Below are 52892 nucleotides of genomic sequence, written 5' to 3' on the forward strand. Positions count from 1 at the left end.
CATCGCGCAGAATGCCTATGCGGGAATTCCGCTAAAGCGGAATTCGCTGCCCTCGTCGCTTCCTTGCGGGCCGTCCTTTGTTGCGGTAAGTGACTCTAATCCGCTTCGCGGATTGGTAATTCCCCCGCAGGGGGCGGGGGAATTACGAGGGTTTCCGCTATTCGCTAAATTCGAGCTGGACCGAATGTGGCTGGATTTGCGCAGAAATTCCGTAGTCGTAAATTGCGATCCATTCGCCATCCTTTACGCTCGTTCCGGGGCGGGGCCGCATGATCAGGATGTCGCTGCCGTCGTTCGGGATGATGGCGCGGTAGGGGTACCCGCCGACGCCGATGTCCGCTGCCTCGCCGCGGGAGACGATGCCGGCCATTTTCTGCCCGGTGTCCGGGTGGGTCCATGTGACCCATGATCCGGCGGCGTAGGGGGTGGTCGACGGCTTCGGCGGGCTGGGCTTGGTGGGCTTGAGGTCGAGCTTTGCGGAGCGCGGCTTCCACTTCCGGGCGCGTACGGATGTGGGGGAGCAGCCGCGCTCTGTGAGGGCGTCAGCCTCGCTGTCCCGCTCTGTCTCCATGGCGCTGATGACGGCTTTGGTGTGCCGGGTGTCCAGGACGGCGCCGCGTCCTTCGGTGCGGACGGTCACGCTGGGTCGCATGAACATGCGGATCACGGTCTGTCGGGTGTCCACGGGTCTCCTTCGGGTGGTGTCTCGGGTGGGGCGGGGGTGCCACTCCCCCGCCCCTTCAGGGGCTTTCTAGGCGCGGATTACGGGGTGCTCGGCCACGAGTAGGGAGGTCACGTCACCCATGAAGGCGGTGATGAGGTAGGCGCCTTTGTCGTCGGTCCAGAAGTCGCGGGGGTCGGTGACTTCGGTTTCGGGGTACTGGTTCATTACGGCGGCGGCTGCTGCGATTCTGGCGTGGCCGGGTGTTTCGCCTTCCGCTACTACCGCGAAAGCGGAAGTGAATACGGGGGACTCTGTGCACCAGTCGCCGATGTATGTGAATTGCATTGGGTTTCCCTCCCGTTTATGGGGCGCCCCCGGGGCCTGGCCCCGGGGGCGGGGGTGGTCAGTCGGCGTTGGGCCGGGGGAGGGGAAGGTGATGTTGCGGGGGGTGTCCGGCGCGGGGGGCAGGTCGACGGCGGCGAGTTCGGTCAACCGGCCGATGATCGTGTCTACTTGGTCGGCGGTCAGCCCTTGGTGCGGGTGGTCTCCGCCGCCGGTCAGCAGGACCGCGCCGTGGTAGTCGGTCCGGGTCGGCTGGTAGAGGGCGGCGAGGGCGGACGCGAGAGGGTTGCGGGGCTGGCTGGTGCAGCACTTGGACATGCCTGCCCAGAGTGTGAGCCTGTTGGTCAGGGTGACGCCGGGGCGGGTGCATCCGGCGAGTGCCCACAGCTCACGGACCTTGGTGCGGGGGATCGGGATCCACTCGCCTGCCTCGAAGGTGCCGTCGGGATTAACGACGATGGCGAACTCGGTGTTGTCCAGGTCGAACATGGGTGTCTCCTGTGGTTTGTGGTGGTTCGGGTTGTCGGTGGCTGCCACTGCCGACCAACGAGATAACTGTATCGCATCTAGTGCACACGGTGTGGGTGTGACGCGCGCTCTGAGGGGGTGTGTTTTCACCGGCCTGTAGGCCAGTAGGCCAGGGGGTGCCGGGCGGGGTATCGACGCAGGTCACGGGCGTGTTCTGGGGGTGGCCTACTGGCCTACCGCCTTTTCGCGGGTCGCGGTGCGCGGCGTTGCTGGGCGCGGAGCGCCCGGTGTCGCTGGGGCCGCGTAGCGGCCGGGTGTCCCGCCGCAGGCGGTTGCGGGCCGTAGGTCCGCGCGCTGTCGCTGCGGAGCAGCGCGCGTCTCTTCGGTGCCGCCGCGCAGTCGGGCGGCGGTTCGCTGCGCCCGTGCCGTGCGCGCAGCGCGCGGCTGTCCGGGGTGCGCAGCACCCCGTCCTCCCTCCTCGGGGAGCGGCTTGAACCCTGGCCGGTACGGCGGGTGGTGGCCGGTGGCGGCGCGCCCGGCGGTGGCGGCCGCCGCTGCGCCCGGACGGCGCGTGGCGTCTGGACGTGATGGTGCCCCCTGCGGAAAACCACAGGGGGCGGGAGTTTTGGGGTCGCGGCGAAAGTGCCGGCCGCCAGGGACAGGGGCGCCGGTCTGGTCAGAGCTGCGGCACGGCCTGGTCGTCACCGGCCGAGGGCTGGGCGCGGGGCACGAGGGGCCGGAAGTCGGAGCTGCTGTTGAGGCCGTAGTGGAGAACGACCGCGCCGTCCAGCTCGGCGGTGTAGGTGGTTGCGGGGATGCTCAGCGGGGGGACGGTGGGGGTCACGGTTGCGAGCAGGTACGTCAGAGCCTTTACGGCCTGCTCGTTGGTCACGGTCTTGGTGTGCCGGGTGCCGGAGTGTGTGACGTGCACGGTGTAGCCGCTGTCGGTGAGCAGCATTCGGGCGAGTGCCTTGGGGCTGACGGTGTCGGAAGGTTCCGGGCGGGCTGCTGGGCTGCGCCCGGCGAGCAGGCGGGCCTGGCGGATGCCTTCGGCGGTGAGGTGGGGGTGGTCTTCGTGGCGGGGGTTGGTGGCCAGGCCCCGGACCATGAGGGCCACCGCCGTGCCGGTGAGGCCCCGAAGGAGGTGGCGTTCTTCCGGGTCGGCGAGTGCGGCTACGAGCATGGTGATCATCGCGGGGGAAAGGGGGCGCTTGTCCTGCATGGGTGTCTCCTGTGGTTTGTGGTGGTTCGGGTTGTTGGTGGCTGCCACTGCCGACCAACGAGATAACTGTATCGCATCTAGTGCACACGGTGTGGGTGCGACGCGCGCTCTGAGGGGGTGTGTTTTCACCGGCCTGTAGGCCAGTAGGCCAGGGGGTGTCGGGCGGGGTGTCGCCGCAGGTCACGGGCGTGTTTCTGGGCTGGCCTACTGGCCTACAGGGTTTTCGCGGTCCGCGCTGCGGGGCGTTGCACGGGCATGGAAATGCCCCGTACGGCAGGCCGTACGGGGCACAGTGTGCGGGCGGATCAGGGAGTAACCGGCGCGTAGATCACCTCTGCATACGGCAGGTCCTCGATGTCGGTTTCCACGTGGATCACCTGACCCCGGGTGTAGGCGCGGGTGTCGTCGCCGGGGAGGAGCAGGGAGAGGTCCGAGAGCATATGGGCCTGCGTGACGGGGCACCGGACTTCGGGCTTGCCCGCTTGGCGCAGCAGCATCCGGTAGTCGCTGGCGAGGGTCGGGAGGCCGGTCGGGTGGCCGTCGGCGGACAGGCCGATGGCCAGCGATGCAGTGCTTACGGGGAATCCGGCCTGGTACGACATGCCGGGCTCCGCCGGGATCACCTCTCCCGTCATGCAGTCCGTGGTGTAGGCGGTGAAGACCTCTCCCTGGGTGAGCGGGCGGAAGAGCCCGTCATGGAGTACCCATCCTCGTACGGTGGACGGCCCGGTCAGGTGCTCGCTGCGCATGACGAGACCGGCGGTGGCGACGTCGCGCAGTGCGGTCGCGAGCAGGTAGCGCACTGCGGCGATGGCGTTGATGGTGGCGAACTCGGTGGGGGAGACGCTGAATTCGCCCTCGCGGATCTTGGGCGTGCCGTCCGGAGCGGGGACGGAGAGCAACAGGGTGTGCCGCCCGGGGGCGGCGCTCACGGTGATGTCGGTGAGCAGGTGATGAGCCGCCGCGATGGCATCTCCGGTGGGAGAGCGGTGTGCGCTGTTCGAGATGTTCATGGGTGTCTCCTGTGGTTCGTGGTGGTTCGGGTTGTCGGTGGCTGCCACTGCCGACCAACGAGATAACTGTATCGCATCTAGTGCACACGGTGTGGGTGTGACGCGCGCTCTGAGGGGGTGTGTTTTCACCGGCCTGTAGGCCAGTAGGCCAGGGGGTGCCGGGCGGGGTATCGACGCAGGTCACGGGCGTGTTCTGGGGGTGGCCTACTGGCCTACCGCCTTTTCGCGGGTCGCGGTGCGCGGCGTTGCTGGGCGCGGAGCGCCCGGTGTCGCTGGGGCCGCGTAGCGGCCGGGTGTCCCGCCGCAGGCGGTTGCGGGCCGTAGGTCCGCGCGCTGTCGCTGCGGAGCAGCGCGCGTCTCTTCGGTGCCGCCGCGCAGTCGGGCGGCGGTTCGCTGCGCCCGTGCCGTGCGCGCAGCGCGCGGCTGTCCGGGGTGCGCAGCACCCCGTCCTCCCTCCTCGGGGAGCGGCTTGAACCCTGGCCGGTACGGCGGGTGGTGGCCGGTGGCGGCGCGCCCGGCGGTGGCGGCCGCCGCTGCGCCCGGACGGCGCGTGGCGTCTGGACGTGATGGTGCCCCCTGCGGAAAACCACAGGGGGCACCGGGCGGCTTGCCCGTGTCGTTCAGTCCCAGAGTCTGAGTTCCCGGGTGGCCAGGTGCAGATGCCGGGTCTCCGGGGGGTAGCTGGTCGGGGCCTGGAGCCCGAGAGCCCAGACGGTGACCGCGTACTCGTACCCGTGCCGGTGGCGGTGGTAGTCGCCCGCGGCGCCCTTGAGGAAGCGGCGGACGGCGGGACTGTAGGGCTCCTCGTCGTCGCCGGTGTTCTTGAGCCGGGGGTCGGTGAGGAGCCGGGTGAGGGCGTCGTGCCAGCGGGTCAGTTCCTCGGCGCGCTTGCGGAAGGCGCCGGCGGTGTCGTCGGTGTCGGCGAGCAGGGTCTCCAGCTCGAAAGGCGCGGGGACGGGGACCTGGTCGTCGTACTCCTCAATGGCGTCGACCTCGGGGTTCGTGAAGGCTCGTACGTTGTACTGGCACAGGCCCAGGATGTTCTGCAGCGACTTGCGGAAGTAGCGCATCAGAGCCCTCCGAGGCGGTCGGCGATCCAGGCGGGAAGCGGCGCCACCGGCACGTCGCGGACGATGAGGTACGGCAGGCCGCCCACGACGGAGCCGGGTCCGACGAGGTAGCCGCCGCTTCGGCGGCCGGGGCCGCGGACGTCGATCCCGGGCCCGAGCGCCGTACGGCCGCCGGAGATGCTGCCGATGGTGCAGTCCGCCGGCGCCCGGAAGTACAGGTGCCGGCCCCCGGACGGGGTGGCCACGGTGAACGTGGCGGGCACCGCTTCCCCGAGCCGGTCGGCCAGGGCGGCGAGCACGCCGGGGCCGTCGTCGTCGCCGTGCACATCGAGGTCCAGGACGACGACGTGGGAGGCCCGGCAGCCGACGCCGACCCCTCGCCCGGCCAGCAGCTCGGGCAGCCGCTCGGGCAGCAGGGTCGCCTGTCGCTGCCACCCGCGCTCGGGAACCCGGCCGCCGATCGGGAGCGGGAAGACGGCCAGGCCCCGCCCGACGGCTGTCCGCGCGGCGGCGAGGACCTGCGGGCACTCGGCCGACCAGTGCCAGAGCTGCGCCGGGGCGAGGCGGTGTTCGGGGCAGTCGTCGCGCTCGCTGCCGTCGGCCACGGCTCCGCAGCCGACCTTGGGGCAGGTGCAGGCCCGGAAGGCGCTGCCGCCGTGCGGCCTGCCGTGGCGCGCGTAGCCGCTCGCGGCGATGACGGCCTGGACGTCGCGGACGCTCACGCGACCTGGTCCTCGTCGTCCTCGTCCTCGTAGCAGCAGCACTCGCCGTACGGGTCGCCCCCGCCACCGGCCCCGCACTCCGGGCAGGCGTTGGGGTCGTCGTCCTCGTCGTAGTCGCCGGTCGCGGCCCGCATCTCCGCGTGCCTCCAGCCGGGGCACTCGTAATCGCACCCGCAGCCCTTAGCGCACTCCGGGCAGACCATCCCGTTCGTCCAGCCGCACCGGTCGCACATGATCTGGTTGCGCGGGTCGGCCTGCTCCTGGCGGAGGTAGTCGACTGCCTCGCGGTAGGTGTTGATGTCGACGTACTCCGACAGGTACCGCTCCAGGGTCTCCCGCTCGTCGGTGTCGGGGTGGTCCAGGAGCGCGATGGCGCAGGCGTGCTTGATGTCCAGCGCGCTCTTGAGGGAGGCGAGGGCCTTCTTCCTCGCGTGGTTCTTTGGCATCTCCAGCTCTCTTCCGCGGCTCGCGGTGATCCCAGACTCACCGGCCGCCAAGAGCGAGGCCAGCAAGGGTGATGTGATGTGGAGGGTGGCTCGGCGCGGAGCACCTTCGGTGTTGCTCGTCCGGTCTGGGCCAGACGAACCGGGCCGCGAGCCGGGCCCACGGCCGTGAAGGCCGCACACTCACGATAGCGCGGTGTACCCCGGTTTCACGGCAGGCTTCGCGAGAAAGGCCGCGAAGATGTGGCCCCGGGCAGTGCTGGGCGTGGCGTTCACCGGCGGTAGGTGCTCTTGCAGGCGGCCATGACGGAGGCGTCCACGATGCCCTGCGCCATCCGGCAGACGGTGCGCATGTCGTAGTGCGGACGTCGCGGTGCCCGAGGCCGCGGCCGGGGGCGGTTCGTCTGCGGCCGGGCGTGCCGGTGCTTGGCCGCGCGATGGGGCGAAGTTCGGGTTGCCGACGGGCGCCGGCGGGGCGGTGCAGGGCGTACGTACTGGCGCTGGCGGGTGTGCGGCTGGCCGGTGCGCGGTTCGGGGTGCGGCGTCTGGGTGGCTCTGGCGGCCGCCGAGGCCGGGGCGGGGGCGGGCGGGCGGCTGCTGGCCGGTGGGGTGGTGACCAACAGGATGTGCGGCGGGTCGGGGCTGGGCACGGCTGGCGCCGAGGTGCGGGCGGAAGTGGCCGGGGTGTGAGGCTCCGGGGTGCCCTGCGGACTGACGGTCGCACAGCCACCAGTCACCAGGAGCAGGCATAAGGCGGCGACGGCGGCGGATGGCGGACGCATGGGCCCACCGTGCCCTAGAGCGCGCCCAGTTGGCGTGAGCGCTGCGCGGCCTCCACCGGTTCGAGGGACGGCGCGGGGCGCGGGCGACGGCGATTTCGGGCTGGCGGGTCTGCGGTCGCGGCTCGTCGGGCAGGGCCTCGGCCACGGTGACCGGCTCGTCCTGGAGCTGGCCCAGCAGGCGCGGGTCGGGGCAGGCGGCCGGCACCAGGTGCGCGTCGCGCGGGACGTCGCGCTCGAAAGAGGTGTCCTCCCAGATCGAGGCGGCGCGCTCCTCGCGGTCGTGGATGGCGGCCTGCTCGGCTTCCCACTGGGCCCGGTACGGATCGACGGTGCGCTGGGCGTCGGCCAGCAGCTGCTCCGCCTCGGCGCGCGGGATGAGTTCGAGCAGATGCAGGTAGGCGCCGGTGCCACGCAGGGATACCTGGGCGGCGTAGGCGTTGGCCTGGGTCCAGGGCGGGATTTCATCGTAGGTCTCCCACCACATGGGCATCTGCCGCAGGTGGCTGACGACCGTCTCGTAGACGTCGCGGCGGAAGGTGCGGCGGCGGGCGCGGAGGCTGGCCGCGTCCTCGTACTCCAGGGCGTCGGCGGCGTAGGCGGAGGTGCGCAGCCAGCGCCCGGCGCGGCGTACGGCGAGGGTGGTGAGCTGTTCGGCGCGCTCCAGGCAGTGCGTCAGGGCCACGCAGACCCGGGCGACGTCGCGTTCGGGGCCGGAGACGATCAGGCGGCGGGTCTCGTGGCGCAGGGTGGGGCGGCCGTCGCGCATACGGGTTCCCCAGTCGTGGTACAGCTCGCTGGCGGGGCGCTCGACCTGCACGGGGAACAGTCCGGCCAGGTGCTGGGCGGCGGCGCGGCGCTGACTGCCGCGCCGTGCGACGTCGGGGAATGTGATCTCGGTGCGGGAGTGGCCGCGGTCATCGACCAGCAGGCGCCGGACGGTGAGAAGTTCGCGGGTCATGGTGGCTGGCCTTTCAGCAGAAGAACGGACGGGCGGGGCGGGGCGCTCCGGGCCGGAGCGCCCCGCCGTACGGTCAGGCCGGGGTGTCGGCCTGGTTCTTCTGCTGGGTGACCCAGGCCGCGATGGCGGCGGGGCGCTGGGCGACGGGGAGGCAGCCGCGGTGACGGACGCGGTCGCGCCGCATGTGCGAGTAGAAGACGGCCACGGTGGTGCCGCACAGCTCGCAGCGCACGGGCCAGCGGACGTCACTGCCCGGGTAGCCGCCCAGCGGGGTCCAGGCGGTGGCGGCGAGACGGGCGAAGGCCCGCTTCATGCTCTCGGTGTTGCGGGCGTTCGGGCGGGGGGCCAGGTTGTCGGCGAGGTACGGCGTGATGGCCATTGTGAACTCCTGTGGTGTGGTTGGTGTTTCGGGTGTTGGCGGCTGCCACTGCCGACCAACGAGAAAACTGTATAGGGGTCAGGTCACGACCTGCAAGCGACACACCGGCACGGCGCACGCGAAAGGCCGGAGCTTGGTTGTGCCATCTCATGACGTTGTGCCGCGCCATACAGTCATGGGGAAGGTCCCGCAGCCGACTCCAACGGCTGCGGGACCTTCCCCATGACTTCGGGCGGTATGTCAGGTGCGGTATACGGCCGGGCGGACACCGGCGCGCAGCTCTCGGATGATCGAACACGGGCCCTTGGTGGCGCAGTACGCATCGTCGGTGTTGGGCAGGGGGTTGTGCGACAGCCCAAGCTTGTCCTTGGCGACGGCGTTGACTGTGCGCAGCATTGCGGGGTCGGCTGGTCGGCATGACGACTGGCCGTCGCGGTTCACGCCATGCTTCGCGGCACTGACGATGTGCTGCCGCGCCTGCCGGGCTGCCCACCTGCGGTCGTGCGGACCTGTGTTCTCGTGTACGTGGCCGCCGTTGTGGAACGTGTCGAGGTGGCAGGCAGTGCAGTGGTACGTGACCATGTGGATCGGGTCCTGGTCAGGCAGCCACCGGCCCTCGAACTCGTAGACGATCACCTCGGCGCCGGGAGTCACCGGGTGCGCGAAGGCGGTGACGAGTCCGACGCCGTCCTCGATCGCACCCCGCGCCTTCATGTTCCAGAAGATGCGGGGGAGGAAGTCGTCCCAGCCCTTGCCGTGGGGCCACTGTGCGTACATGACGCCCTGCGAGGCATCGAAGGTGGCTGTGCCGTCGACGTTCTCGCGCTTGTACTGCTCGATCTGCTCGATCGACCCGAAGTACGTCGCGCTGAACTCCTCGGACTCCAGGAAGATCAGCCCGTACCCCTCGGGGCGGGTGTCGTGGCCGTTCTCCTTGAGGATTTCGACCATGTCCTCGTAGCCCGGGTTCCCGGGGGCGATGGTGCCGACGAGCGGCAGGCGGTAGCGATCGCAGCTCGTGACATGCGTCGGATTGTTCGGGCTCACGTTGTGCGCGGTGCCGTACGTGTTCTCGATCGTGATGCTCATACTGTCGTCTCCCTGGTCCTTGGTCGGCTTCGGTCTTTCGCGCCTGCTGCCCGTGTCCGTCGTCAGCCGTTCTGCGGACGGCCGATGACGGCCAGCTCCCAGGTTTCGGCGGCCAGTTGCCGGCGGTACTCGTGGCTGGAGTCGAGATCGGCGCGCAGGCGGTCGGCGGTCTGCACCGGCGCCGGGTCCAGCTCGGCCTGCTCCTCCTCCAGGGCGGGGTGGCCGGCCTCCAGAATCTGGCGGTAGGCGGTCTCGTCCCTCGGGGAGGAGGAGAAGAAGGAGCGCTTGAGGGCGCACTCGGCGCGCTCGCGCCACATGTCGATCCCGATGCGGGCCTCATCGACCGCGAGCGTGTAGGCGTGGTGGGCGGCGAGCCAGGACGATGCGGTGCCCAGCGCCTCCCATGCGCGCTCGACCTGGTCCAGCAGGCGGTCGCGCTCGGTGCGGGCGACCTGCTCCTGGGCCAGGCGGTCGCGGACATCGGCGTAGCGGGTGGTGGTGTCCATCAGGGCGACCAGCCGCATCCCCTCCGCGTGGGCTTCCTCGCCGTGCGGGTCGGCCTCGGGGTGGGCGGTCCGCCAGCGCTGGATGGCCTTCTTGCACTCGGCGTCGGCCTGTTCGTATACGCCGGTGAACCCCTCGATGTCGAGCGGGGCAAGGTTGGTGATCACGGTGCTGCCTTTCGGTCGATGCTCTGGCTGGTGGGGCTCGGATCTGGTACCTGCTGGGTCGTCGGAGGGTCAGGCGCGGGTGGGGGCGATGTAGCGGCGGACGGCGACCATCAGGGCCGCGGCGAGGAGGTAGCCGAGGAGGACGCCGGCGACGCGTACGAGCTGGGAGGCCGGGGAGTCCAGGCGCAGGCCCTGGTCGAGGGCGAAGGCGGCGGCGACGCTGCCCGCGAACAGCGCGGCGCAGCCGAGGATCAGGAGCACGATGCGCGCGCCCTCGGGCAGCCAGGTCGGGCCGCGGGAGGGGCCGAGGCGGGTGCTGACGTGGGCGAGGTGGGCGGCCAGCGCCTGCTGGCCGGTGCCGGGCGTGTGGGCGGGCATCCGGCCGCAGGAGCAGTGCGCCCGGTAACGGGCGGTGCCGGCGGCCGCGGAGGCGTCCTCGTCAATGACGACCTTGAGCAGGTGCCGGCCGTCATCGATGAGGAAGCGGTCGAAGCGTGCGCGGTCCACGGGTCAGGCTCCCGTGAGGGCGAGCGTCTCGGCGGCCTGGGCCTGCCGGCGGGAGTGCGCGACTTCCAGCTCCTCGCGCATCCGGTCGGCCTCGGCCCGGGTCTCGGTGATGTCGTCGGGCACGGACACCGGGGGTGACCTGCGGTCAGGATGTGCTGCTCGTAGGCGTCCGCCAGCCGGTTGTGGCCCGGGCCTCGACGGAGGGAGGGTGCCTGCGACAGTTCGGCGAGCGCGGCGTCCCAGGCGTCGATGGCATCGCGGGCCTCGTGTACGGCGCGGACGTACGCCTGGTGGCCGTGCAGCCAGCTGCCCTTGGCGTTGGGGTCGGCGAGGGATTCCCAGCGCAGTTCGACCAGGTGCAGGGCGCGGTCGCGCTCGGCGCGGGCGTTTTCCTCGGCGGCCAGGCAGGCACGCAGGGCGTTGTACTGCCCCAGTGCCAGGCTCAGGTTGAAGAGCCGGGCGGCCTCGGCGGTGGAGGCGCGGTCGTCATGGGCGCGAAGTGTGGCCCGGGCGAGGGGGCTGTTGTTGTCGTCCAGATCGTGGATGCCGTCGAGCCCTTCGACGGATACGGGCGTGGCCATGGTCTTCTCCTTGGGACGGTTGCGGATGTTGATGCCCCGGGACTTGAGGTCGTCGTAGATGGTCTGGCGATTGCCGACGCGGGCGGCCTCGGCCAGTTCCACCACGTTGGTTGCGCCGGCGTTCCAGGCCGCGGCGACCAGGGCTGCTCGCCGACCGGGGGCGGACCAGTCACGCAGGGCGGCCAGGGCTCTTTCTCGTGCTGTACTCACTCCACCATCATGCTGTCCATTCAATGGACATGTCTATTGAATGGACAGCACTTGGCTGGTTTTCGCGGCTGGCTGTCCGTGGCGGAATGCCAGTAGTAGCCGAGGTAGCAACATGTCGTCACTGCTTGCGAGTTGACCCTGTCGGGTGATGGCCCGCCGGTGGCCGTTCCGGCCAGGGGGCAGCGGCGTTGAGCAGGTATGCGAAATATGATCATTCCGGGAGTGGCGGCCGTCGTGGCCCTCGCGATGCTGCAGACGCCGGCTGAAGCCACCGGGCACGCGCAGCGCGGGGCCAATCACATCACCGTGCGCGGGAGCGGCTTGTACGTGAAGAGCGTGACCACCAGCCGTTCGCCGCACCGCTACAAGGCCCAGGCGCGGCTGGTGATGGAGACCCGGCACGGTGTCCGTCAGCTTCAGCCGTACCAGGACACAAATTTCTCGACGTCGTTCGCCGGCGGCCGGGAGCGGGACTACGACTACCGGACCTGGACGCTGAAGCGGAAGTTCGCGAACGGGACACGGCTGTGCAGCGAGTGGAAGGGGTACCGGGGCCGCGCCTGCGTGATCATCCACAAGTGATGCCGCCCGGGTAGTGGAGACGGCAGTGGCCCGGTCCGTACGGACCGGGCCACTGCGCATTCAGCCCGCCACCGCCCTTCGATGACGGCGGGGCAGCGAGAGGGCGGATGCCACCCTGCGATCGCCTGGCCGAGGAGATGCAGGCCTGCGCGATGGGGCCTGTGCGGCCAGCTGGCGGGGTGGTCAGCGACGGACGATCTGACCGTTCTTGACCTGGGTGCGGCCGTCCTTCGCGGGGCGGGACGGTTCACAAGGAGGCAGAGGGTTTGCGGGGCGGCGGGACGGCGCGCAGCAACTCCCACAGGGGCCGTGAGCCGGCCGCCCATACGCCGAGGGTGTGGCGGTCGACCACGTGCAGGCGCTGCTGCTTGGCGAAGGCGACGGCCGGCGCGCTGACCCGGCCGTTGGTGACGATCACGGCGATGTCGGCGCCGTGGACCTGGCGCGCGGTGCCGTTGAGGACCTGGAGGTCCGGCGTGCCGACCGCGGAGCCGGCCGCGCCGTTGCGGCGGTGCTTGCACTGGATGACCCAGCGCCGTCCGTAGGGGTCGGTGGCCTTCACGTCGGCGCCCAGGTCTCCGCCGCCCCCGACGCGCAGGGCGTCGCGGCAGCCGTCCCGGCGCATCAGGTCGCGTACCGCGTCCTCGAAGCGGCTGTGGTGCAGGGCGTCGATCTGAGCCAGGCCGTAGCGCAGGCCCTGGGTGCGGTCCGCTTCCCACCGTGCCCGGTGCCGCTGGCGGTACAGCCACCCGCCGCCGGTCAGCGCCGCGAGGACGGCGGCAGCGGCCAGGAACCACCAGTGGGTCAGCAGCCAGTCGACGGCGGCCACAACCAGGGCGACGGACAGGACCGCGGCCGCGAGCAGGACGATCAACTGGTCCTCGGCGCGCTGGCGCCGCCTGCCCGGCCTGCGGGTGCGCCGCCGCGCCGGCGGGCGCCTGGCCGCAGACGTCCTCCGCCTTCGGGTGCGGGGGCTCACCGGCTGGCCTGGGTAAGGCCGCTGGCGAGCTGGCCCAGGACGTTGAGGATGCCCTGGCCTACTGGGGTGGGGGCGATCAGCACGCCCAGGGCCAGCACGATGACAACGGTCATCTTCTCGTCGAAGCGGCTGCGCGAGTGCGTACGTCGCCGCAGCCGCACCAAGACGATGATCGCGAGCAGTACCGCAAGATTGATGGTCAGCAACCGTCCAGCCCTCCCCCAGGCCGGGACAGCCGCACACCGCCCCAGCCTTTCTTGTGTAGCCGGACTGCGGGGAGGAGGAGACGGGATTGCTGGCAGATGGCACAAAGGCGCCGATGTGGCTGAATACCGGCGTTGTGCCGTGCCGTGGGGTGCAGGGGGCGCACACCCGCGTGCACCTTCCCTGCACCGGCAATTCCACGGTGCTGTACTGCGGTTCAGCCGGCGGACATCGCGGTGCGCAGGCGCTCGGCGGTGGCCCGGGCGGCGGCCTGGACAGCGTCGTCCGGGCCGGTGTGCGCGACGTCGTCCAGGAGGGCCACGGCGGCCTGGAGGACGCCGACGTGCACGGGCACGGTCTCCAGTGCGGCGAGCGCGGCGGCGGCCCGGTCGGCTGGTGACACCGGCGTCGTGGGGGTGGGAATGACCTGGGCTACGCCGCGCCCCAGGGCACGGTCGCGGTGGGGCTGGCTGAACGTGGGTGTAGTCACTGCCCGATTCTCCCTGACCGGGCGGTGCGCGGCGTACGGCTGCCCTTGCGGCGGTCGCGGAGTGCGGCCAGGACGTCGTCCGGCTCGGGCGTCGTGCTGCGGGCGAGGTAGCGGATGCCGGCGCCGGCGGGCGGCTCGCCGTGGGCCTGGCCGGGGATGGGATGGCGGCGGCTGGTGGAGGTGTACCAGCCGTAGCGCTCGTCCCACACCAGCGCCGGTACGGGCGCCCCGGGGCCCAGGACCAGCGTCGCGGCGACCGCGGTGGCATCGAGGACCAGGGCGTGCGGGCCGTCGGTCACGGGGATGCCGGCCGCGGCCAGCGCGTCGGCCACGGTGGCCAGGTACGGGGTGATCTCGCGGATGCGCTGCTGGGCCGGGACGAGGGCAACGGCGCGCCGTACGGCGGCGGCCGGGTAGCCGAGGTCGGCAGCGGCCTGCTGCGGCGTCAGGTCCGGCTGGCCGGCCAGGCGTTCGGCGATGCGGTCCGCGCGGGCGAAAGAGAGCGCGTGCTGTGCGGTCCACTCGTGGACACCGAGCTGGTCGGCGGCGGTGGCCGCGGTGATGGCCGGATCGGCGTCCAGCAGGGCCTGGATGCGGGCGGGCATCTCGTCGCGCGGGACCTGGTCGCCGGAGCGCCGGGGGCGCCCGCCGGCGCCGGTGCCGGGGCCGGGGCGCGCTTGGTCCCAGGCGCGCACGACGCCCCGCGGCCAGTGCTCCACTCCCCCGGCCCTGACCATGTGGTCGGCCAGGGCCGCGTCCTTCTTGTACACGTCCCAGGACCGGGGCGAGACCGGGCGGGACAGCGCGGCCGAGGCCTCGTGCTTGTCGAGCAAATCGGCGTCGTCGTCCTGCTCGGGCAGGGCGGGGACGGGGTCGCCGGCGTAGTAGGCGTCGGTCTGCTCCGCGTCGTAGAGCAGGGTCTGAGCGTCCGGCGAGCTGACCGGCGCGGGGAAGTCGTCGGCGCGGTAGTCCTTGCGGTTGAGGTAGCTGCGTCTGGTCACACCGCGCTCGGCGGCGAGGTCGGCCAGGGTGCGCACCAGGTGACGGCGGCCGGCACGGATCATCGAAGGCTCCAGGGCGGGCGTACGGGAAGACGGGCGGGCGCCGGGCGACGTCGCCTCGGTGGTCCGGGACGATCACACAGCAGTGTGAAAAAACTGTATCGGCAGTTGCCCACCGGGGCAATCGCCGGCAGGCCCGGAGTGTTGCCCCGCACGGGCCGTACGGGCCGTACGATGGGAGACGAATTCCTGTGGGTCGTGAGTACGGTCCCCAGGTGATTCGGGTTGGCCGGTGCCCGTGCCACCTGCGCTCGCGCGCAGACTGAGGGCGCCGGCCTTTTACGTGCGCCCGCGGGTCAGGCGGTGCCCGGTGGGAGGGCCGGATTCGGCAGGCCCACGAGGCCCCCAGCTCGTCACCGGTCATCCGGCCCGAGGCGAGCAGGACAGGAATGGCGGCCGCCAGGTTCTTCCAGTGACACTCGATGACGGTGTCGGCTTCGTCGTGCAGCAGGCCGTAGTCGATGTCGGTGTCACCCACGAACGGCTGCCCGAGATGAGCGAATCACTGATCACCTGGGCCTGCATCACCCTGATGACAAGGCGCCTCACCCGCGGCCGGGCCCGCCCCGCTGAACGCCGCGATGTCGCCCACGGCTACGTGATGCCCGAAGCCGCCTGACCGGAGCGGTCCGGATACAGGTGCGCCGTCGGTCAACACCTTGATCCTCGTGTTCCCCTGAAACCGCTCAACCGCAGCCGTCCATACGTCGTTCTCCAAGCGCTGTTCCGGCATGACGGCCTGGTGTTCCTCGGCATCTCCTTCCGCGAGCGCCTGCGCCACCATCTCCGTCTCGGCGGCCCGGTCGGCGGCTGGCAGCCCCAACAGCACGGCCGCGGCCTGTCTCAGCAAAATTCCAGCGTCTTCCAGCAGCGCGTGGGCCCGCCCGATCTCCTGCCAACCCAGGCCAGCTCTGCGCGCTGCGTCTGTCGCCGCCAGCGCCTCGGAGTGCATCGTCAGTACCAGCTGATCTACCAAGCTCAACGCCTGCTCGGGATCGGCCATCACCAGCCTCTGAAACTCCGTACGCAGCCATCCGTCCAGCAGCTTCGGCTTCACATCTTCGTCGTCCATACCCGAACAACGAACCCGTCCAGCTCTGGCCACTCAACACCCGCGTCCTGGGCGAGGTGGGCGACCGCGTGCCCCAGCTCGTGAGCGGCGCCCGACTCCCTCACCTGCTGGGCAGACAGGCCCAGCATCCCGGCGAAGTCACCCGCGATGGGGTACAGGAGATCGCTGTTCAGCCGGATGTTGCGGTGCCGCGTCAGGGTGTCCATCACAGTCCTTCTGTCAGGAGGTCTCGACAGCAGCCGGCTGGTGGCGGCGCGGTGGCTGCCCAGAACTGGGCACCGGCCGTGCGGCTTTCGCCACAGGCGGGGCGCCGGCTTGGCGTACCACCGCGTCCCGGCGACGCGGTCTACGGCAGGTCGCGGAAGCGTTCCCAGGCGGCTTGCTTGCTCGTGCCCAGCGGGCGGGCGATCTCCTCCCAGGAGTAGTCCTTCTTGGCGGCCTGTACGGCGAGCTGCTGCCAGCGCTCGGAGTCCTGGCGCAGCAGGGTCGCGGCGTAGAGGGCCACCAGGGGGCGCGAGTCCTCCGGCCGGCCCTCGGTCGGTGCCGCGCAGAAGCCGGTCACAGCTTCCTCCAGCTCGTTGACCAGCCGCTGGATCTCCTCCGGGAGGGTGCGCGAGAGGGCGACTTCGGCGTGGTGCAGCCACTGCTCGTACAGGCCCGCCTCGGCCGCCTCGGGGTCGGTAGGGTCGGCCGGGCGGCGCGGTCCCTCCCACCCGCAGGCGCACACGGTCCGGATGCCGGCCGCGCGGGGCCGCCCGTCGGCGCCGTCGTACTTCAGACTCCACGCCCAGGTCAGGTCACGCGCGTCGGCCGCCTCGCCGTCCTCCCAGACGTCCGCGGGGGCGCTGGTGCCGTCCGGCAGGACAGCGACCACGTGCCCTTCGTGGTCGCTGTTGTAGTCGTCGTGAACCCAGCCCATCACCAGCTCCTTGTCCGACCGTACCGCTGCGGCCGGAACGGCCGTCAGGGTTCCCTGACGGCAATATAGCCGTCAGGGAACCCTGACGATGACTGTTCGGAGAGATTGGGCACCAACTGCCGCTGTACAGACCGAAGGCCGTCACTGGGTAGGTGGCGACCTTCGGTCTGTACGGATTGTGCGGTGTCAGTCGAGCGGGAACGTGCCGCCGGACCCGGCGCCGAACTCCTTGATCTCCAGTGACCGGAACTCACCGAAGGACCAGTCGGTGCCGGGGGCGTAGTGATCACCGAACGCAGCGTTGAGCTTGTCGACCACGCCTTCGTCATCGCCGCTCAAGAACGCGTTCGTGGGCTCGGCCATCACGTCGTCCTTGAAGTTCAGGCTGATCTGACGCCATCGCTCGTCGGGCCGGCGGCCGGTATCGATCTTCACCTTGGCGTTCACGGACAGGTGTGCCCCGCTGGTGGACATGCGCGCCGCGCGGCGGCTGCTCATGGCGTTCTGCCGTGCGGCCGGAGAGGAGAGCACCGCATCGGCGAGCTTGGCGCGGTTGCCCCTGGGCCGCTGCTCGTCAAGGTGCCGCTTGGCCGCGCCGCCGGTGAGCTTGGCGATGTGCTGCGCCTTGCGGGCGCCGATGGGCTCGCCGCGGGCCTCGGCCCGCATCCAGTCCCGCACCGTCCGGGGAGTGACACCGGCCGCGCGCGCGGCCTCGGTGACGTCGCCGTACGTCCGGACCGCGTCGGCGGCCGTACGGGGGATCGCACGCTCCTCCTGCCGGATCCAGTCCTTCACCGTCCGGGGAGTGACACCGGCCAGGCGGGCGGCCTCCTCGGCTCCGCCGACCAGGTCCACGCGCTCGCGGGTGGTGCGGGGCTCGTCGCCGATCCACGCGCGCCAGAAGACCTGACGCTGGTCCTTGATGGCCATCAGACGCTCCAGTCCTCAGGGGCGGTGAAAGCCGAAGCCTTCGGGAACCAGCGCTTGCCGGGCTTGAGGTGGGCGAAGACGTCCTCCGCCAGGGCGGCGCCCTCGGGCTTGTAGCTGCCCAGCGTCATCGGCTGCCCCGGCCCGCCGGCGGACTCCAGCTTCAGCCCGGGAACGGCCGTCTCGAAGCACGGGTCATCGACCACGTAGAAGAGGCAGTCCGTCTTGACCGCGATCGGCCACAGGCCGCAGGTCTCGCCCACGCGCGTGATGGTGCGGGTCAAGTTGGCCTGCTGCGCGGCCAGGATGGACTGCTGGACGTCGGGCCTAAAGGTCAGCGGCAGGTCCTTCGGGTCCATCTCCTCCGGCTTGACGCCGGGGGCACCGAGCAGCAGATCGGAGTTGAACAGGCCGATGCTGTGGGTGTAGACGTCCTTGACCGTCGCGGACACACACTGCTCGGTGCCGGGCGTGATGCCCTTGCGGGCCGTCGAGAGCTGGGTGTACCAGGGTTCGAGCATCCGGTAGTGGTCCGGCCACACCAGCGCTTCGTACACCTTGATGTCGGCCTTCAGGTCCTTGTCCGCGTACGCCAGCGTCGGCGTGTAGTACCAGCGCCGCTCGTCCCCGGCCGCAGGCACGCCCGGCCGCTGCTCCGGCCCGAACGGGTCGAAAGTGCGCGAGTGCTCGAACCCCGGGCGCTTGGCCAGCCACAGGCCGGGGACCTTCGGGTCGAACTCGACTTCGCCCGTGCGGTGTTCACAGTCACCGCGCCCGACGGCCAGGGAACCGCAGGGTGCCAGGTAGGAGGCGCGGGTGTCGTAGGCGAGCACGTAGCGGCGCTTGCGCTCTTCCGGGGTCGGCTGCCGGTCCCAGTTCTTGGCGACGTAGAGCTGGCGCCCCTTGGTGAGCACGGTGGCGGGCAGCTCGGCGCGCTCCAGCGGATCGGCCCGGCGGCCGTTCTTGGGACGGGTGGCCTCCAGCAGGGCGTGACCGGTGGCGGCCGCGCTGCGCCGGTAGGTGATGCCGACGGTGTCGGCGAGCTGCTGCACGCGCCGGGCGAGCAGCGCCGGGGCCGGGTCGTCGTCCAGGAAGCGGTCGCCGAACGGCGCGTGGTGCGGGACGATCACGAGCTGGGCACTGAGGGCACGGCCGGTCTCCTGCTCGCGGTAGATCCGCAGAGGAGTCCCCCACCGGGCGACGGTCCAGCCCTCGGCACGTGCGCGGGCCAGGAACGGGTGATCGGTGCGCGCGGCGAGGAAGGCGCGGCGCTCGGTGTCCGGGCCGTCCTCGGGGATCGGCAGATCCAGGGCTTCGGCCAGCGCCGCCGTGATGTAGATCTGTCCGTCCGAGGGGCGGCGGGAGGCGCTGGGGCCACTGCCGCGCTTACCGCCGTGGCCCAGGCCCAGTTCGTGCACCAGCGCGGCGAACCGGCCGCTGTGCAGCTCCTCCAGCGGCGGCAGCGGCTCCGTGGTGCCGTCCGGGAAGTGCAGGCCGTCGACATCGGCGACGGCGACGGCAGCCCGCCACGGCGTGGTCACACGCCCCGGGGCCTCGTCCTCGTCCGGTTGCTGCGGTGCGGCTGCCTCCTCCAGGAGGTCGTCGGCATCGAGCTGACCGGCCGCAGGCTCCGCCGAGGCCGGGGCGGCATCCTCGCTCGCGGCGGGTTCGGCGCGGGGAGGTTCGGCGGTGACCGGGGCCGGAGCGGGCGCGGCGGCCACCGGCTGTACCGCCTCGGGCGGCGGGGCAGGGGCCGGTACGGGTGCGGGGGGGCAGCGAGTACGGGGGCCTGGTCCGGCACAGCGGCCGGGGCGGGGGTGGTCAGCGCGGACAGGTCGAAGAGCGGGTCGGCCTGCGGGACCGGCGGCGGGGTCGGCCGGCCTGGGCCTGCGGGCTGGCCGGGGGTGTCCCCGCCGTCCGGGTCGGTCAGCGCGGTGGCAGGCATGTCCCACACCCGACGGCGGCCGCCGGGCATCTGGCGGCGCGGCTTGACTCGGCGCTGGACGCCCTTCACCGTCTCGAATTCGGTCTCGATCACGCCAGCCTGGCGCAGGGCCTCGGTGAGAACGTTCGGGGTGACGGTGAACTGCACGTCAAGTTCCGCAGCCACGCGCAGCGCAACGGTGGTGGCGGCGTCGTGGTCGATCCAGAGCCGTTCTTCCAGGCGGCCGTCCTCGGTGGCCACGGTGGTCACCACACCGAGCTGGACGCCCCCGGCGCGCAGGATGGGCTGCCCGCTATTGAGGGCTGCCGGGTCGTCGGCGGAGTTGTCGCCGACGTACCAGCCGTAGCGCAGCGCGGTCGCACGGTCGGCCGGGCACTTGCCGTCGGGGCCGGTCAGGTAGGCGCGGTGGGTGTTGAACGCGGTGCCGAGGTAGGTCAAGAGCCGTCGGTGCATCATGACGTTCTCCAGCAGGGTCTGTTCCCGGTCGCAGGCGGCCAGCAGGCCGTACCAGGCGTTGGCCCACGACAGGGATGCTTCTGACGGGGTGGCTGCGCCGACTTCGAGGAGATAGCGCAGCATCATGTGCCAGCCGCTGGCGAAATGGCCCAGGTGCTCGGCGGGGCGGTCGCCGGCGTAGGGGCGCAGACGCTGGGTGTATTCCGCAGCGAGTTTGCGCACGGTGCGGCAGTGCGCTTCGTAGTCGGCGGCGATCCACTGAATGTAACTGGCCATCAGCAGCGCGCAGTTGTGCGCGAAGGCCGGGTCGGACATCTCGACCAGACGGGCGATGTCAACTTCGGCGCGCTCCATCTGGAGCGTGAGCATCCGCTGCTGGGCCGATTCGGTCGAGGCGAGGACTTCGGCGGTCTGGATGAGGGAGCCGCGCGGGCCGCGCTGCTCGTCCAGGTCCGACTCTCCGTCGACCTGCCGCATACGCACGCGGCCTTCGCCGTTGTACTGGGTACGGGCCAGGCGGCTGGTGCGTACTGCGGCGTCCTTGACTGACTTGTCGGGCGCGGAGTCGTCGCCCATGATCAGCGTGTCCTTCATGCGGTACAGGACTTCGGTCGCTCCGAGCTGGGTGGAGCCGGTGTCACTGATCGACAGCAGGGACTCGTTGCGGTCCAGTTCCGGGGCGAAGTGGTGCAGCACGATGGTGCCGATGGCGCTCTTTGCCGACCCGGGCAGCCCGAACAGGCAGATGGAGGACGGGCACCGTCCGTACGGTGAGCGGTAGAGCAGGCCCAGCATCGGCGCCACGGCGAAGGCGGGCGCCTTGTCCATGATGGAGATGCTGGCGATGGCGGCCTCGCGGATGCGGGCGGGGTCGGTGGTGGGGGCCGGCAGTGCCATCAGGGCCAGGCGGCCGGGGAAGCGGGTGCGCAGCGGTAGGTGGCCGCTGACGGTGATCCCGCCGTCCGCGTGCACGTACATCCATCCGGCCTCGGTGCGCCGCCAGCCGGTCGCGGCGTAGACCGGTACGCGGACCGCGTCCGGCGACACGGCGCGCACGGCGGCGGCGAGCTGGGCGGTGTTGCTGCGGGTGGCCGGGCGGGTGTACACGTCCGGCCAGGGCAGGTCATGCAGCCACGAGCCGTCATCGAAGGACTTGCGGGACACCCTCATCAGGGCGGGCCGGTCCAGGCGCTTGGGGTGGATGAGCTGCAGTACGTAGCCGGTGGTGGGCGGGGTGTCGGCGACGTCGACCAGGGCCTGGTCCTCGTCGTCCTCACGGCCGGGGACGGCAGCGGGCTTGTGGGTCTTGGCGTCGCCCAGGTCGCGGGTCTCCACCCGCACGATCTGGGCGACGCAGCCCAGGACCGTGTCGAAGCTGACGTCGAACTGCGGGCTGCCGTCCTCGTTTTCGCCCACCGGCTTGCGGGTGACCTTGACGATTTCGCCGTGCCGGATGGCGTACTGATCGCGGCGGTTGGGCCGTCCGTCGTCGCCGGGGATCGGCTCGCCCTCGTACAGCCGGAGGGCGGCGGGCTCCTGCGGGGCGGCGGCCGCGGTGGGATGCGTGAGCACCTGGGCACCGCCCTCGTCGCCGGCGGCCTGCCCGGTGTCCTCCTCCGGCTCGGGCACGGGCACCAGGTCATCGAGGGCCAGGCCCGCGGCGCGGTGGTCGGCCAGGTCGGCGCCCTTGGCCTCCAGCGGCGTCTGGAGCACGGTCACCGAGGCGGCCTCGGCCAGCAGCGCGTCACGGGCGTCATGGGCCGACTTGTAGCCGGCGGTGTCCCGGTCAGCCAGGATGACGACGTGCTGCCCGGCGAGCAGGGGCGTGTGGTCCGGGTTCCAGCGGGTCGAGGCAGACCCGGCTTTGGTGGTGGCCAGCAGTCCGTACGCCTCGGCGGCCTCTACCGTCTTCTCGCCCTCGCACAGGTAGACCGTCGATCCCTTCGGCGCGGCGGCCAGCTCCGGTGTGCGGTAGAGCGGAGGGTTCTCCGGCATCCGGCGCACGGTGCCGATTCCGTCGTCCGCCGGACGTTCCCAGGAGATGCGCTTTCCGGGCTTGACGCCGTCGGCGCGGCATACCGGGCATCCGGAGCATTCCCGTCTAACCTTGGTGCCGACCAGCTCACCGTCCGCAGAGACGTAGGCGTACCGAGCAACCTCGGTGTAGCGGCCGCTGCACTCGGGCCGCTGCTTCTTCGTCGTCTTCGCGGCGGGCTTGCTCTTAGGGGCGGTCCTGGAGGTGCGACGGGCGTGCGGGATACTGATGCGCTGCCGGGTCTTCTTCTCCTCGGGCATCGGGTCGTCGTACAGGTCAGCCAGCGTCATACCGAGCGCGGACATGATGTCTGCGGGGTGACACCCGGTGTGGCAGTAGATGACCGTCTTCCGGTCGGCCGCCTTGTAGTCGACCGCCAGACTGGGCTCGCGGTCCTCGTGCGCGGGACACTGGAACTTCGCCTTGTGTGATCTTACGTACGCGGACCGTGACCCGCAGGACTCCAGTGCGGAGATAATGCGGACAAAAGAGGCCGCCGTCTCGGCAGCGGGGACGTACATGGGTATCCTCGGTGGTGTTGGGCAGACACGCACCCGACCGGTGACACGGTCGAGAGCCTTACTTGGTGGTTGGGCAGACGACGGACAGTCGTCATGGGTGTGCGGTCAGCTTTCTCTGGGTCTCCGGGTGGTGCCGGGGGCCCAGAGGTTTTTATGGGCTCATGCGGCCAGCCCCTGCTTAACGGCGTGGAGCTTGGCCTCTGCAGCTTCGATGCGCAGTTTCGACAGCTCCTTGGAGACGAGTTCGGCCAGATCGGGCCGGTCGTGCTGCAGGCGGAGGAACGCGCGGGTGAGCTCGGTGGTGGACGCGTTGAAAACGTCGCGGGCTTCATCCAGCAGGGTGTAGTCCCGCAGGGGGAGATCGGCAGTCACGCGCTTTCTGTCCGCCGGCAGCTTGCGCTTGCGTTTGGTCAGCTCTGATGCGGTGTCCTTCATGTGATCCCCATCCCTGTGACTACTGAACTTGCGTACTGACCCTAGCCCTGTACACCGGATCATGGAAGCTGGGGGGCGCGTGTTGCCAGCGCTTTTTTTGAGGGCCTGTCACGTGCTCAACGAGCGACGGTAATGGGGCGGCGCCCAACTCGGGTGATTTGTGTGTTCAATGGACCCCCGCACAGCGACAGTGCCGGGGCGGAAGAGGGGGTTGGGATGGCGGCTCGGGCAGTGGTGAAGGTGAGGGTGGCGGCCGATGGCGTCGCCTGGGTCGACGGGGCGCGGCTGGCGCCGCCGGCAGGCGGTTCGCCGGAGCAGGCGCGTGCGGCGGCGCTGCGGGTGGTGGCCGAAATGGCGGAGCCGGACGCGCCGTTGCGGGTGGAGGCATCGGAGCCTGACGGGTCGCTGTGGCGGCTGCTGGTGCACTCCGACGGGCGGGTCGAGGACGCACGGTCCGCGCGGCGGGAAGCAGAGGACCCGGCGGCGCAGGCGGTGCCGGAGGAGTACCAGGCCCGTACGCGGGTCATCACCGCGGCCTGCGAGGCGGGCCGATACGCCGTTGCGGCCCGCCTCGCCGAGGAGCTGCGCACGGAGGCCGCCAGCGAACGCGGTGCGGACCACCCCTGGGCCCTGCAGGCTGCCGAACTGCACGGGTACGTGCTGATGCTGTCCGGGGATGCGCCGGACGCGGCGGAGGCGTACGCGGATGCGGCCCGCGGCTGGGCGGAGCGCGACCGGCAGGCGTACCGGACCGCCGTGCGGCACGCGTACCGGTGCTGGCTGCAGGTGGCCGACCAGGCGACGGCTGTCTGGGTCGGCGAGCAGGTCGTAGAGGTGGCGCGGCTGGGCGGGGAGGACGCGGCGGGGATGCTGCGGATGGCCCTGGGTCGCCTGGACGACTTGCACGCGAATCTTGTGACCTGATCGCAGGCTCATCTGCGCCTTTCTCGCGGACGCGCCGAACCCCCGGCCACAGTCAGAAGTGTTGGGCAGACCTGTGGCCGGGGGCGTCCGGGGCGGGGGTGTCGGCGGGTGTGATGTTGGGCAGACACGACGGCACCCCCGCGTGGACGGCGGACCGGCACGGGCCGGTCCGCCGCGCCGGGGCCGGGCACCCGTGCCCCGTACGGGCGCCCGGCGGTCAGTGGGGGTGGCGCGGGATCGCGTCCAGTAAGTCGTCCAGGCCCGTCGTGGCCGTGCGTTCGGCGTGGCGGGCCAGGGCGGCGGCGTCGGCGTCGGTGATGGCCTGGCGCAGCGGGCGCAGCGCCCGGTAGAGGCGGTCGGTGAGGACTTCCGCGCGGTTCACCTGGTGGCGGGCGTCGGCGGGATCGCCGGCCGCGGTTGCGTCCTGGACGGCGGCGTGCAGCTCCTCCAGGAGGTGCGCCTGGGCGTTCTGCAGACGGTTCAGGTCCGCCGGGTGGTAGTCCGTGAAGTCGAGGTGGGGCGGTCTCATCTCAGAAATCGCTTTCGTCGTGCAGGGCCGGGTGAGGCAGGTCGGGCGACAGGTCGGCGATCAGGGGGTTCCATTCGCAGCCTCCGCCCATCGGGCGCAGCCAGGCGCGGTCACGCTGGCGCTCGTCTCCGCGAGGCGAGCCGATCGCCATCACCTCGCCGATGCACCCGCGCCGCGTGTCATAGGCCGGGGCACCGGTGACCAGCCAGGCCGGAGCGTGGGTGCGGTCGTCTTCCAGCGACTGCCGGCGCGGGTGGCCGGGCAGGTCGGAGAGGCCGATCAAATCCCAGTCAGGCATGAGTGATCCCAGAAGAGGCGAGTGGTCCGGTGGTGCCTCTCCAGCCTTTCGCGGTCACTGGCCGCCCGGTAGGCAGTAGCCCTGCCACAGCACCGAAATTGCACCGAAGTTCGGGCCGTGACCAGTGCGGTTGAGTGCCAGACTGGGGCCATGGCTTACCTGAACGGCGCCCCCGCCACCTTGAACGATCTGCAGGCCCTCGCCCTCGTGCCGTACGGGCATTTCACGAGTATGCGAGCCGACGACCAGCACCGAATCCGCGGCCTGTCGCTGCACCTGGAGCGCCTGCAGCGCGACTGCCGGGCAGTCTTCGACGCCGACCTGGACGTCGACCGGGTCCGCGCGTACGCCCGGCAGGTCCTGGACGAGCAGGACGGCCCGTGCGTGGTGCGGGTGACCGTCTACGATCCCGCGCTGGAGCTGGGCCACCCTGGAGCGGACGCGCACCCGAGCGTGCTGGTGACGGTGCGGTCCGCCGGCGCCATGCCTCCGCCGGCAATGGCGGTCAGCAGCGTGCCCTTCAGCCGGGACAGCGCCGAGGTCAAGCACGTCGCACTGTTCGGCCAGCTCAAAGCACGTCGGCAGGCCCAGCGGAACGGTTACGACGATGCCTTGTTCATCGAGGCGGACGGGCGGGTCTCCGAGGGCGGAACGTGGAACATCGGCTTCGTTGCCGAGGACCGGACCGTGGTCTGGCCGAAAGCTCCGGTTCTGCCCGGCGTCACAATGCGCTTGCTTCAGGACATGTATTCGCAGACGATCACAGAGCCGGTGATGGTCGGTGATTTGCCGCAGTTGCGCGCGGCCTTCGCCACCAACACCAGCATCGGCGTGCGGCCCATCTCCCGGATTGACGAGACGGAGTTCCGCGTGGATGACCCGGTGATCAGCGATCTGCAGCAGCACTACGCCGAACTCCCCGGCCAGGTGCTGTAACCGTTGTGGGGGGCGGGAGTTGTCTGAGGTGTATAGCAGCAGCAGGTCAGGGGAGGGGCTATGCCGGTTGTAACGCAATGGACAGGACGGGAGACAAGGGCGCTGCGCCTCGCCATGCGGCTGTCCCTGGTCGACTTCGGGGAGCGGCTGCAGGTCTCTGACCGGATGGTGGTCAACTGGGAGAGCGGCGGCCTGTCTGTGGTCCCCCGGCTGATCAATCAGGCGGGTCTGGACCGGCTGCTGGCGACCGCCGGCCGAGACGTGTGCGCGCGCTTCGTCGGCCTGCTCGACATCGCCCCGGCCGTACCGCATCCGGTGGTGGTCGAGGACAGCGAGCTTCCGCCCCAGCCGGTCGGCGAGTACGTACGGCACCTCCGCGACGGGAAGATGATGGCGTACATCCCGGCGGGCATCTTCTTGGCGGGCACCGAGGGCGAGCCGGAGTGGGTCGATGCCTACTGGATCGACGCGCACCCGGTCACGAATGCCGACTACGCGCGATTCTGTGCGGCGAGCGGGCACACCGTGCCCCGGCACTGGGAGGGCGGGCGGTGCGCTCGCGCGCTTTACGACCACCCGGTGGTGTGGGTGTCCCATCAGGACGCGTCCGCCTACGCGAAGTGGGCAGGCAAGACGCTGCCCACGGCGCTCCAATGGGAAAAGGCAGCCCGCGGTACCGCAGGCAGCCCTTGGCCCTGGGGCGGCCAGAAGACGCCGGCGAAGGCGAACGTCCGCGAGTCCGGCATTGAATCGACCACCCCTGTGAGTTGCTATCACAGCGGTGTCAGTCCGTTCGGTGTCTACGACCTGGTGGGCAACACGTGGGAGTGGACATCGACGCAGACCACCTCTGGCCGCTACGAGCTAAAGGGTGGTGCGTTCACGACTCCGCTTTTCCGGGGTGAGCCGTCGTCGTACAACGACGCTTCTTTGACCATGGACGATGACGACACGGGGTTCCGGTGCGTGGCGCTGGACGGGATGCCGGAGTCTCCCACGAAGTGACACCGCGTGCGCAGGGCCCGACCGGTTGCGGTCGGGCCCTGCGCTGTTGCGGTACTCCCCTCCCCGGGCCGCCGGGTCCGGCTACCGTCGGGGTATGCCGGAAATTCGTATTGAGGTCAGCGACGAGGTCTACGAGGAGCTGCAGCGGCAGGCCGCAGGGCAGCATGTGCCCGCGGAGACGGTCGCCCAGGAGCTGCTGACGGCCGACGTCGTCCGCTCCACCTTCAACCGCGCCGCAGCCGAGTTCATCCACGAGCACGCTGCTGCGTTCGCGGAGCGCTTCGGCGGTCCCGCCGGGGCCGCTGCCTGATGCCCTTCATCCTGACGATTGACGAGGCGTGGCTGCTGGAGGTCGCGCAGACCTACCTCCCCGGAGATCCGGATGTCACGGATTTCGGGGCTCTGGCCGCCGCGGCGGCCAGGCACCGGCACGAGGTGATGGGCACGCTGGTCTACACCGAGGCCCGCCACCGCGCGGCGGCCCTGCTGCACAGCCTGGTTAGGGTGCCGGCGCTGGAGCACTCCAACGAGACCTTCGCCGTGGCGGTGGCGTACGCGTACCTGCGGGCCAGCGGGCAGGCCGTCACGGTGGACTCACAGACCGCCGTGAACCTGGCCGCGCGGGTGGACGCGGGGCTGGATGTGCGCGCCGTCGCCGAGGCCCTGCGTGCGTGGTCGGCGTCCTGAGTTTTCGGCGCCGAAAATTCAGAGCGGCAGCTTCTTGACGACCTTCCGGAAGTCTTCTGCCTGCTGGGAGTGCTCGCCGCAGTAGTACAGGACGGGCTCTTGGTGCTCCATGGCCTCCAGGAACTGGACGCTGTCATGGATGTACGGCAGGGCCCGCTTGCCGTAGAACTCCAGGGTTTGGTCCCATTTGTCGGTGTAGAACTTGCCGCGGTTGGTGACGTAGCCGTTGAACAGCACGTATTCCATTGCGGCGCAGCCGCCGGCGAACTCGAACTTGCGCTGTCCGCGCTCGATGAACGTCTGCAGGCTGGTCAGGGTGTCGTCGGCCTTGGGGTCCGGGCGGATGCAGCCGATCACGTAGTCGAGGCCCGCGAGGTAGGAGATTTCCAGGGTGTCCACAGCGCCCCGGAAGTCGACCACGATGACGTCCACCAAGCCCTTGGGGAGGGCTTCGACGGCTCGGCGGAGCCAGAAGTCGTCCGCGTCCCTGGTGGGGTCGTTGATTGCGGACGATGCCTGGGACATGGAGCGCGAGCCGAGAACGAGATGCAGGTTGGGGATCACCTGGAAGTGGTCGTCGTCGTCGGCGTGCGGGTCGTCGTCGCGCTCGGGCTGGAGGATGCGCGTCCGGGCCGGCACCAGGGCCTCGGTGAGCGGGGCCTCCCCCAGCACCACCTCGTAGATGCTGGTCCTGCGGCTGAGGTCCCGTTCGACCCGCTTGACCCGCTCGGGGTGGAATTTCTTGTTGGTCACGCCGTAGCCGAGGTAGGAAGAGGCCACCATGGTGGGGTCGCCGTCGATGAGCCAGGTGGTCTTACCGGTCCGGGCGATCTCTACGGCCAGGTTCACGGCGTCGGTGCTCTTGCCGGTGCCGCCCCCTCGTTGGCGGTGCCGAAGGCCACGGGGCCGTCCGGGTAGCGTCGCAACTCCTTGCTCCTGCGGGTCACTGCTGCACCTCGGTGACGTTGTGGATGCGGGCGGTCTCTTCTGCGGTGGGGGTATAGCCGCCTTCGGTGACGAGGCTTTGGATGTACGCCGCATCTGCCGCACCCCAGGCGATGGCAGGCAAGTCGGCCAGGTTCAACAGCCGCAGCTCGGCACAGACCAGAGCCACGGCATCGGCTACCCGAAGCAGCTCGGCGCCTTCCCAGGGGCCCTCAGAGAGCGTCACCTCGGCCTGCTCCAGCGCTTGGACGGCCAGCACGCAAGCGTCGTCGGGCGCGTGCCTGACCAGTGCTCGGGCCAGCCGCTGGGTGAGGGCGTCGTGAGGCTCTTGGTACGTACGGTTGCCCAGGACCGCTACCAGCGCGGCCCAGCGCTCCTCGCCGGTTTTCGTCGCCGAAAATTGTGCTCCGTCAGCCTTGTCGCTCGGCCCGCTGTTCTGGCCCGGGATGGCCGGATCGGTGGTCAGAGGAGCGGGGTCGGTCTGGCCCTTGCCCGCCTTCCGGGAGGCGGGAGCAGCGTCGGGCTGACCCTTGTCGGCCCTTTGCTGGGGGGCGGGAGCCAGGAGCTCTACAGCCTTCTCGGCGGTGACGCCCTTCTCCTCGATGAGGGCGTAGGCCTTGGCTACCCGGTCGGGCGTCCTGAGCTTCGTGAGCAGGGTGTATGCCGGTTCGACACCGAGCTGGCGTGTGCGGACGGCGCGGCGTACGGGGCCGTCCGGCAGGCGCTTGGCGAGCTGGATCTTCTTGGAGATCTCACCAGTGCTGAGCTTCTTGCCGCCGCGGCTGCCCAGTTCTTCGGCGATCTGCTCCAGTTTCATCTTGTCCTTACCAGGGCGGCCGTCGCGCAGCCGCAGGAACAAGACGCCCTCCTGGATCGGGTCGAGGCCCTTGCGGGACTGGTTCTCGCTCCAGAGGACTTCATCCATCTGCGTGACGAGCTTGTCGGCCGCCAGGACGACCGGCAGCGTCTTCTGCTTGAGCCGGACGGCTGCCCGGTAGCGGCGCTCTCCGGTGCCGATGACCCACTCGGCGTCCGGCGGCAGCTTGGCGTCGTCCTCGGGGAAAGCCGCGCGGAAGCGCGCCCGGCGGATGACGGTGGGGTCCTGGAGCTGGCCGAGGCGTTCGATGTTGCCGACCAGGTCATCGAAGTCGGGGTCGTCCTCCCACTCCCAGTCTTCGCGTACGTTGCGCGGGTTGGGCGCGATCTTCGCTACCTCGGCAAGGAACCGCTCCCCCTCGATGCGGTTGCGGAAGGGGGTCCGGTCGGTGTCGCCGTCGTCCTGCGGCTCTGGCGTCGCCTCCGGTTCGGCCGCTGTGGCCGCCTTCTTCTGCGACTGGCTGCCTCGCGACGAGCCGGCTCCTCGGCGAGCCATGTGCCCCTCCTCCTGGTTGTCCTGATCGGCGGTTTCCCGGCAGAACCCTAGCCCGAGGGCGGCGGCGGTCTCGCGTACGCGACGAGGCGGGGGCCGTCGGATACGGCAGGTGTCTACTCCGTCCACAGCAGGTAGAGGCCCAGCGGGGTCACCTCGGGGGCTCGCCGGTGATCACCCACCGGTAGTAGTCGTGAGCGCTGGTGACGTTGGCGGTGACTTCGCCGTCCTGGTCGTACGGCTCGCTGACGGCGCGCAGGTCCCAGGCGAAACCGGTGGGCGCCACCTGGACGAGGCGCCGGCCGTGGAGGTTGCGGACGTCGCGGGCGGGGACGGGGGTGCGGGCGGCGGGGGAGTCCGGTGCGGGGGCGATGCGCCGGAAGATGCCGAACTGGTCGGCGCCGGCTTCGGGCTGCTCGCCGACCGGCGGCGGCTCGTATGGCAGGCGGTGTTCGACGTGCAGCCGGTCGACGGGCACGCGGCGGGTGGGCACCGGCCCGCCGGGGACGATGCGGGCGCGCCAGTAGTCCAGTTCTGTGACGACCGTGCACGTGGCGGGGTCGTCGGTGCTGTAGATGCGCAGGCCGGTGATGATGCCGGTGCCGGGGCAGGTCTCGATGGCACGGCGGCCGGGGAGGTCGGGCACGTGGGCCGCGGGCACGGGAACGGCGGGCGGAGGTACGGCCAGGTACCAGTCGCCGCCGAGGATTTGCAGGCCATCAGTCACCGGGGCAGTATCCCGTCCCGCCGGCCGCCGGGGGAGGGCGGGGCAGTCGGGCGTGGCTGGTGTCGGTCGTCGGGGGCGGTGCCCAGCCAGACCGCCGGCTGGCCGTTGTTTGGCACCGGCCCGGAGGGGGTTATGGACATGGGCGAGGCCCGGAGCCGGTTACGGCGGCTCCGGGCCTCGGGTTGGTGCGGGGTCAGCTTCCGGCGGATGTGCGCCAGGTCCAGGGGTCGGGGCTGCTGGCCGCGTTGGCGGCGGCGCAGCCCAGGCGGGCGGCGATGGCGGCGTGCGGCTTGCTGAGGTGCTTGCTGGCGGCTGCGCGGCGCAGAAGGACGGCGAGCAGGGCGGCCTGTTCGCCGCTGATGGTGTGCTCGGCGGTGCCGGCGGTCTCCAGGAGCTGGGTCAGGGGCGGGTGGTCGCAGGCGGGCAGTACGCCGCGCAGGTGCTCCCCCAGCTCGCGCAGGCGGCGGACGGGGAGGTGGTCTTCGCCGAAGAAATCACTGCCGTGGCTGACAACGATGTGCGTGCTCATGGTCCCTTCCGGGTGGTGAGGCGGTACCGATCGCTGGGCGGCCGGGTGGGTCAGCGGCTGGCCGGGGGTGGCCCAGACGTCCGCAGCGGGCCCGGACCGTGCCGTGTTCGACGGCGATGACGGTGGGCCGGGAGGCGGCGGCCGCGTCGTTGGCGGCCCGGTACAGGCGCATGTAGAACTCGTGCAACTCCCGGATGGCGAGGGCGGCGGGCCGGTCACCGGCCCGGTCGTGGGCCGCGGCGAGTTCCACGAGGGTGCCGGTGATGGCGGCCAGTGCGGAGCGCCGCTTCTGCATGTGCGTCCAGTACTCGGCGACCGTGTCGACGGTGTCGGCTGTGCTGTCGATGGCGGTCAGCCGGGCGGCGTGCCAGTGGTATTCGCGCTTGAGGTCGGGGATGTCCTGGGCCGGGGTGTCCATAGCGTCTCCTTGCCGGTGAGGGCGGCCGGGCGGCTGCCCGGCCCTTGACCGGGCCCGGTCCCGCGGGGTGCGGTGCCGGGCCCGGCCAGGGGCCGTCAGCCGCCGGCGGCGGGGCGGGCGCGCAGGCGTACCTGCACGGACAGTGCCCGGCGGGCGGCGGCGGTCTCGGGGTCGCGGTCCTGGAGGCGGTGGGCGCTGAGGTCCAGGAGTGCGGCGACGTTGAGCAGCATCGGGTACAGGCCGGTGAGGTCGGCGTCGGTGTCGCCCTGGATGACGGCCCGCGCGGTGTCGCGCAGCAGGCGGCTGCAGTCGTCCAGGTCGGCGTCGCCGGCGGTCAGCTCGCGCAGGTCACGGTGGAAGTCGGTCATGGTCCGTACCGTCACCTGGTGTGGCGGGGCAGGGCGGTGGCGGCCCGCCGGGTGAGCTGGTCGGCGGCTGCGGGGACGGTCCGGTGGAGGACGGAGGTCAGCTCGGGGACCAGGAGGGCGGCGGAGACGATGGTGATGCCCTCGCCGCGGATGCGGCCGCCGGGCACGGTCGCACCGTGTACGGCGATGACCGGGGTCACGGGCACGCCCAGTGCCGTGGAGAGGTAGCGGGCTTCGCGCTTGATGCCGGTGACGGTCGAACCGCAGACGCGGCCCCCGCAGCACAGGGTGTCGCCGTCGAGGCGGACGACGGAGCGGCGGTTGGTGAATGTCTGGCTGGCGATGTAGAAGGCGGCGGTGCCGTCGGGCAGCAGGCAGACGTGGTTGAGGTTGCTGTCGGCCTCGGTGCGGCGGTCATGCAGGAGGTACCAGCCGTGTTGCGTGAGCGGGTTGAGCAGGCAGGCGGTGATGAGTTCACCGCCTGCGTCGTCGCGCAGGCGGCGGACTTCCGGGCCGGTGCGGTAGGCGCGGTGGGCGACGGCTGCGGGCAGGCCCAGGATGAGGACGGCGGCCAGCAGGCCGGGGTTGGCCGGTGTGACGGGGATGAGCAGGGCGAGCAGGTAGCCGAGGCCGGCGGCCGCGATGACGCCGGGGATGCCGCGCCGGTGCTGGCGGCGGATCTCCTGCTGGCGCAGCGTGTGGGCGCGGTCGAAGGCGGAGTTCCCGGCGTCGAAGATGGAGTCGGGTACGGGCGGGACGGGTACGGGCAGGTGCTGCACGGCGGTGTCCTCCGTGGGGTGGTGTGTGGTCGGGTGCGGCCCGGACGGGGTGGCTGTGTTGGGCAGGCGGGCCCCGTCCGGGGATGGTGCGGCGCGGTCAGATGTGGTTGTCGGGCGGGTCGGTGGTGGCCATGACGGCCGTGTACAGCTCTTGCAGGACTTCCTGCTGCAGCTCGGTGGCGTAGATCAGGGCCTGTGTCAGGGCTTCGGCCACGGGCTGGCGCAGGGCGGAGTCGAGGGTGAGCTGGGCGGTGCGGTGGCTGCTGAGCGTCTCGGTGACGGCGGTCAGCAGGTCCTGCTGCATCTGCAGGGCGGGCACCGGCTGTCCTGCGGGCAGGGCCGCGGTGCCGAGGTAGCGCTCGCGCTGGTCCATCAGGTACCGGGCGAGCCGGGCGGGGTCGTCGGTGGCGCTGGGGTATTCGCCGCGCCGGAGGAAGTTGCGCATGGGATTCCTTGGCGAGGGCGGGTCACGGCGGACCCGCCCTCGCGGTGCGGGGTCAGGGGTGCGGGCGGGCGGGCGCGTTGAAGGTGGCGCGCGGCAGGGTCTGCTGGGCGGGGGCGCCGGCCGGGGGCTCGGTGTAGGCCCACAGCTCGATGCGCAGCAGCTTGTTGGGCAGCCGGGCGGCCAGTTCGCGTCCGCCGCCGCGTCCGGTGCGGCTGACGATGGTGCAGCGCCGCTTGTGCGTGAGGTGCACGGCGCGGACGGCGTTGATCGCCTGCTCGCGGGTCTGGGCGGGCAGGGCGAGGCGTCCGCGCACGCTGCCGTTGCCGCAGATCTCCCAGGCGATGACGAGCACGGGCTGGGCCGTGTTCAGCAGCTCCTCGATGGCGCGGGCGGCGTGCAGCTGGTTGAGCTGGGTCATCAGGCAGTCGATGCTGGCCAGGCGGTCGGCGAGGGTCATCGGGTCACCGCCCGTCCGTGGGCAGGTAGCGCTCCACCAGCGCGTACCAGACGACGGTCGAGAGCTGGTCGGCGTAGGCGGACCAGGCCGCCGCCGACTCCGACCAGCACAGCGAAGGGGCGCTCTGGGCGGCGCTGGCGGTGCTGATCTCGGCGTTGGTCAGGGCGAGTTCGCGGGTGTAGGCGGCCTCGTAGGCGAGGGTGAGCACCCGGTTTTCCCCGGCGGCGCGGGCACGGGGAAGTCCTCGCGGATGTGTGCCTGGTCGGGGCTCTGGCCGCGCTTGAGCTCGGTCAGAGCCTGCGCGAGGCCGTAGGCGTAGGCCCGCGCGGCGCGGTGCCAGATCCACGACAGTTCCAGGGCCATGCGGTGGTGCGCGTAGGCGACCTGCCGCAGGACGCTGGGCAGGTGCGTGCGGTCGTAGCCCTCGCACTGCACGGTGGCCGCCATGACCGAGCTGTCGTCGCTCATGTTCTCGGCGTCGCGTACGAGGCATTCGGCGGCGGTGGTCGCGGCGTCGGCCGCCGTACGGGCGCGCTCGGCGCCCGCCCGGAGCGCTTCCAGGCTGGTGTTCAGGCCGCCGACCCATGAGGGGGTGGCGGCGGTGATGGTGTTGGGCATCTGGGCTCCCTGGTGTTGGGCAGGGTGTGCGGTGGGGTCGGGTCCGGCCGGGGCGCTCGCTGGTGAGGCGGGCGGGTGTTCCCCGTCGGACGGTCGGTCAGCTCGTGGGGGTCTTGGTCATCGTGGAGATGGCGCCGCCGGAGTAGTCCAGCAGCGTGCCCGCATCGCGCACGGAGACGCCGTGATGGCGGACGAGCAGCTGGGCCAGCGGCACGGCCGCCGCGCGGGCGCGGTCGGCCATCTCCAGGGCCTGGCGCCGCAGCTCGCGCGCCTCGGCGATCCGCTCGTCGAGGCCGGCGTCTCCGGTGCTGGTGGTGAACTCCAGGTGCAGGGCAGCGTCCCCGCCCTGCACCTGGGCGATGGCTTTGCGCACGCGCGATTCCAGCTGAGACAGGGAGCGGTGCGCATCGCGCACCTCGGGCAGCTCGATGACCTCGGCCTGCCACATCCCGCCCGTGCTCAGGACGGCGCGGACGTGGTGGGTCGGGGCCGGGGCGCTGCTCGGGGTGGTCGTCATGGGATCAGCGGGTCCTCTCGATTACCACGCCGATGCCGCGCCAGACGTCCAGCCAGTCGGCGTCCGATCCGGCGTTGCTGACCGTAGTCTGCCGCAACTGCGCCAGTACCTGGGGCAGTTGGCTGGCGGCCCGGGCCTGCAGCGCGACGTCGTCGGGCACGGTGCTCAGCTCTACGAGCGTGCACGCGGCGTCCGAGACCAGGCCGGGGTCGACCGCCGGGGGCGGTGCGGCGTGTGGGAAGTTCATGGACAATGGAGCCCTCCTGTTGGAGCTGGGGCGCGGTCATCGTTGGGAAGCGGGGCCGCGCCCCTGTGCGTGTCCGGCCGGGCGAGTGCCCGACTCCCTCCATAGTGTTCAGTCACTAAACACTTGTCAACACCCCGAACGGGTCGTGTCGTGGGTGCTGCCGTAACGCGCCGCCGGACGGACGAACCCTTGTGCCCCGCAAAACCCAACCCCGGCCCGCCGTACGGGTGTTGACTGGAGAGATGGGGTACCGCGCTAGCGCCGTAAAACGGCCGCGGCGGACGAAAGCGCAGATGGAAGCGCTGCGCGCGGAGCTGTACGCGCTGGTGGAGGCGGCCCGGCCGTGCTCGGTCAGGCACGTGTACTACCTCGGCCTGGGGCGGCTGTGGGACAAGGACAGCGGGCGCTCCCGGAAGAACTACTCGGTGCCGGTGCGCGAACTGGGCTACATGCGCGAGCACGGGATGATGCCGTGGGAGTGGATCACCGATGGCACCCGCCTGGTACGGCAAGAAATCCTGTACGAGTCGGCGGAGGATGCCCTGGCGCGGACGGCGCAGATCTTCCGCAGGGACCTGTGGGCCTCCCAGGCCCGGCGGGTCGAGGTCTGGTGCGAGTCCGACTCGGTCTCGGGCGTCCTGCACCCGGTCACCTCGGCCTGGGGCGTCGGGCTCTACTCCTGTCGCGGCCAGAGCTCGAAAACGTTCATCCATGAAGCGGTGCGCGCCTACGAGCGCATCGGCAAGCCTCTGACCGTGCTTTATGTCGGGGATTGGGACGCGGCCGGCCGCTCAGTACCCCGCTCCATCGCGGAGCGGATGGAGCGCTACAGCGGGGGCATCGACCTGGACTTCCGGCAGCTCGCGGTCACGCCGGCCGACTGCCGCAGCGGCCTGTACACCGCCCATCAGGCGAACGCGGCCGACGTCAATTACCGGCGCTTCGCGCAGGAATGCGCGGACGAAGGACTCGACCCCCGCGAGGCGGTCGAGGTCGAGGCGCTGCACCCGGACCTCCTGCGCCAGCGCCTGGACCAGGCCATCGAAGGACTCGTCACCGACGTCCGCCAGTGGAACCTCCTGGCGCGACTGGAGGAGGCCGACCGCGAAACCCTGCGAGCGGTCCAGGAGGTGCTGGCCGGCCGGGAGCCGGGCCGGGGCGCGCAGTCGCCGACCGGCGGGGACGGAAGCCGCGGGTGACGCCTCAGTGCCAGTACCTGAACCCCGGATCGGCAAATCACCGGGGGCCACCAGGTGACGGCGAGCTTGATCGATCTTAAGGCGGTGATCGCCGTCTTGGAAGCTGAGCGTGATCCGGGGGTCTAGGCGGGTTCCACCCAGAGATCGAAGTCGATACCGCCGATCTCTACCTTGAGCCCGACGTCGCCCCGGTACTCGCGGATCTCTCCGACGCGGGTGACAAGGGGATGGCTGGCCAGCAGCTCCATGACCAGGTCTCGAACCCCGGCACAGCTGGGGCCTGTCGTCGGTGTGATCTCTAGATCCTCGGCATCCATGCGCAGCCTCCTGACTTCCGATCGCTGCGCACCAAGGATGGCGTAAAGGGTGGTTGCCGGGGGGATGACACAGCTTCTTGGCTCGCCAGGCACCTGGTGCCGAGGTAGCGACCGGCGCCAGCGGTCAGCTCTCGTCCAGCTCGTCGGCGTCCGCGACTCCGGCCACGGCCGCGTAGTACATGTCGAGTTCGGTCTCCACGATCTCTTCCAGCAGATCGTCGTACTCCTCTTCCGTCATGACCCGATCGTGCCGCATGGCCCCGGCCGGATCGGGGAGGCGGGGCCTCCCGGTGCCCGGCTGAACGAGACGAGGTTCAGAAAAAGGCCCTTCAGAGAGGGAACTGCTGGCGCAGCCAGCCCAGTACGCGCTGCCGCTCGGTGGGCACCAGCCCGGCCAGGGCGGCGTGCACCCACCGGAGGGCGGCCAGTTCATAGGGCGGGTGCCCGGGTGACATCACCGTGTCAGCGACCGCGCGCTGGTCCGGCGTCAGCTCGTGGGCGTCATCGGCGAGCGCGGAGAGCCAGTACAGCGCGGCAGCGCGTTCGGCTGGCCGCAGAGCCTCCAGGAGGGTGTACGCGATCCGCCGCGCGGCTGCCTCGTCCATGGGACCAGTACAGCCCTGCGACGTCGCGGGTATGTCGCAGGGCTGCCGGTGCCGCGCGAAGACGGGGCGGAGCGGGCGCGGGGCACCCCCTTGCCAATCGTGCATTAGTCGCTATACAGTTTTCTTGTTGGTGAGGGCTGCTAGCTCCCACCCCTCGCGTATCAACGCGAACGGCCCCGGGCCGGTGCTCGCAACACCTGCCCAGGGCCTCAGACACCCCCCTACGTGCATAGGAGGCGGTCCTGTGACGGATCGTACCCAGGCATCTGCCGACGCCGACACCCAGCCCAAGTCCCCCGAACCCCCCTGCAACCAGTGCGGAAATGCGGGCGGGTACGCCGAAACCTCGTACCCCACGCCCGGGGTCCAGTCCAACGTCTTCATGCCCTGCCCGGCCCCGACCTGCTCCGGCCGCGGCTGATGGCCCGGGACCGGCGCCTGATCGAGAAGTGCGCCGAGGACTACCGCCAGGCGCGGGAGCAGCGCTCCCCGCAGCGGGCCGCCGACGCTGACCGGGACGCCCGCACCCACGCCAGCACCGCGGCCGGAGCGAAGGAGGGAGGTAAGGCCACCTGATTCCCAGGGCGGAAGTGCACCATCCGCGGATGGCGAGCCACTGCCCACACACGAAGCGCCCGACCGTTCTACGGTCGGGCGCTTCGCTGTTGTCAGCTCTCAGGAGCTGGCCGGGGTGCCGTACCCCTCGTGGTGGTGGTCGGCGGTGCAGGCCGCGCAGAGCGGGGCGCGGCAGATACGGCAGTCGGTGGTCGCCTCGCAGCGACAGCGCCGGCACATGCGGACCGAGGCGTACGGGCGGACGGACGACTTGCTGCCGGCGGTCGTGCTGCTGCCGTGACGAGTGGTCATGGTGTCACCTTCTCGCCTCAGCGGCGGGGAATCAGCAGGTGCTGGAGCCAGCCGGGCAGCGGGTAGAGCAGGGCCGGACCCACGGTCGCGTAGGAGCGGCCGCCGATGACGCTGCCGGACGCGACGACGTATCCGCCGGCAGCGTGCAGGGTGATCGGGGACGGGAGCGGTCCGGTGCCGCTGGGCAAGAGGACGCCGACGGGCGCGGTGAAGTATAGGTGGGTGCGGCCCGCCGCGGTGCGCACGATGCGGGTGTGCGGCACGGGCTGATCGTGTTCGGCGCACAGGTCCCGGAAGGCCTTCCCGTCGCCGATGTCGAGGACGGCGAGGCCGGAGAGCCGGTCGGTGCGTCCGGTGGCCAAGCCCACGTTGTAGCTGTCGCGCTTCCAGATGCGGCGGATGCGGTCGTGGTCGGTGGTGGCGCTCTTCTCCCAGCCGGGGCGCCCGTCGGGCTGGAGGGCCGGGACTTTGCCGCCGGGGCGGAGCGGGAAGACGGGCCAGCCCCGGGTCGCGGTGTGCAGTGCGGCGTCGAGCAGCTGCTGGTGGTGGTCGTTCACGGGTTCTCCCGGTTCGTGTCAGGCGGCTGACTTGGGGGTCAGGGCGGATTTCGGGAGGCGGCCGAAGCGCATGTGTTCCTTGGCCGCGTCGTACTTGCGGGTGCGTACGGGCACGCCGGTGCGCGGTGCTTCGACGGCGAGGCCGGGCCGGACGACGACCAGGACGTGCGCGGGGCCCGCCACGCCGGCCTGCTTGTCCATCTCGGTGAAGATCAGGTCACCGGGCTTCTCCTGGCCCGCGGGCACCGGAGTGGCGACGTTGTACATCTGCTGGGAGGTCCGTACCGACAGCTCGTATCCGGCCTGGCGCCAGCCCCAGACGATCAGGCCGGAGCAGTCGAAGGCGTCGGGGCCGGTCGCGCCCCACACATACGGCTTGCCGACCTGGTCCAGCATGGATTTCAGGGCGGTGCCGGTCGCCCCGGTGGGGGTGTCGATGACGGGGGTGCAGCCGGCGGTGTCGGCCGGGGTGACGCCGGCGGTGCTGCCGCCGATGGCCGTCACGATCTGTACGGCCTTGCGCTCGTGCTTGCCGTACGCGTCCGGGTAGCCACTGCGCTCGACGGCCTGGGCGGCGTCGTTGACGGTCATGCCCTGCCAGCCGGGCACTTTCAGCAGCATGGAGTAGAACTTTCGGGCGGCCCAAGCAGGGTTCAGTATCTGCTCGCGGGTGCCCCAGCCCTGGGAGGGGCGCATCTGGAACAGGCCGATCGAATCGCGGTCGCCGTGGTCGAGGTTGCGCAGGCCGGATTCCTGCAGTGCGGCGGTGATGGCGACGATCTGGCCGCGGACGGGGATCTGCATCTGCTGACCGGCCGCGATGATCGCCTGGGCGTTCTTGATCTGCTCGGCGGACAGTCCGGTCGAGCCGTCGCCGTCGCCGACGGCCACCCCGTCCACCGGGCAGCTGACGCCGGTCATCGCGGTGGCCGTCGGGGTCATGGCCAGGCTGCCCAGGGACAGGACGGCGGCGCAGCCGAGGGCGGCGAGGGCCGCCGCCGAGACGGCCAGCCGGCGTCCGACCGGCGAGGCCGCCGCCCCCACAGCGATGCTCATCTACCCCACCGCCTGCGCGCCGGGCTGGATGTCGCGGACCCACCAGCGCGCCCCGTCCCACATCATGCCGACGGACACCGGTCCGGCGTCGGTCTGCACGGCGGCCGAGGTCAGCTCGCCGCCGCCGGTGTCGGTGACCGTCGCGGTGGTGACCTTGGTCGCCTTGATACGGCTGGGATCGACGGTGGACAGCTTCTGGGCGAGGCGGGGGTGGCCTGGGGCTGTACGCCGGCCAGCCAGGCGGCGGGCTCCTTGTGGGAAGCCCAGGCGGTCACGAAGGCCCGCGCGGTGTCCAGCGCGGCCGCCATGTCCGGCGAGGCGCTGGGGGCCGCGGAGGCGGACGGCGCCGGGGTGCTGGTGCGCGGCGCCGTGCTGGGAGCGGCGGCGGGCTTGGGGTCGGCGGGCCGCTGCTTGTCGTTGCAGGCGTTGAGGAGGAACAGCAGCGCGACGGCGGCCGTCAGGACGGCGGCCAGCCGGCGCGGGCTGTACAGCGGCCAGCGCAGCACGGATCGGATCTGGTCGCGCATCAGATGTCCTCGGGGGTGCTGCCGCTGTCACGCGGACCGTCGTCGTGGTGGGTGCTGTAGCCGCTGGTGGGGGAGTAGATGACGAACGTGCGCGAGCCGTCGGCCTCGGTGAACTCCGGCGCGACCGGGATGGGCCGGTCCCCGTCGAAACTCGGCGGCGGGGGCGGCGGCGAGCTGGGGCCTGCCTCGTAGGTCCCCTGCCGGTCCCGGGGCGGCTGCGAACTGCGCGAAGCACGGGGCGGCGGCGGGGCGGTACGGCCGTGGCCGGCGAGGCCGGCGGCGGTACCCTCGCCGACGGCCCGGGCGATGGCGGCGAGCATCTCCGCCTCCCGGGCCCGCTGCGCCCGGCGCTCGGCTTCCTCGCGGTCGGCTTCCTCGCGGAGCCGCTGCTCCTCCTCGAAGCGCTGCTGTGCCTCGGCGGCCTGCTGGGCGGCCTCGGCGCGGCGTGCCTCCTGGGCCTGGCGCTCGGCCTCGTCCGCCTGGCGCCGGCGCACCTCTTGCTGCACGGCGGCGCCCTTGGCGAGCGCGACAGGGTCAACGCGGTGCATCGGCGGCCAGTCGGCGTGCATCTCCGGCGCGGTCTCGCCGACGGCCGGCTGCTGGCCGTCGCCCTGGTAGGGGACTACGGAGGCGCCGGGGCGGCTGGCGTGGTCGGGTACCCAGTAGCCGGTGTCCTCGCCGTCGTGGTCGGTGGTGACCGGGCCGGGCTCGTACTCGGTCTCCTCGCTCCAGGGCTCGCCCTCGCGCCGCACGAAGCGGCGGGTGGTGGCCTCGTCGTCGTGGTCGATGCCGCCGGGCAGCTGCTCGTCGGCATCGCCGCGGTCCTCCACGCCGCGCCCGCGGCCCAGGCCCCGCAGGCCTCCGCCCCCGCCCCGGCCGCTGGCTCCGCTGCCCTTCGGGTTGATGATGCTGCCGATCTGGCGGGCGTTGACCTTGCCCTTCGCGTAGCCGAGGGCGGCGCCGAACGCCATGGTCTTCGCCTTGCCGAGGATGCCGACCCCGCCGCCGAACCAGTCGCTGTTGGGCGACACCATGGAACTGATCTTGCGGAACGGCTTGGACATGGCCCAGAGCATGGCCGTGATGATCCAGATCAGGACGATCGCGAACCAGTGGGGCAGGTGGTTGTCCTCCTGCAGAAGAACCTGGATCAGGAGAGTGTCCAGGGAGGCGGCCAGGACGAAGACGGGAGCGTTGATCACGGCTGCCGCCGCGCTCTTGCCGACGGTACGCAGGGTGCCGCTGAGCTGCCGGTGGATGGCCAGCGCCGCGATGGCGGGCAGGAACACCCCGATCATCTTCAGGATCAGGCGCGCACAGGTGATCGCGATGGACGACATGAACGAGTACGCGTTCGTCGGGATAGCCCCCAGGGCCGTGTTGACCGCAGTGCCCAGGCGGCCGTCCTCGGCGCCGGTCAGGTGCGCGTACGCGGTGGAGTCCTCGGCCTTGACCTTGGCGGCCAGCGTCTCCCACTTCTTGGCCTTGGCGTTGATGACCGTCGCGCGCTCCTTGGGCGGCAGCTTGGCCTCTGCCCAGGTCAGCGCCTGCGCGTCGAAAAGGTCGGTGCCGTACTTGCGGGCGGTGGGGGACTTGCTGTCACCGAAGACACCGGTTGCCCACCCTTCGTACAGGATCGAGGAGGCGATCAGGTTGCCCTGGCTGGTGGCGGGCGCCGACCCATGGGCGGCGTCCCCGGCCACCCCCTGCTGGATGCGGCCCACGGTCTCGGTCACGGCAGCATCCGCCAGCTTGCCCGCTTCCTGGGGCCAGTTGAACACCACGCTCGTGACGGTCATGACCAGCAGGGCCCAGACCGCGGACTTCGTCGCGTCGGGCAGGTTCTTGCGCCGGGCCTGGTAGACGATGCCCAGGCCCAGGACCAGCAGGGAGATGCTGATCCACGGCCGGTAGATGGCCTCGGCCACGGCCTTGGTGGCGTCGCCGAAGACCACGTTGAGCTTGTTCAGGTAGCCGTCGCCGGTGGCCTCCTGCTGGAGGCTGACCGCCAGCGACGTCCACCAAGTAGAAGCGCTGTAGAGCCAGTTGGCGACCTTGGTCTCGTAGCCGGAGCTGGCCGCGCTGATCATCTCGCCGACGCCGGTCCCGGAGCATCCCAGATCGTAGGTCGACCAGCGGAATCCTGACAGGCCGTACTGCTCGTACAGGTGGGCGCGGGCCTCCGGAGACTTCGGGTCGAGGGGGGCCAGCGGCTTCTTGGGCGGCGTGTCGGCCCAGGCGGCCGGGCCGCTGCCCGGCATCGCCGGGGCGGGGGCATTCTTACAGTTCGGGGTCAGGCCCGCCGGGTCGTCCAGGGACGGGGGCTGTTTGGGTGCCTCGGTGCTGTCGTCGCGCTGGCACCAGTCGGCCGCCTGCCCGGGGACCTTGTCGCACAGGTCGGGCGGGGCGGCGTGGGCGGAAGGGCCCACCAGGAGCGCGCCGAGGACGGCGAGGAGCAGGGCCAGCGCCCAGGTGCGCCGGGGCCGCAGGCCGCGCAGCAGCCGGGCCCCCGGGGCCAGGAGAGGCGTCGTCATCGCCGGGCACCGCCGTTCTGCTGGACCAGGCCCTGCACGGCCGTGTCCGTCCAGGGGTTGGTCCCGGTGCGCTGGGAGAGCGGGGCCGCGGTGGTGTTCAGGGCCCTGAAGAGCGAGGGCCGGTGGCGCAAGTCCACGGTGATGCGTTCGATGCCGCCGTTGCCGTCGCTGAAGATGAATTCGCGGTCGATGTAGTCGGCCTGCATGGTGGTGCCGGTGCTGCGGCGCGGGGCGGACAGCCCTTCGAGGACGCGTTCGTAGCCGTTGCCTGGCGCGATGCCGATCAGCCGCAGGGCGGCGCGCTGGGCTTCCTCGCCGGTGGTCCGGCCGATGAACACAGAGTCGATCCAGTTGCCCAGGTCGGCCGCCATCAGTTCGCCGGCGTCCTGTGAGATGACCACCGCCCGCGCGTTGTGCTTACGGGAGTCGCGGCCGGTCTTCTTCACCAGGGCGCGCCCGCTGGAGACGTTGAGCAGCGCCCACGCCTCATCCATCAGCAGGCCCTTGCGCTCGTGCATGGGGCGGTCGTAGATGGAGCGCTGGGCGTACCACCCGGCCAGGTACAGCAGTGGCATGGAGTACTGCTCATCGAGTGTCCATTCGCTTGCGGGCACTCCGGCGGTGGGCAGGTTGAGGCCCTTGAGGGACATCACGACCAGGCGGTGGTGGGCGGTCAGGTAGTGGTCGTCGCCGGCGTCGACCGCCGGGAAGATCAATTGCCCCTGCGGCAGTTCGGCCGCGCCGCGCAGCAGCTCGGCCAGGTGCTTGCCGTGCTCGGCCAGCGAGCCGTCCAGCTTTTCCAGGACGTCGATGATCGCGTACGGGCTGCTGTGGATGGAGGTGTCCGCGCGCTGGGAGGCCATCAGCAGCGCCTTGTTGGTCGCCTCGGAGGAGCGCAGGGAGTGGTCCAGCAGGCCGCGCAGGACGTCCACGGCCAGCGTGCGGCGCTGCGCCCGGGCGGACTGCTGGGCGGTCCGGTAGGCGGTGTCGGCGGCGTGCACGGGGTCCGGCTTATCCCGGTACTGCTCGGGTTCGAAATGGTCGGGCCGCGGGTCGGGGATGACGCGGTAGGGGTTGAGGGTGCCGGGCTCGGCGCCCATCAGGTCGATCTCGCGCGCGAACGGGCGCAGCTCCGGAAGTGTGCACAGCCTGGTCATCGGCCCGGAGGGGTCCAGTACGGTGACCGGTGCGCCCATCCGGGTGGAGTCGTAAGCGAACTTCCCGCCCAGGGTGCTCTTACCGCCGCCGAGGGTGCTGACGACGAGGGTCAGGCCGGAGCGCTCGGCGACCTCGGTGGAGCGCCAGGGGTGCCACATCACTGCGCGGCGGCTGGCGCCGCTGGTGTAGCCGAGGTTGGGGCCGATGCGGTCGCCGACCAGGGCGGACGCGGCGGGCAGGGCCCCGGCGAGCGTGGTCACCGGCAGCCTGCGCTTGTAGGCGTCGTTGGCGATCGGCTCGCACGGGATGAACTCCCGGGCCAGCTTGTACTGGTCGGCCGGGCGGTGGATGAGCATCTGCCCCTTGTAGAGCTGCTGCACGCGGCTGACGCGGTCGTGGGTCTGCTCGGGGGTGGTGCCGGCCACGGCGATACGGACCCAGCCGTGGGTCCGGGTGGACACCCCCGCGAACCCTGCGGATTTCACCTCGTCCTCGGTGTCCAGGCCCTGCTGGCGCTGGCGGGCGAGCTGATGGGGGATGTCCACGCCGTGCTCCTGGTGGTGGCGCACCTGGTGGTGGATGCGGTCGAGCTGGTCGCGCATCTCCTTGTTGACGACGTCGCCTTCGCGCACGTCGAAGGTGGCGCTGACCTCGTAGGGGAACGGCAGCCGGTCCAGGCGCTGCAGCCAGGGCGAGGCGCCCGACTCCGGGATGGGGGACAGGGACATGCGGCCGACGCTGAGCACGGAGACGTAGCGGGTGACGGGCTCCTGCCGGGTGCCGGTGACCACGATGTGCGGGGTGTAGGGCTCGGGGGAGGACCACTCGGCAGCCTCGGTGAACTCCGCCAGGTCCTCGGGGTACCACTGGTCATCGGGCTGGGGTGGGACGTCCAGCGGGGCGGGCAGGCCCAGGCCCAGGGAGCGGGTCAGCAGCCAGTGCATGTCGTCGGGGTCGGCGGGGGAGGCGGTCATGCCGGCCGACCGCATCGTGGCGGTGATGGTCTGCAGGTCGCGGCCCAGGGCGTCGACCTCCCGCTGGCTCGCCGCGAACCACCGGTGGGTGCTGCGGCCCAGGCCGGACAGCCGCCCGACGGTCACGCCGTAGTAGACGACCTTGTCGTCCAGCGGCAGCCGCCCCACCTTGCGCTGCTCTTCTTCGAGGTAGCGGTCCCAGCCGGGCAGGGGGTTGATGACGCTGTCGTCCAGCGCCCGGGCCCACCGCGCGACCGGGTAGGGGCGGTGGGTGATGCGCAGGTGGATGCGGCGGCCGTTGAGCTCGGCCAGGCGCTGGGCGTGGGCCAGCAGGAGCTGGTTGCGGTCGGCATCCGACAGGAAGCTCCAGCGCTGGGGTCCGGCGACGTACCAGGCGGTGACGGTGCCGGACCGGCTGACGGCCAGGTTGCCGACGACGTCGGACAGCTGCAGGCCGCTGCGGTAGGCGGCGTCGGTGGTGGGGCGGCTGGTGGTCAGCAGGCGGGCCAGCAGGCCGCGCTGCTCCTTGGTCTTCTTCTTCACGGGTTCCCCTTGTGCAGTGTTGGGCAGGCGTGGGCCCGGCCGCGGGCCGGGCGGGTACGCAGGGGCGGGTGGGTCAGCGGGTGCGGCGTGCGCGGTGACGTACGCCGGCCAGGGACAGGCGGCTGCGGCCGGTGGTGCGGGCCGTGCCGCGGGGGCGGCCACTTCGTGCGCGAAGGAGGCGAAGACGGCCTTGGCGGTGTGCTCGTGGTCGACGCGCTCCATGACCTGCATCGTGAGCCAGATGGTCGCGAGCAGGCCGTAGACGGCGTTCCAGGGGCCGATGACGCCCGTCCAGATCTCCAGGACCAGGATCAGGGCGAAGAGGGCCGCGCCGATGAGGTAGGCGCGGTAGCGCACGCGGAACGGGAAAGAGGCGCGCGGCGGGCCCAGGAAAATGTCGTCCACCGCGTAGATCTCGTCGTCGGTGTGCATCTGCATGGCGGCTGCTCCTAGTGCCAGATCCAGCCGGACAGGAACTCGCCGATGTCGAACCCCTTGCCCGACAGGCCCATGATCGCCAGGCCGAACAGGCCGATGCCGCCGACGACCAGGGCGCCGGGCGCGTCCTTCTTCTTGGCGCTGAAGATCACGACGAGGCCGGCGATCAGAATGCCGACCTGCAGGGCGTCCCCTTTCAGGAACTCCTCCAGGCCGTTGGTGCCGAAGGCGGCGAGCTGGGTGCCGCCGCCGGCGAGGACGGCAGCACCGGTCAGTGCGTGGAGCTGGTGGCCGGTGCGGAGCTGGCGTACGCGCCGGCGGTGGGTGAGCTGGGCGGGCGTCAGCGGCCGCAGGCGGCGCAGGTGTTCGCGGATCCGGATCTTCACGGGAGTGTCCCCTTCTGCGAGACGGGATGTTGAAAACCCATGTAACCCATGGGACTTGACCAGCATAGGGTGTGCGGCGCGGTTTTCGAAGCGGTATTGCGTGGCCGGATATGCGGTCTCTGCAGGTCAGCTAGCGAGCCCTACCATGTCCCATGGGTTTTACCGACGGGGGCCGACAACGAGGGAGATTGCGGGCAAATGGGATGTGGATAGGAGTAGGCAAAGGCAAGGGCGGCAGCGGCTGCACCACCACCGCGCTGGAGCTGGCCTACGCGGCCACCCAGCGGCATAACGGCCCACGGCGGCGCCGGGTGGCGGTCATCGGACTGGACCCCCAGGGCGACGCCACCGCCGTACTGGAACCGGCCTCCCGCCGGGTCGGGATCAAGGACGCGCTGCAGGCCCACGGACCCGGCGCACGGGAGCCGCTGCCGCTCGCCGACGTCCTGGTGCCCACCGCGTGGGAGGGCGTCCTGGTCGCACCGGCGGACCGTTTCCTGGCCAATCGCGAGGTGGATATCACCACCGCGGGAATCGGCACGCTGCGCCGTGCCCGGATTGATGGAGAGCTGGATGGCCTCGTGGACGACGTCATTATCGACCTGCCGCGGGACCTGGGAAAGCTGTCCGCAACAGGGCTCCTCGGAATGGAGCACCTGTTCATCACGGCGAGGGCCACCGTATGGAGCGCACAAGGCGCGGAAGAAATGCGCTACACAGCCCAGCGGATCGCAGAAAAGGGAAATCCGGAGCTGACAATCGCCGGGGTTATCGTCACCGGTTTCGAAGAAACAGAAGACTCCCGCAGAGTCCTCGGTGAAATAAGAAACAGATTCGGCAGCAAAGTACTGGAACCACCAGTTCCGCGGAGCCCGCGGGTTCCCGAAGCGCTCGAAAGCTATCACACGCCGTGCCGTGAATTCGGAGGGGACGACTTGAAAGAAGTCGGCGACATCTACCAGCACATCTACGATTCACTGCCGAGGCAGGAGAGCGCGTCATGATGGCGGGCAAAGAAAGCACGGGGGAGCCAGATATGCCGACGGGCACGAAATACCGCCGACAGCCTGCGGGCATTACCCCCAGGACGGAGCCGGACCCGGTCGATGTCGTCTTGGGCGACACGGCCGGGCGACACGCGACAGCGGCACCGGACGCGACGGGCGACACGTCGGCGACACCGGACACCCCGGCGACAGACGACACGACGGCCGACAGGCGACAGCGACAGCCGACAGCCGGCACGGCGACAAGCGACACCGCCCCGGGCGACACAGCGACAAGGCGACACGACGACAGGCGACAGGCGACAGGCGACACGGCGGCCGCAGACGCCACCCCGGCGACAGGCGACGCGTCGGCGACAGACGACACAGGAAACACGGGCGCCGTTGCCGCCGGCGTCGGCGACACGGCGGCCGACGGCGACCTCGCCGGCGGTGATGCGCCGGAGGAGGACCTGGAGGCGATGCGGCAGTTCTCCTACACCCTGGCGCCGAGTCTCGTGGAGCGGATGAAGGCCGCGATCAAGCACACCGCCCACCGGCCGGACGGCTCCCCGAACCAGAGCGCGCTGGTGCGCGCCGTGATCTTGCGGGAGGTCAAGCGGCTGGAGGCCCGCTACAACCACGGCCGCCCCTTCCCCCGGGTCGAGGGCCGGCTGACGAGCGGGCCCGACTCCTCCGCGGCGGTCCGCGGCGCCCGCCTGCGGGCGCACAACCGCAAGACGAGGGGGAAGCCCACCGGCCCCGGCCCCGAAGGGCAGTGACGGGGCGTGACGGAAAAATTCGCCCGAGATGGGCGGAAGCGGAGGGGGACGCTGAGTCCTCAGATCCTCCTTCGTGCGGTTCAGTCTCAGCGTACACCCCGCTGTCAAGCCCAGTGAGGGGGCGCGCTGGAGCGCGCCATCACACGAGGTCACACCCGGAGGTCAGCCAGCATGACAGCACCACCCAGCCCCACCGACACCGCAGCGGACCGCTCGCCGGTCCCCTCCGTCCTGATGGCCGCCGTCGGCCTCGGCCTGGTCGGGTGGGCGGCCACCAGCCTGACCGGCCACACCGAGCTGCGTGCACCACTGCTCGGCGCCGTGGTCCTGGTCGCGGTCCTCGGCAGCCTCGGCGGCCTGTGGCACCACCGCCGCACCCAGCTCCAGCGGGACCTGGCCGCCGCCCTCGCCCCCGTGATGAAGACCGACCGAGCCGGGGCCCGGAAGATGGTCAAGATCACCGCGCGCAACGCGGGGCTCCCGGAGAAGATCAGGATCACCTACCCGGCGACCTTCCCCGACAGCGACGACAAGGCCCGCAAGGCGGTGCGACAGATCATCGCCACCCGGATGGGCGCCGACATCGAGGCGACATGGGAGACCCGGCGCCGTCGCCTGCTGTGTCGGGTCGAGGCGACAGCGACAGCCGGCGTCATCGTCGAGAGCGACACCCCCGTGTCGCCGGTCGGCCAGGACGACACCCAGCACCAGGCCCGGCTGCGCGAGCGCACGACAAGCGTCGTCCGCTCGATCATGGGCGCCGCCGCCGATGTCGCCGACCTCGCCTTCGACGGCGACACGCCGACACGCATCGAAGTCAAATATCCGACAACGTCGCGCGACCTGTCGGCGAATTTCCGGCACCGCGTCACGCTTTCCATGGACAGCAAATTGCCCGGGGACTGGCGCGATAACTGGGACCTGGAAAACGACCGAGTCACGTTCACGCTGCGGCCACCGTTCCCCACGAACGTCCGCTACCCGCTGCTGCACAAGTTCCGGCCGAACGAGCTGCCTTTCGCCATCGCGGAAGATCACTCGATCCAGTCCTGGAAGCTGGGCAGCAAAAACCCTCACGCCTTGGTGATCGGCCCCACGGGCAGCGGTAAAACCGTCCTCATCCGCAACCTCGTCGTCGCGGCCCGCGTGCTCGGCATTCCGGTGATCCTGTGCGACCCGAAGATGACCGAATACCTGGACTTCGAAGACCTGGAGGGCGTGACCGTACTGACAGACCCGGAGCACATCGCCAAGGCCATCGAGCGCACGCACGACGAAATGATGTACCGCTACACCGCCATCAAGCAACGCAAGGCAAAGAAGGGCGAGTTCCCGCGCCTCCTTTTCATCCTGGATGAGTTCTACATCGCCAAGGAAGCATTCGCGGAAATGTGGGCGGAAGAAAAGGCGCTGAACAAGGACCTCAAGGGCAGGGACCACCCCTGCCTGGCGAAGTGGCGGCGGATGGCGGTCCTGGCCCGTACCGCCGGCATCCACCTGGTGCAGGGCATCCAAAGGCCCGACGCAGAGTTCCTGTCCGGCCTGGCCCGCGACAGCTTCCGGTTCCGCATCAGCCTGGACCGGACCACGCCGGAAGCCGCGCGCATGATGTGGGGCGACGCGCACACCGGCACCGACCTGCCCAACATCCAGGGCCGAGGCATCGCGACCGGCCCCGACGGGCCGATGCAGGTTCAGGTGCTGCGCCTGCTCACACCAGAAGACGACGATGCGTTCGACACCGAGGACGCTGCCATCTGGAACCAGCTCGTAGCCCGTATGAACACCCAGGCCGCGCAGCACGCCAACGACCCGTTGGCCTTCCTCGGTCACCTCAACACGGCCGAATTGGGCTGGACGGCGGAGCAGCGGCAGATGGCGGCCCCGGCACCCATCGCGGCCGCGGCTGACGACGAGGGCCAGGAGCCGGCCGAGGCCCCGGCCCTGCCGGAGGCCGCCGAAGAGGAAGTGGGCGTCTATGAGCTGGAGGTGGACCAGACGGTGCTGATCGAGGGTGAGGCCGTCCGCATCACCGACCTCCACTTCGGCGAGGACGAAGACGAGTACGGCGCGGGTGAGGAGTGGATCGAGATCACCTACGAGACGGCCGACGGCGACGACGGCGAGCAGCGCCTGGGCGTCGATGACGTCCTGGTGCGCAAGGTGCCCGTACACGCCTGACCGGCACTACGTGGCTGGCCCGACCATAAGCCGCGCGTGTGGCCGGGCCAGCCAGTGTCTCAGAGGAGGAACCCGTGTTACCGACACTTATAACTGCTGCCCTGGCCATCACGGGCACCCTGCTCGGGGCGATCGTCAGCGGCCGGTTTCAGGAGCGCGCTGCGGAACGCGCGGCGCACATCACGCACAGTGAAGCGGTCCGCCGTGACCGGCTGGAGGCAGTTACGGCGCTGGCTTGCGCGGTCAGCGACCACCGCCGGGCCATGTGGATGCGCGGCGACGCGATCCTCGAAGAGCTTCCGGCTGCGAGGAAGCAAACGCTGCTAGACGAAAGCCACATGACCCGGAGCGCGGTCACCCGCCCGTTGGTCGCGGTGCGCGTCCTCATTGAGGACCAGGCTGTGCGTGCTGCCGCTGAACGAATGATCACGCTGACGTATGCGATGCATGACTCGTGGTCCAGCAGGCAGGCGTTGACCGACGCTCGCGAGGGCGCGAAGGTCGCGCATGACGATTTTTTGGACGTTGCCGCCCGCTACCTCGGCAGCGCGGCGTAGCCTGCGTGGCGCGGTCGACGGCGGCCCGCCGGCCACCGCTGCGGTGCTGTCCCACAACGCCCCGCCGAAGCCGGGCGGGTTCCGTCTGCGCGGGGTGACGGTGGTGCCCGCGGACCGGCTGGTGCCGTGGCTTCTCGCCAACGTCGGCGCCCCGGACCCGGTGCGGGCCCAGCGGGTGCTGGAGCCGTCCGGGCGGGCGCTGCGCCGGTATGTGAAGTGGGCGGAAGCGGCTGCCCGGCTGTGCGGCGCGGCGTACGGTGAGAGTCGGCCGGCGGGTTTCGGAGGCCCCGGGTAACAGCTGGGGTCTCCGCACTTGGGACCGGCTGGCAGACCCGATGCAGAGAACGCACCAGGTCTGCCGCCTTCGAAACGTTGACGCCTCCGACTTCACCGGGGGCGTCAACTTCGTTGTGGGCAGCGGTGGTAGACCGTTCGGGCACCCATTTCGGGATTACCCCTTGCGGCTTCCATATTTGGAAGCTACCTTGGTGTTGTGAGGTCAGGGGATTAGCCCCAGACCCCGCCGGAAGGAACCGGTCGATGAACACCACCGCTGCCGCACTCGAAGCCCACGTCACCGTCGCCACCGTCCGCACCTGGTGCCGTCTCGGAGCCGTCGCCGCCGTCAAGACCGCCGGCCGCTGGGTCATCGACGCCGCCTCCCTCGCCCACCGCATCGCCCTCGGCGCCCTCAAGCGCCCCGCCCGCAAGACCGCCGCGGTCGTGGGCAGGGGACACTGGTGGCAACGCGCCTCGTCGCGCTCGGCTACACCACCCCCGGCTACGCTGCAGCGCAGCGCCACGCGGCCAGCTGGAAGGCCGGGGCCGAAGACGAACGCCGCACCGCCGCCCACCGCACCACCGAGAAAGATCACACCTCCGAGACGGGGAGTCCTGCCCGATGGCTAGGCAAGAGCGTGACTTTCAGGCCGCCGGCCTGCTACCGCAGGACGGCGACGAGCTGCTTTTGCGGGATCTCCCTCAAGCGCAGTTCGACGAGATCGTGGCACGCGATATCCGTGAGGGGACCACTCGTGAGGAGGCCCTGTCCCTGCGCCACCGGAAGAACCTTCGCCGCTGGGAGCTGGCTCTCACCGAGATACTCGTGAGTCTGGAAGGTCAGTTGTCGCAACGCAAGGAGGACGACTCGGCGGAGGCGCGGCAGTGGCGCAAGAAGGCGCGCGTGTTTCAGGAGAAGGTGCTCAAGCGCCGTCGGGAAGCGCGGGACCGTATCGCCCGTCCGCGTCCGAGTCCGCGTCGGCCGCTGCGCGACGCGGCAAGAGAGGAAGCCATCCAGCAGCTGATCGCTGCTCATGCGGAGGAGTACCGGCAGCTCTTCTATGAAGCGCTGCAGAGGCTGGAACAGGACCAGCAGTGACGCGCCGTTCCGGCGGTGCGGCCGGGAGCGCTGCACTCCTTCGTCTGGAGTGAAGTGTCGGCGGACCGGCTGGTGCCGTGGCTTCTCGCCAACGTCGGCGCCCCGGACCTGGTGCGGGCCCAGCGGGTGCTGGAGCGGTCCGGGGGAGTGCTGCGCCGGTCGCGTCTGTGTGCGAGGTCGTCAGCGTGGGCTGATGCGCTTGGTGGTTCACCTCGCGTCCCATCGGGCGCGTCAGCCGTTTTGTCCGGCCGTGGTGAAGTGGGCGGAAGCGGCTGCCCGGCTGTGCGGCGCGGCGTACGGTGAGAGTCGGCCGGCGGGTTTCGGAGGCCCCGGGTAACAGCTGGGGTCTCCGCACTTGGGACCGGCTGGCAGACCCGATGCAGAGAACGCACCAGGTCTGCCGCCTTCGAAACGTTGACGCCTCCGACTTCACCGGGGGCGTCAACTTCGTTGTGGGCAGCGGTGGTAGACCGTTCGGGCACCCATTTCGGGATTACCCCTTGCGGCTTCCATATTTGGAAGCTACCTTGGTGTTGTGAGGTCAGGGGATTAGCCCCAGACCCCGCCGGAAGGAACCGGTCGATGAACACCACCGCTGCCGCACTCGAAGCCCGCGTCACCGTCGCCACCGTCCGCACCTGGTGCCGTCTCGGAGCCGTCGCCGCCGTCAAGCAGGCCGGCCGCTGGGTCATCGACGCCGCCTCCCTGGCCCACCGCATCGCCCTCGGCGCCCTCAAGCGCCCCGCCCGCAAGACCGCCGCGGTCGTGTACTCGGTCGAGACGATGACCGCGATCGGCGGCAGGCGCTGGCAGCGCGGCGACAAGGACCGCGTCTACCTCAACGACTGGGCCGCCTTCGCCGGGCTGGAGACCAGCCACTACAACACCGGCAACATCTCCTCCGCCTCCTGGCAGGGCGAGCACATCTCCAACTCCCAGGCGTACAAGCTCGCTGGCTGCATCGACAAGGTCTGGTTCGACACCGCCGACGGCAAGCTGCACGGCCGCTACGGCTTCTCCGAGTCGCGCGTCGCCTCCCGTGAAGAGGTCTGGGCCGCCGTCGTCTCCGGCATCCGCGCCGCCATCGCCGCCCTCTGACACCGACACCGCCACGTCCGCTCCGTCCCGAAGGGGGACAGCATGACCACCACCACGACCCGCGTCATCGAGTGCACCAGCCCCGACGAGCTGTACCGCCAGTACTCCGGCCAGAGCGAACCCCAGCCCTGCTACATCGAACTGGACCTGCGCGAGGGCGTTCTGCTCGCCAGCTACAACGCCGAGATCGGCAACGCCGTGCCG

The 52892-nt window shown here is 70.8% G+C and carries 67 protein-coding genes (1 of these 67 running past the window's edge); 19 read left to right on the forward strand and 48 right to left on the reverse strand.

Translation table 11 applies throughout. The annotated features are described in order from the left end of the window. Positions 1 to 157 precede the first annotated feature (157 nt). The 13 genes from ACEXOX_RS46350 to ACEXOX_RS46410 form a co-directional block, all read right to left on the reverse strand. Positions 158 to 685: a hypothetical protein gene (locus ACEXOX_RS46350; RefSeq protein ID WP_406526715.1), complete on the reverse strand. Its 528-nt coding sequence runs from the start codon at positions 683 to 685 to the stop codon at positions 158 to 160. A gap of 66 nt (positions 686 to 751) precedes the next feature. Further along, complete coding sequence (locus ACEXOX_RS46355) at positions 752 to 1495, reverse strand: hypothetical protein (protein ID WP_406526716.1); 744 nt, start codon at positions 1493 to 1495, stop codon at positions 752 to 754. Positions 1496 to 2150: 655 nt separating this feature from the next. Then, positions 2151 to 2696, reverse strand: coding sequence for a hypothetical protein (locus tag ACEXOX_RS46360; RefSeq protein WP_406526717.1), 546 nt, complete (start codon positions 2694 to 2696; stop codon positions 2151 to 2153). Positions 2697 to 3001: 305 nt separating this feature from the next. After that, positions 3002 to 3709 carry a hypothetical protein gene (locus ACEXOX_RS46365; RefSeq protein WP_406526718.1) on the reverse strand — a complete coding sequence of 236 codons (708 nt, stop codon included), beginning with the start codon at positions 3707 to 3709 and terminating at the stop codon, positions 3002 to 3004. Between the two features lie 620 nt (positions 3710 to 4329). Next, complete coding sequence (locus ACEXOX_RS46370) at positions 4330 to 4779, reverse strand: hypothetical protein (protein ID WP_406526719.1); 450 nt, start codon at positions 4777 to 4779, stop codon at positions 4330 to 4332. Beyond that, on the reverse strand, positions 4779 to 5501 hold the full coding sequence (locus ACEXOX_RS46375; protein ID WP_406526720.1) for a bifunctional DNA primase/polymerase: 723 nt from the start codon (positions 5499 to 5501) through the stop codon (positions 4779 to 4781). The genes ACEXOX_RS46370 and ACEXOX_RS46375 overlap by 1 nt, the downstream gene beginning before the upstream one ends. Then, positions 5498 to 5947, reverse strand: coding sequence for a hypothetical protein (locus ACEXOX_RS46380; protein WP_406526721.1), 450 nt, complete (start codon positions 5945 to 5947; stop codon positions 5498 to 5500). Before ACEXOX_RS46380 ends, ACEXOX_RS46375 begins: the two co-directional genes overlap by 4 nt. A 180-nt stretch (positions 5948 to 6127) precedes the next feature. Next, a complete protein-coding gene (locus ACEXOX_RS46385) occupies positions 6128 to 7684 on the reverse strand; it encodes a hypothetical protein (RefSeq protein ID WP_406526722.1) in 1557 nt (518 codons plus the stop codon). Positions 7685 to 7757: 73 nt separating this feature from the next. After that, on the reverse strand, positions 7758 to 8063 hold the full coding sequence (locus ACEXOX_RS46390) for a hypothetical protein (protein WP_406526723.1): 306 nt from the start codon (positions 8061 to 8063) through the stop codon (positions 7758 to 7760). 240 nt (positions 8064 to 8303) lie between these two features. Beyond that, the gene (locus ACEXOX_RS46395; protein WP_406526724.1) at positions 8304 to 9152 is read right to left on the reverse strand and encodes a hypothetical protein; all 849 of its coding nucleotides are present in this window, start codon (positions 9150 to 9152) and stop codon (positions 8304 to 8306) included. A gap of 62 nt (positions 9153 to 9214) precedes the next feature. Beyond that, positions 9215 to 9823, reverse strand: a complete 609-nt coding sequence (locus ACEXOX_RS46400; RefSeq protein WP_406526725.1) for a hypothetical protein — start codon at positions 9821 to 9823, stop codon at positions 9215 to 9217. A 69-nt stretch (positions 9824 to 9892) separates the two neighbouring features. Continuing rightward, the gene (locus tag ACEXOX_RS46405) at positions 9893 to 10330 is read right to left on the reverse strand and encodes a hypothetical protein (RefSeq protein ID WP_406526726.1); all 438 of its coding nucleotides are present in this window, start codon (positions 10328 to 10330) and stop codon (positions 9893 to 9895) included. Positions 10331 to 10333: 3 nt separating this feature from the next. After that, a complete protein-coding gene (locus ACEXOX_RS46410; RefSeq protein WP_406526727.1) occupies positions 10334 to 10459 on the reverse strand; it encodes a hypothetical protein in 126 nt (41 codons plus the stop codon). Positions 10460 to 10464: 5 nt separating this feature from the next. Here ACEXOX_RS46410 and ACEXOX_RS46415 point away from each other — a divergent pair, with 5 nt between their 5' ends. Beyond that, positions 10465 to 11217: a hypothetical protein gene (locus ACEXOX_RS46415; protein WP_406526728.1), complete on the forward strand. Its 753-nt coding sequence runs from the start codon at positions 10465 to 10467 to the stop codon at positions 11215 to 11217. A gap of 111 nt (positions 11218 to 11328) precedes the next feature. Then, positions 11329 to 11703: a hypothetical protein gene (locus ACEXOX_RS46420; protein WP_406526729.1), complete on the forward strand. Its 375-nt coding sequence runs from the start codon at positions 11329 to 11331 to the stop codon at positions 11701 to 11703. Positions 11704 to 11950: 247 nt separating this feature from the next. On the opposite strand, the gene ACEXOX_RS46425 is transcribed toward ACEXOX_RS46420, so the two are convergent. From ACEXOX_RS46425 to ACEXOX_RS46475, 11 genes are all read right to left on the reverse strand, one after another. Beyond that, complete coding sequence (locus ACEXOX_RS46425; RefSeq protein WP_406526730.1) at positions 11951 to 12577, reverse strand: restriction endonuclease; 627 nt, start codon at positions 12575 to 12577, stop codon at positions 11951 to 11953. 101 nt (positions 12578 to 12678) lie between these two features. Next, entirely contained in the window at positions 12679 to 12888 is a 210-nt protein-coding gene (locus ACEXOX_RS46430; protein WP_406526731.1) for a hypothetical protein, read from the reverse strand. Positions 12889 to 13103: 215 nt separating this feature from the next. After that, on the reverse strand, positions 13104 to 13376 hold the full coding sequence (locus tag ACEXOX_RS46435; RefSeq protein ID WP_406526732.1) for a hypothetical protein: 273 nt from the start codon (positions 13374 to 13376) through the stop codon (positions 13104 to 13106). Then, positions 13373 to 14440 (reverse strand): DUF6292 family protein, encoded by a 1068-nt coding sequence (locus tag ACEXOX_RS46440; RefSeq protein ID WP_406526733.1) that lies wholly within the window; start codon positions 14438 to 14440, stop codon positions 13373 to 13375. Before ACEXOX_RS46440 ends, ACEXOX_RS46435 begins: the two co-directional genes overlap by 4 nt. A gap of 499 nt (positions 14441 to 14939) precedes the next feature. Further along, positions 14940 to 15509 carry a hypothetical protein gene (locus tag ACEXOX_RS46445; protein ID WP_406526735.1) on the reverse strand — a complete coding sequence of 190 codons (570 nt, stop codon included), beginning with the start codon at positions 15507 to 15509 and terminating at the stop codon, positions 14940 to 14942. After that, on the reverse strand, positions 15491 to 15715 hold the full coding sequence (locus ACEXOX_RS46450) for a hypothetical protein (protein ID WP_406526736.1): 225 nt from the start codon (positions 15713 to 15715) through the stop codon (positions 15491 to 15493). Before ACEXOX_RS46450 ends, ACEXOX_RS46445 begins: the two co-directional genes overlap by 19 nt. A 140-nt stretch (positions 15716 to 15855) precedes the next feature. After that, positions 15856 to 16428 (reverse strand): hypothetical protein, encoded by a 573-nt coding sequence (locus ACEXOX_RS46455; RefSeq protein ID WP_406526737.1) that lies wholly within the window; start codon positions 16426 to 16428, stop codon positions 15856 to 15858. Positions 16429 to 16614: 186 nt separating this feature from the next. Then, a complete protein-coding gene (locus ACEXOX_RS46460; RefSeq protein ID WP_406526738.1) occupies positions 16615 to 17358 on the reverse strand; it encodes a hypothetical protein in 744 nt (247 codons plus the stop codon). After that, positions 17358 to 18896, reverse strand: a complete 1539-nt coding sequence (locus ACEXOX_RS46465; protein ID WP_406526739.1) for a hypothetical protein — start codon at positions 18894 to 18896, stop codon at positions 17358 to 17360. The genes ACEXOX_RS46460 and ACEXOX_RS46465 overlap by 1 nt, the downstream gene beginning before the upstream one ends. Continuing rightward, the gene (locus ACEXOX_RS46470) at positions 18893 to 22312 is read right to left on the reverse strand and encodes a hypothetical protein (protein ID WP_406526740.1); all 3420 of its coding nucleotides are present in this window, start codon (positions 22310 to 22312) and stop codon (positions 18893 to 18895) included. The genes ACEXOX_RS46465 and ACEXOX_RS46470 overlap by 4 nt, the downstream gene beginning before the upstream one ends. A 159-nt stretch (positions 22313 to 22471) precedes the next feature. Then, positions 22472 to 22747, reverse strand: coding sequence for a hypothetical protein (locus tag ACEXOX_RS46475; RefSeq protein WP_406526741.1), 276 nt, complete (start codon positions 22745 to 22747; stop codon positions 22472 to 22474). A 246-nt stretch (positions 22748 to 22993) separates the two neighbouring features. Here ACEXOX_RS46475 and ACEXOX_RS46480 point away from each other — a divergent pair, with 246 nt between their 5' ends. Further along, positions 22994 to 23671 (forward strand): hypothetical protein, encoded by a 678-nt coding sequence (locus ACEXOX_RS46480; protein ID WP_406526742.1) that lies wholly within the window; start codon positions 22994 to 22996, stop codon positions 23669 to 23671. A gap of 217 nt (positions 23672 to 23888) precedes the next feature. On the opposite strand, the gene ACEXOX_RS46485 is transcribed toward ACEXOX_RS46480, so the two are convergent. Both ACEXOX_RS46485 and ACEXOX_RS46490 read right to left on the reverse strand, forming a co-directional pair. Next, positions 23889 to 24200, reverse strand: a complete 312-nt coding sequence (locus ACEXOX_RS46485; protein ID WP_406526743.1) for a hypothetical protein — start codon at positions 24198 to 24200, stop codon at positions 23889 to 23891. 1 nt (position 24201) lies between these two features. Continuing rightward, positions 24202 to 24498, reverse strand: a complete 297-nt coding sequence (locus ACEXOX_RS46490) for a hypothetical protein (RefSeq protein ID WP_406526744.1) — start codon at positions 24496 to 24498, stop codon at positions 24202 to 24204. A 117-nt stretch (positions 24499 to 24615) separates the two neighbouring features. Here ACEXOX_RS46490 and ACEXOX_RS46495 point away from each other — a divergent pair, with 117 nt between their 5' ends. From ACEXOX_RS46495 to ACEXOX_RS46510, 4 genes are all read left to right on the forward strand, one after another. Next, positions 24616 to 25434: an aminotransferase class IV family protein gene (locus ACEXOX_RS46495; RefSeq protein WP_406526745.1), complete on the forward strand. Its 819-nt coding sequence runs from the start codon at positions 24616 to 24618 to the stop codon at positions 25432 to 25434. 60 nt (positions 25435 to 25494) lie between these two features. Then, a complete protein-coding gene (locus ACEXOX_RS46500; RefSeq protein ID WP_406526746.1) occupies positions 25495 to 26439 on the forward strand; it encodes an SUMF1/EgtB/PvdO family nonheme iron enzyme in 945 nt (314 codons plus the stop codon). A gap of 94 nt (positions 26440 to 26533) precedes the next feature. After that, the gene (locus tag ACEXOX_RS46505) at positions 26534 to 26749 is read left to right on the forward strand and encodes a hypothetical protein (protein ID WP_406526747.1); all 216 of its coding nucleotides are present in this window, start codon (positions 26534 to 26536) and stop codon (positions 26747 to 26749) included. Beyond that, positions 26749 to 27126 carry a fic family toxin-antitoxin system, toxin component gene (locus ACEXOX_RS46510; RefSeq protein WP_406526748.1) on the forward strand — a complete coding sequence of 126 codons (378 nt, stop codon included), beginning with the start codon at positions 26749 to 26751 and terminating at the stop codon, positions 27124 to 27126. The genes ACEXOX_RS46505 and ACEXOX_RS46510 overlap by 1 nt, the downstream gene beginning before the upstream one ends. A gap of 18 nt (positions 27127 to 27144) precedes the next feature. Here the strand turns inward: ACEXOX_RS46510 and ACEXOX_RS46515 are convergent, their stop codons facing one another. The 13 genes from ACEXOX_RS46515 to ACEXOX_RS46575 all read right to left on the reverse strand — a co-directional run bounded on the left by ACEXOX_RS46515 (position 27145) and on the right by ACEXOX_RS46575 (position 34545). Beyond that, the gene (locus tag ACEXOX_RS46515; protein WP_406526749.1) at positions 27145 to 27975 is read right to left on the reverse strand and encodes a ParA family protein; all 831 of its coding nucleotides are present in this window, start codon (positions 27973 to 27975) and stop codon (positions 27145 to 27147) included. A gap of 94 nt (positions 27976 to 28069) precedes the next feature. Continuing rightward, positions 28070 to 29443 (reverse strand): ParB/RepB/Spo0J family partition protein, encoded by a 1374-nt coding sequence (locus ACEXOX_RS46520; RefSeq protein WP_406526750.1) that lies wholly within the window; start codon positions 29441 to 29443, stop codon positions 28070 to 28072. Between the two features lie 148 nt (positions 29444 to 29591). Next, entirely contained in the window at positions 29592 to 30167 is a 576-nt protein-coding gene (locus ACEXOX_RS46525; protein ID WP_406527053.1) for a hypothetical protein, read from the reverse strand. Between the two features lie 193 nt (positions 30168 to 30360). Continuing rightward, the gene (locus ACEXOX_RS46530) at positions 30361 to 30696 is read right to left on the reverse strand and encodes a hypothetical protein (RefSeq protein WP_406526752.1); all 336 of its coding nucleotides are present in this window, start codon (positions 30694 to 30696) and stop codon (positions 30361 to 30363) included. Next, on the reverse strand, positions 30662 to 31114 hold the full coding sequence (locus ACEXOX_RS46535; protein ID WP_406526753.1) for a hypothetical protein: 453 nt from the start codon (positions 31112 to 31114) through the stop codon (positions 30662 to 30664). Before ACEXOX_RS46535 ends, ACEXOX_RS46530 begins: the two co-directional genes overlap by 35 nt. A 95-nt stretch (positions 31115 to 31209) precedes the next feature. Beyond that, positions 31210 to 31482, reverse strand: coding sequence for a hypothetical protein (locus ACEXOX_RS46540; protein WP_406526754.1), 273 nt, complete (start codon positions 31480 to 31482; stop codon positions 31210 to 31212). An 11-nt stretch (positions 31483 to 31493) separates the two neighbouring features. After that, on the reverse strand, positions 31494 to 32261 hold the full coding sequence (locus tag ACEXOX_RS46545) for a hypothetical protein (protein WP_406526755.1): 768 nt from the start codon (positions 32259 to 32261) through the stop codon (positions 31494 to 31496). A 97-nt stretch (positions 32262 to 32358) separates the two neighbouring features. Then, positions 32359 to 32706 (reverse strand): hypothetical protein, encoded by a 348-nt coding sequence (locus ACEXOX_RS46550; RefSeq protein ID WP_406526756.1) that lies wholly within the window; start codon positions 32704 to 32706, stop codon positions 32359 to 32361. A 52-nt stretch (positions 32707 to 32758) separates the two neighbouring features. Next, complete coding sequence (locus ACEXOX_RS46555) at positions 32759 to 33163, reverse strand: hypothetical protein (protein ID WP_406526757.1); 405 nt, start codon at positions 33161 to 33163, stop codon at positions 32759 to 32761. 4 nt (positions 33164 to 33167) lie between these two features. Beyond that, on the reverse strand, positions 33168 to 33371 hold the full coding sequence (locus ACEXOX_RS46560; protein WP_406526758.1) for a hypothetical protein: 204 nt from the start codon (positions 33369 to 33371) through the stop codon (positions 33168 to 33170). Then, on the reverse strand, positions 33323 to 33781 hold the full coding sequence (locus tag ACEXOX_RS46565) for a hypothetical protein (protein WP_406526759.1): 459 nt from the start codon (positions 33779 to 33781) through the stop codon (positions 33323 to 33325). The genes ACEXOX_RS46560 and ACEXOX_RS46565 overlap by 49 nt, the downstream gene beginning before the upstream one ends. 97 nt (positions 33782 to 33878) lie before the next feature. After that, positions 33879 to 34298, reverse strand: a complete 420-nt coding sequence (locus tag ACEXOX_RS46570) for a hypothetical protein (RefSeq protein WP_406526760.1) — start codon at positions 34296 to 34298, stop codon at positions 33879 to 33881. Between the two features lie 4 nt (positions 34299 to 34302). After that, positions 34303 to 34545 carry a hypothetical protein gene (locus ACEXOX_RS46575; RefSeq protein ID WP_406526761.1) on the reverse strand — a complete coding sequence of 81 codons (243 nt, stop codon included), beginning with the start codon at positions 34543 to 34545 and terminating at the stop codon, positions 34303 to 34305. A 293-nt stretch (positions 34546 to 34838) separates the two neighbouring features. Here ACEXOX_RS46575 and ACEXOX_RS46580 point away from each other — a divergent pair, with 293 nt between their 5' ends. Continuing rightward, positions 34839 to 35744, forward strand: coding sequence for a hypothetical protein (locus tag ACEXOX_RS46580; RefSeq protein WP_406526762.1), 906 nt, complete (start codon positions 34839 to 34841; stop codon positions 35742 to 35744). Between the two features lie 122 nt (positions 35745 to 35866). On the opposite strand, the gene ACEXOX_RS46585 is transcribed toward ACEXOX_RS46580, so the two are convergent. Further along, on the reverse strand, positions 35867 to 36061 hold the full coding sequence (locus ACEXOX_RS46585) for a hypothetical protein (RefSeq protein ID WP_406526763.1): 195 nt from the start codon (positions 36059 to 36061) through the stop codon (positions 35867 to 35869). Positions 36062 to 36390: 329 nt separating this feature from the next. Next, a complete protein-coding gene (locus ACEXOX_RS46590) occupies positions 36391 to 36666 on the reverse strand; it encodes a hypothetical protein (RefSeq protein ID WP_406526764.1) in 276 nt (91 codons plus the stop codon). Between the two features lie 244 nt (positions 36667 to 36910). Between ACEXOX_RS46590 and ACEXOX_RS46595 the strand changes: the two genes are divergently transcribed. Both ACEXOX_RS46595 and ACEXOX_RS46600 read left to right on the forward strand, forming a co-directional pair. After that, entirely contained in the window at positions 36911 to 37087 is a 177-nt protein-coding gene (locus tag ACEXOX_RS46595; protein ID WP_406526765.1) for a hypothetical protein, read from the forward strand. Continuing rightward, positions 37087 to 37242 carry a hypothetical protein gene (locus ACEXOX_RS46600; protein WP_406526766.1) on the forward strand — a complete coding sequence of 52 codons (156 nt, stop codon included), beginning with the start codon at positions 37087 to 37089 and terminating at the stop codon, positions 37240 to 37242. Before ACEXOX_RS46595 ends, ACEXOX_RS46600 begins: the two co-directional genes overlap by 1 nt. 99 nt (positions 37243 to 37341) lie before the next feature. Here ACEXOX_RS46600 and ACEXOX_RS46605 read toward each other — a convergent pair whose 3' ends face one another. From ACEXOX_RS46605 to ACEXOX_RS46635, 7 genes are all read right to left on the reverse strand, one after another. Continuing rightward, positions 37342 to 37533, reverse strand: a complete 192-nt coding sequence (locus ACEXOX_RS46605; RefSeq protein WP_406526767.1) for a hypothetical protein — start codon at positions 37531 to 37533, stop codon at positions 37342 to 37344. 17 nt (positions 37534 to 37550) lie between these two features. Beyond that, positions 37551 to 38090: a bifunctional DNA primase/polymerase gene (locus tag ACEXOX_RS46610; RefSeq protein ID WP_406526768.1), complete on the reverse strand. Its 540-nt coding sequence runs from the start codon at positions 38088 to 38090 to the stop codon at positions 37551 to 37553. A gap of 18 nt (positions 38091 to 38108) precedes the next feature. Next, positions 38109 to 39146: a C40 family peptidase gene (locus ACEXOX_RS46615; RefSeq protein ID WP_406526769.1), complete on the reverse strand. Its 1038-nt coding sequence runs from the start codon at positions 39144 to 39146 to the stop codon at positions 38109 to 38111. 110 nt (positions 39147 to 39256) lie between these two features. Beyond that, positions 39257 to 39673 carry a hypothetical protein gene (locus ACEXOX_RS46620; protein ID WP_406526770.1) on the reverse strand — a complete coding sequence of 139 codons (417 nt, stop codon included), beginning with the start codon at positions 39671 to 39673 and terminating at the stop codon, positions 39257 to 39259. Then, positions 39673 to 42207: a hypothetical protein gene (locus ACEXOX_RS46625; protein ID WP_406526771.1), complete on the reverse strand. Its 2535-nt coding sequence runs from the start codon at positions 42205 to 42207 to the stop codon at positions 39673 to 39675. Before ACEXOX_RS46625 ends, ACEXOX_RS46620 begins: the two co-directional genes overlap by 1 nt. Further along, on the reverse strand, positions 42204 to 45320 hold the full coding sequence (locus ACEXOX_RS46630; protein ID WP_406526772.1) for an ATP-binding protein: 3117 nt from the start codon (positions 45318 to 45320) through the stop codon (positions 42204 to 42206). The genes ACEXOX_RS46625 and ACEXOX_RS46630 overlap by 4 nt, the downstream gene beginning before the upstream one ends. A gap of 11 nt (positions 45321 to 45331) precedes the next feature. Then, positions 45332 to 45706 (reverse strand): hypothetical protein, encoded by a 375-nt coding sequence (locus ACEXOX_RS46635; protein ID WP_406526773.1) that lies wholly within the window; start codon positions 45704 to 45706, stop codon positions 45332 to 45334. A gap of 152 nt (positions 45707 to 45858) precedes the next feature. On the opposite strand from ACEXOX_RS46635, the gene ACEXOX_RS46640 reads away from it, so the two are divergent. The 9 genes from ACEXOX_RS46640 to ACEXOX_RS46680 all read left to right on the forward strand — a co-directional run. After that, the gene (locus ACEXOX_RS46640; RefSeq protein ID WP_406526774.1) at positions 45859 to 46710 is read left to right on the forward strand and encodes a ParA family protein; all 852 of its coding nucleotides are present in this window, start codon (positions 45859 to 45861) and stop codon (positions 46708 to 46710) included. 464 nt (positions 46711 to 47174) lie between these two features. Next, positions 47175 to 47474 (forward strand): hypothetical protein, encoded by a 300-nt coding sequence (locus ACEXOX_RS46645; RefSeq protein ID WP_406526775.1) that lies wholly within the window; start codon positions 47175 to 47177, stop codon positions 47472 to 47474. A gap of 171 nt (positions 47475 to 47645) precedes the next feature. Then, positions 47646 to 49655, forward strand: a complete 2010-nt coding sequence (locus ACEXOX_RS46650; RefSeq protein WP_406526776.1) for an FtsK/SpoIIIE domain-containing protein — start codon at positions 47646 to 47648, stop codon at positions 49653 to 49655. A gap of 74 nt (positions 49656 to 49729) precedes the next feature. Beyond that, the gene (locus tag ACEXOX_RS46655) at positions 49730 to 50212 is read left to right on the forward strand and encodes a hypothetical protein (protein ID WP_406526777.1); all 483 of its coding nucleotides are present in this window, start codon (positions 49730 to 49732) and stop codon (positions 50210 to 50212) included. Between the two features lie 43 nt (positions 50213 to 50255). After that, positions 50256 to 50507 (forward strand): hypothetical protein, encoded by a 252-nt coding sequence (locus tag ACEXOX_RS46660; protein WP_406526778.1) that lies wholly within the window; start codon positions 50256 to 50258, stop codon positions 50505 to 50507. Positions 50508 to 50752: 245 nt separating this feature from the next. Beyond that, positions 50753 to 51121, forward strand: coding sequence for a hypothetical protein (locus ACEXOX_RS46665; RefSeq protein ID WP_406526779.1), 369 nt, complete (start codon positions 50753 to 50755; stop codon positions 51119 to 51121). Further along, complete coding sequence (locus ACEXOX_RS46670; RefSeq protein WP_406526780.1) at positions 51114 to 51590, forward strand: hypothetical protein; 477 nt, start codon at positions 51114 to 51116, stop codon at positions 51588 to 51590. The genes ACEXOX_RS46665 and ACEXOX_RS46670 overlap by 8 nt, the downstream gene beginning before the upstream one ends. A 582-nt stretch (positions 51591 to 52172) precedes the next feature. Next, positions 52173 to 52688 carry a hypothetical protein gene (locus ACEXOX_RS46675; RefSeq protein ID WP_406526781.1) on the forward strand — a complete coding sequence of 172 codons (516 nt, stop codon included), beginning with the start codon at positions 52173 to 52175 and terminating at the stop codon, positions 52686 to 52688. Positions 52689 to 52730: 42 nt separating this feature from the next. Beyond that, on the forward strand, positions 52731 to 52892 hold the 5' portion of the coding sequence (locus ACEXOX_RS46680) for a hypothetical protein (RefSeq protein WP_406526782.1). Its footprint extends 444 nt past the window's final position; only the first 162 of its 606 coding nucleotides appear in the window; the start codon lies at positions 52731 to 52733; the stop codon falls past the right edge of the window.

This window comes from Streptomyces sp. Ac-502 (assembly GCF_045222935.1).
GTDB classification, from domain to species: domain Bacteria; phylum Actinomycetota; class Actinomycetes; order Streptomycetales; family Streptomycetaceae; genus Streptomyces; species Streptomyces monomycini.

Excerpts from the sequence above, each read along its gene's own strand:
- ACEXOX_RS46360 (WP_406526717.1), bottom strand. The coding sequence starts at position 2,696 with ATGCAGGACAAGCGCCCCCTTTCCCCCGCGATGATCACCATGCTCGTA.
- ACEXOX_RS46615 (WP_406526769.1), bottom strand. The coding sequence starts at position 39,146 with ATGAGCATCGCTGTGGGGGCGGCGGCCTCGCCGGTCGGACGCCGGCTG.
- ACEXOX_RS46625 (WP_406526771.1), bottom strand. The coding sequence starts at position 42,207 with ATGACGACGCCTCTCCTGGCCCCGGGGGCCCGGCTGCTGCGCGGCCTG.
- ACEXOX_RS46500 (WP_406526746.1), top strand. The coding sequence starts at position 25,495 with ATGCCGGTTGTAACGCAATGGACAGGACGGGAGACAAGGGCGCTGCGC.
- ACEXOX_RS46475 (WP_406526741.1), bottom strand. The coding sequence starts at position 22,747 with ATGAAGGACACCGCATCAGAGCTGACCAAACGCAAGCGCAAGCTGCCG.
- ACEXOX_RS46650 (WP_406526776.1), top strand. The coding sequence starts at position 47,646 with ATGACAGCACCACCCAGCCCCACCGACACCGCAGCGGACCGCTCGCCG.
- ACEXOX_RS46420 (WP_406526729.1), top strand. The coding sequence starts at position 11,329 with ATGATCATTCCGGGAGTGGCGGCCGTCGTGGCCCTCGCGATGCTGCAG.
- ACEXOX_RS46380 (WP_406526721.1), bottom strand. The coding sequence starts at position 5,947 with ATGCCAAAGAACCACGCGAGGAAGAAGGCCCTCGCCTCCCTCAAGAGC.
- ACEXOX_RS46455 (WP_406526737.1), bottom strand. The coding sequence starts at position 16,428 with ATGGGCTGGGTTCACGACGACTACAACAGCGACCACGAAGGGCACGTG.
- ACEXOX_RS46450 (WP_406526736.1), bottom strand. The coding sequence starts at position 15,715 with ATGGACACCCTGACGCGGCACCGCAACATCCGGCTGAACAGCGATCTC.
- ACEXOX_RS46385 (WP_406526722.1), bottom strand. The coding sequence starts at position 7,684 with ATGACCCGCGAACTTCTCACCGTCCGGCGCCTGCTGGTCGATGACCGC.
- ACEXOX_RS46365 (WP_406526718.1), bottom strand. The coding sequence starts at position 3,709 with ATGAACATCTCGAACAGCGCACACCGCTCTCCCACCGGAGATGCCATC.
- ACEXOX_RS46580 (WP_406526762.1), top strand. The coding sequence starts at position 34,839 with ATGGAAGCGCTGCGCGCGGAGCTGTACGCGCTGGTGGAGGCGGCCCGG.
- ACEXOX_RS46540 (WP_406526754.1), bottom strand. The coding sequence starts at position 31,482 with ATGACCGACTTCCACCGTGACCTGCGCGAGCTGACCGCCGGCGACGCC.
- ACEXOX_RS46585 (WP_406526763.1), bottom strand. The coding sequence starts at position 36,061 with ATGGATGCCGAGGATCTAGAGATCACACCGACGACAGGCCCCAGCTGT.
- ACEXOX_RS46395 (WP_406526724.1), bottom strand. The coding sequence starts at position 9,152 with ATGAGCATCACGATCGAGAACACGTACGGCACCGCGCACAACGTGAGC.
- ACEXOX_RS46570 (WP_406526760.1), bottom strand. The coding sequence starts at position 34,298 with ATGACGACCACCCCGAGCAGCGCCCCGGCCCCGACCCACCACGTCCGC.
- ACEXOX_RS46440 (WP_406526733.1), bottom strand. The coding sequence starts at position 14,440 with ATGATCCGTGCCGGCCGCCGTCACCTGGTGCGCACCCTGGCCGACCTC.
- ACEXOX_RS46575 (WP_406526761.1), bottom strand. The coding sequence starts at position 34,545 with ATGAACTTCCCACACGCCGCACCGCCCCCGGCGGTCGACCCCGGCCTG.
- ACEXOX_RS46370 (WP_406526719.1), bottom strand. The coding sequence starts at position 4,779 with ATGCGCTACTTCCGCAAGTCGCTGCAGAACATCCTGGGCCTGTGCCAG.
- ACEXOX_RS46600 (WP_406526766.1), top strand. The coding sequence starts at position 37,087 with ATGGCCCGGGACCGGCGCCTGATCGAGAAGTGCGCCGAGGACTACCGC.
- ACEXOX_RS46445 (WP_406526735.1), bottom strand. The coding sequence starts at position 15,509 with ATGGACGACGAAGATGTGAAGCCGAAGCTGCTGGACGGATGGCTGCGT.
- ACEXOX_RS46670 (WP_406526780.1), top strand. The coding sequence starts at position 51,114 with ATGGCTAGGCAAGAGCGTGACTTTCAGGCCGCCGGCCTGCTACCGCAG.
- ACEXOX_RS46565 (WP_406526759.1), bottom strand. The coding sequence starts at position 33,781 with ATGCCCAACACCATCACCGCCGCCACCCCCTCATGGGTCGGCGGCCTG.
- ACEXOX_RS46675 (WP_406526781.1), top strand. The coding sequence starts at position 52,173 with ATGAACACCACCGCTGCCGCACTCGAAGCCCGCGTCACCGTCGCCACC.
- ACEXOX_RS46620 (WP_406526770.1), bottom strand. The coding sequence starts at position 39,673 with ATGCGCGACCAGATCCGATCCGTGCTGCGCTGGCCGCTGTACAGCCCG.
- ACEXOX_RS46470 (WP_406526740.1), bottom strand. The coding sequence starts at position 22,312 with ATGTACGTCCCCGCTGCCGAGACGGCGGCCTCTTTTGTCCGCATTATC.
- ACEXOX_RS46590 (WP_406526764.1), bottom strand. The coding sequence starts at position 36,666 with ATGGACGAGGCAGCCGCGCGGCGGATCGCGTACACCCTCCTGGAGGCT.
- ACEXOX_RS46555 (WP_406526757.1), bottom strand. The coding sequence starts at position 33,163 with ATGACCCTCGCCGACCGCCTGGCCAGCATCGACTGCCTGATGACCCAG.
- ACEXOX_RS46390 (WP_406526723.1), bottom strand. The coding sequence starts at position 8,063 with ATGGCCATCACGCCGTACCTCGCCGACAACCTGGCCCCCCGCCCGAAC.
- ACEXOX_RS46490 (WP_406526744.1), bottom strand. The coding sequence starts at position 24,498 with ATGCCTGACTGGGATTTGATCGGCCTCTCCGACCTGCCCGGCCACCCG.
- ACEXOX_RS46355 (WP_406526716.1), bottom strand. The coding sequence starts at position 1,495 with ATGTTCGACCTGGACAACACCGAGTTCGCCATCGTCGTTAATCCCGAC.
- ACEXOX_RS46550 (WP_406526756.1), bottom strand. The coding sequence starts at position 32,706 with ATGCGCAACTTCCTCCGGCGCGGCGAATACCCCAGCGCCACCGACGAC.
- ACEXOX_RS46510 (WP_406526748.1), top strand. The coding sequence starts at position 26,749 with ATGCCCTTCATCCTGACGATTGACGAGGCGTGGCTGCTGGAGGTCGCG.
- ACEXOX_RS46505 (WP_406526747.1), top strand. The coding sequence starts at position 26,534 with ATGCCGGAAATTCGTATTGAGGTCAGCGACGAGGTCTACGAGGAGCTG.
- ACEXOX_RS46530 (WP_406526752.1), bottom strand. The coding sequence starts at position 30,696 with ATGAGCACGCACATCGTTGTCAGCCACGGCAGTGATTTCTTCGGCGAA.
- ACEXOX_RS46535 (WP_406526753.1), bottom strand. The coding sequence starts at position 31,114 with ATGGACACCCCGGCCCAGGACATCCCCGACCTCAAGCGCGAATACCAC.
- ACEXOX_RS46665 (WP_406526779.1), top strand. The coding sequence starts at position 50,753 with ATGAACACCACCGCTGCCGCACTCGAAGCCCACGTCACCGTCGCCACC.
- ACEXOX_RS46605 (WP_406526767.1), bottom strand. The coding sequence starts at position 37,533 with ATGACCACTCGTCACGGCAGCAGCACGACCGCCGGCAGCAAGTCGTCC.
- ACEXOX_RS46520 (WP_406526750.1), bottom strand. The coding sequence starts at position 29,443 with ATGGCTCGCCGAGGAGCCGGCTCGTCGCGAGGCAGCCAGTCGCAGAAG.
- ACEXOX_RS46485 (WP_406526743.1), bottom strand. The coding sequence starts at position 24,200 with ATGAGACCGCCCCACCTCGACTTCACGGACTACCACCCGGCGGACCTG.
- ACEXOX_RS46460 (WP_406526738.1), bottom strand. The coding sequence starts at position 17,358 with ATGGCCATCAAGGACCAGCGTCAGGTCTTCTGGCGCGCGTGGATCGGC.
- ACEXOX_RS46640 (WP_406526774.1), top strand. The coding sequence starts at position 45,859 with ATGGGTTTTACCGACGGGGGCCGACAACGAGGGAGATTGCGGGCAAAT.
- ACEXOX_RS46630 (WP_406526772.1), bottom strand. The coding sequence starts at position 45,320 with ATGCAGATGCACACCGACGACGAGATCTACGCGGTGGACGACATTTTC.
- ACEXOX_RS46645 (WP_406526775.1), top strand. The coding sequence starts at position 47,175 with ATGCGGCAGTTCTCCTACACCCTGGCGCCGAGTCTCGTGGAGCGGATG.